We start from the raw sequence: 57,036 nt of genomic DNA, 5'->3' as shown, positions 1-57,036 counted from the left end.
GAGCGCGACAAGGCGTCCGAGCTGATGAACCGCGAAGCCTTCCCGGCGCTCGACATGCTGGAGGAACTGACCGGCGCCATGGTCAGGCAGCAGAAGGCCGACATCGAGGACGGCGGCAAGGTGGCCACCGGCCACATCGACTTCTCGCGCACCATGATGATCGTGCTGGGCGTGGTGGCGCTGATCGTCTCGGCCGCGCTGGCGGTGTGGATCACGGCCTCGATCACCGGCCCGCTGGAGGAGGCGGTGGCGATCGCCAAGTCGGTCGCGGCCGGCGACCTGAGCACGCACATCGCGGTGCGCGCCGGCGACGAGACCGGCCAGTTGCTCGACGCGCTGCAGCACATGAACACCAGCCTGGCGCGCACCGTGCACGAGGTGCGCAGCAGCACCGCCACCATCAACCGGGCCTCGGGCGAAATCGCCAGCGGCAATATGGACCTGTCGGGCCGCACCGAGTCGCAGGCCAGCTCGCTGGAGGAAACGGCCAGCACGATGGAGGAGCTGACCTCCACCGTCAAGCAGAACGCCGACAACGCGCGCCAGGCCAACCAGCTGGTGATCTCGGCGTCGTCGGTGGCCACCCGCGGCGGCGAGCTGGTGGCCCAGGTGGTCGACACCATGGGCTCGATCAAGGCTAGTTCCAGCAAGATCGTCGACATCATCGGCGTGATCGACGGCATCGCCTTCCAGACCAACATCCTGGCGCTCAATGCCGCCGTTGAGGCGGCGCGCGCCGGCGAACAGGGACGCGGCTTCGCGGTGGTGGCGTCGGAGGTGCGCAGCCTGGCGCAGCGCTCGGCCACGGCGGCCAAGGAAATCAAGGTGCTGATCGACGACTCGGTGGAGAAGGTGGACGGCGGCAGCGCCGTGGTCGACGAGGCCGGCCAGACCATGGGCCTGATCGTCACCTCGGTGCAGCAGGTGGCCGACATCATGGCGGAGATCACCTCGGCCAGCCAGGAACAGAGCATGGGCATCGAGCAGGTCAACGAGGCGATCTCGCAGATGGACGAGATGACGCAGCAGAACGCGGCGCTGGTCGAACAGGCCGCCGCCGCCGCGCAAAGCATGCAGGACGAGGCGGCCACGCTGTCGGCCTCGGTCAGCGTGTTCAAACTCGACGACAGCTATGCGGCGCCGGCGCCCGTTGCGGCGGCCCGTCCGGCGGTCGCCAGGGCGGCCGCGCCGGCGGCCAAGCCACAGCAGCTGGCGGCCAAGCCGGCCGCGAAACCTGCCGCAAGTTCGGCCGCGAAGCCGGCCGCCAAAGCCCCGGCCAAGCCCAAGGCCGACCTGAATTCGGAATGGGAAGAGTTCTAGGGTTTAGTTGTTGACCGGCGCCGGCGCCGCGCTGGCCGCCGCCGTGCGGCTGGCCGGCGCGCAGCCGCTCTGGTTGGCGCCCACGTCCAGGTTCTGGTAGCGGATTTCGTACTTGCCGTTGGCGAGCTTGTCGACCACCAGCTTGTCGTGCGCCTGCACGTAGGCGTAGCGCACATTGGAATGGCGCTCCGTGTCGTATATCTTGATGAACACCGCCGAGGCGTTGCCGGCATTGTCGAGCATCAGCTGCATGTCGTCGCCGCGGTTGCTGACCGGGAAGCCGGTCATGTAGCCGGACTGCGACGGCCACGGCTCGCCGTTGGGCGCGACCAGCGTCTGGGTCTCGCTTTCGCAATCGGCGGCCGCATTCGGCAGGATCACCTGCGACAGCGCCTGCACCTTGATCGGCGCCGGCCGGTTGCTGTTCGCTTCCGGATAGTAGGGCTGGGCGCCGGCCCAGGCTTCGCGCATTTCGGCCTTGGGATCGCGCGCCACCGCGCGCGGCTGCACGCCCCGGCCGCTATCGGCCTTGCCGCCCCAGGCCGAGGCCAACGCGGACGACAGCACCTGCGGCTCGGACACCATGGTCACGCCGGCCACCCAGCCCACCACCAAGCTGGCGGCCAGACCGCCCCACCACTTCCACGCGCCGGGACGGCGCGGACGCGGCACATCGTCGACCGCCTCCGGACTCCAGGCGCGCTCGGCGCCGTCGTGGCGGTGCTTGTCGCCACGGTGGCCGTCCTCGTGGTGGGTGCTCTCCAGCCACTCGATTTCCCACTCCTCGGCCGCGATCCATTCGTCGTGTTCCTTGCGGCGCTGGGCGTCGGACAAGGTGTCGTAGGCGCTGTTGAGGATGGCCATGATGCGCGCAGCCTTCTCATCACCCGGATTTTTGTCCGGGTGGTATTTTTGACTGAGCGCCTTGTAGGCGGCACGTATGACTTCCTGCGGCGCCATGCGCGACACCTTCAGGTTGTCATAGTGGGTGTGTATCTTTGCCATCGTTCCAATAATTGTCCGGCGAGCGTGCGTCATTCATCATAGCCGATCTGGCGCGCCGCAACTCAGCGATCAAACAAGGTTTAGCCTTGCTGTTTTGATCACTGTAACATTTAATCTACAGGCGGTGGGTGCGGTCATGGGCGGCGATGGCGTCCGGCAGGGCGACGTTCTTGCCGATCACCAGCACCTTGAACAACTCGCCCATCTCGGCCGGCGACAACAGCTTTTGCAGCGCCTTGGCCTGCGGCAGATAGCGCATCGCGTCGGACGGGTCGGTGCGCAACAGCAGCTCGCCGGCGCCGGCGCCGATCAGGAAGCCGGCCTGGTTCAGATAGGCCAGCACGTCGGCGCCCGCCTCCTGCGCGGCCAGCGCCATCGCCGTGAAGTCGACGTGGGCGGTGATGTCCTGCAGGCCCGGATAGTAGAACGGGTCCGGGTGCGAATGGTGGCGGTAGTGGCACATCAGGGTGCCGGTGGCGCGCTGTTCCAGGTAGTACTCGTGCGCCGGGAAGCCGTAGTCGAACAGGAAGGCGGCGTTGGCGCGGCCGTTGCGCAGCATGCGCGCCAGGGTCGCCATGAAGCCGCAGGCCACGCCGTGCACCTCGGTCACGTAGCCGACCGGCAGGCTGTCGTGGTCCTGGATCTGCAATGCGATCTGCGCCAGCAGCTCGGCGCCGGCCGGCACTTCGAGATAATCGAAGCGGCCGTCGCGCACCGTCACCTGCAGTTCCTGCCAGCCTTCCGGGTGCTTGGTGATCAGCTGGACCGGCATCGCGTCGAGCACCTCGTTGCCGACCACCACGCCGTCGAAGGCGTCGGGGAATTCGTCCAGCCACACCACCTGCGGGAAATCGCGCAGCTTGTCCTGCTGGCGCGCGCGCAGTTCGCCGGACAGCTCGACGATGAAATAGCGCTCGACCGCCACGCCGGCCAGCGCCATCTCGGTCAGGATGTCGAAGGCCAGCTTGCCGGTGCCGGCGCCGAATTCGAGGATCTGCGGCGCGCTTTGGGCGATAATAGCGGCTGCGGCCTGTGCCACGGCGGCGCCGAACAGCGGCGTGAGCTCGGGCGCGGTTGTAAAATCGCCATCTTTGCCGAGTTTGGCGGAGCCGCCGCTGTAGTAGCCCAGGTCGGGCGCGTACAAGGCCAGCTCCATGTAGCGGGCGAAGGAAATGGCACCGTCGTTGCGCGCGATTTCGGCGGCGATCAGGTGCTGCAGGGCGTGGGACGCGGCCAGCGCGTCACTGGTAGGGACAGGTAGAGACATAACCGGCATTGTAGCGAATCGGCGCGCCGGGCCGCCATTTTGACATTCAGACAGCACATGACGACAGCAGAACAAACACCATCCGGCACGCACGCGCCAGTGGCGCTTGGGTCACGAGCGCCAGTGGCGCTTGGGTCACGAGCGCCAGTGGCGCTCGTGACCGGCGCGGGCCGCCGCATCGGCCGCGCCATCGCGCTGGGCCTGGCGCGCGCCGGCTGGGACGTGGCGGTGCACTACCGCGCCTCGGCCAACGAGGCGCGCGCGGTGGTGGCCGAGATCGAGGCGCTGGGCCGGCGCGCCGCCACCCTGCACTGCGACCTGGCCGACGAGGCGGCAGTGCGCGCGCTGCTGCCGCAGGCGGAGGCCGCGCTGGGCGCGGTGCGCTGCGTGGTCAACAACGCCTCGCTGTTCGAGTACGACAGCGCCGCCGACTTCACCGCCGCCCGCCTCGACGCCCACATGCGCGCCAACGTGGCCGCGCCGGTGATCCTGGCGCAGGCGCTGCACGCGGCCCTGGCCGACGGCGAACAGGGCGTGGTGATCAACCTGCTCGACCAAAAACTGTACAATCTCAATCCTGATTTTTTGTCGTACACCCTGTCCAAGGCGGCGCTGCACACCGCCACCACGATGCTGGCGCAGCAGCTGGCGCCGGCGGTGCGGGTGGTCGGCATCGCGCCCGGCATCACGATGGTGTCCGGCGACCAGACCGAGGCCGGCTTCGCCAACGCGCACCGGCAAACCCCGCTGGGCCGCTCCAGCACCCCGGAAGATATCGCCGACAGCGTGGTCTACGCTGCCACGGCGCGCGCGCTGACCGGCACCACCCTGCTGGTCGACGGCGGCCAGCACCTGATGCCGCTGCCGCGCGACGTGATGTTCCTGGCCAAATGAATACCATCTCAAGAAAGTAAAACTATGCTGTCCGCCCTGATCCACCCGCAACTGAACGACTGCCGCCGCCTGTTCCTGCGCAATTACGAAGTGCTGATCAACATCGGCGTCTACGAGTTCGAGAAAAAGGGCGAGCAGCGTTTGCTCATCAACGTCGACCTGTACATCCCGCTGGCCGTCTCGACCCCGGTCAAGGACCAGCTGGAGGAAGTGGTGGACTACGACTTCATGCGCGACTCCATCGCCAAGCTGATGGCGCGCGGCCACGTGCACCTGCAGGAGAGCCTGTGCGACGACATCGTCAGCGCCATGCTGGAGCACCCGCGCGTGCGCGCGGCCCGCGTGTCGACCATGAAGCCGGACGTCTACCCGGACTGCGAAGGCGTCGGCGTGGAAGTCTTTAAAATCAAGGAAACCGTATGAACGCAGTACTCGACAACGCAACGGCCGCGACGACCGGCAAATCGGCCGAGAAGATCGCGCTGGAAAACAACAAGCTGCACAAGCGCCTGTGCCGCCTGGTCGGCCAGGCCATCGGCGATTTCAACATGATCGAGGACGGCGACAAGGTCATGGTCTGCCTGTCCGGCGGCAAGGACAGCTACGCGCTGCTCGACATCCTGATGACGCTGCGCGAACGCGCACCGATCGACTTCGAGATCGTCGCCGTCAACCTGGACCAGAAGCAGCCCAACTTCCCGGACCATATCCTGCCGGCCTACCTGAAGGAACTGGGCATCCCCTTCCACATCGAGAACCAGGACACCTACAGCATCGTCAAGCGCCTGATCCCGGAAGGCAAGACCACCTGCTCGCTGTGCTCGCGCCTGCGCCGCGGCATCCTCTACCGCGTGGCCGATGAACTGGGCTGCAACAAGATCGCGCTGGGCCACCACCGCGACGACATCCTGGAGACCTTCTTCCTGAATATGTTCTTCGGCGGGAAGCTCAAGGGCATGCCGGCCAAGCTGGTGTCCGACGACGGCAAGCACATGGTGATCCGCCCGATGGCCTACGTGAAGGAAGAGGACACCGAGCGCTACGCCGAGGTCAAAGGCTTCCCCATCATCCCGTGCGACCTGTGCGGCTCGCAGGAGAACCTGCAGCGCAAGCAGATCAAGGGCCTGATGCGCGACTGGGAAAAGAAATTCCCCGGCCGCGTGGAGAACATCTTCTCGTCGCTGTCGACGGTGGTGCCGTCGCACCTGATGGACCGCGACCTGTTCGGCTTCAAGGACATCAAGGCCGACGGCCAGGCCAATCCGCTGGGCGACATCGCCTTCGACGAGGAGCCTTGCTCCACGCCGGCGCCGTCCACCGTGCCCGGCATCATCCCGCTTCAGCGGACCTGATCGGGGGCAGGTCTTCCCCGTCCCCCTGCTAGTGCAAATTACGCTATATTGCGTAAATAACCACTATCAGGGGAAACCACGATGAAAATCGATACCAAGGCACTCGCCAGCGCCAGCGCGGCGGCCTTCGCCACGAACAGAAAATCCGGCGGGGCCGACTTCAAGGCAGTGCTCGAGACCAAACAGCAGCAGCCGCCGCAGCAGCCGACCGCCGCGCAGGAGCTGGATACCTACATGAAGAAATCGCCGGCCGAACGGATGGCGGAAATGATCCTGAAAAGCCTGGGCGAGACGCCAGAATCGCTGGCGGCCAAGTCGCCCGAGGAACAGGCGTCGATCATGGCCAAGGTGGCCGAGCTCATCAAGCAGAAGATGGAAGAGGCCACCGCCAAGGCAAATGGCGGCGGCGATGGCGGCGGCGTCAGCGGCGTCAACGTCTCCGTTTAATACTTCAGCGCCGTGCGCATCACCGGATAGAGGTTGTAGCGCTCATCCCACGACGCGTGGCGGCGCGCGAAGAACTCCAGCCGCTTGGCCTGGCTCTTGTTGAACTCCGCGTCGCTGTCGAGCTTTTTCTGGTACTCCTCGCGCAGCGCCGGATCGGCCTCCAGCTGCGCGCGGGCCACATCCTCCGCCACATACTCCTCCATGTATTCCTTGCGCTCGAAGGCGTTATTGAACTCGCCCCAGGCCAGCAGCGAATCGGCGCCGCGCGGCTCCAGCATCGTCATCACCAGGCGCGCCTTCGGCTGCGCGATCGGCACGAACAACGCGCCCTTCGCCAGACTGCGGCGCTCGCGGCCCCAGTCGCCCTCCACCGCCAGCGATTGATGGCCCTCGAACGACTGCGCGCCGAACTTGGTCTTGGTGGCGCGGAAGGTCTCCACCTCGGCCGCCATCTGGTCCGACGCCAGCACCCTGAAGGCGATGCCGTGCTGTTTCAGCTTGGCGCCGATGCGGGCGGCGTCGGCCAGCGGCACCAGGTAGCCGCCCTTGGGCGCGGCGATCTTCAGGTCCGGCACCACTTCGTCGCGCAGCGGCACGCTCCACATCTGCGGCTTGCTCTCGTCGTAGTGCGTCATCAGGCCGCCCGACACTTCCGAATAGCCGCGCGTGTATTCGTAGCCGGGGAACTCGATGGTCTTGGCGTTGAAGGTGGTACGGTAGCTGATCGGGAAATCGGCGCCGGCCATGGCGGCGGCGCGCGCGTCGGCGTCCTGCGTCATCTTCTGCCATTCCTTGCCGTGCGCGGCGACCTGCGACAGCAGCGAGACGATGGTGTTGCGGGTGATGCGCACGCGGGTCGGATAATCCTTCCACGAATGGGTTTCGACCAGCATGGCGAAGCGGTTACGCAGCGGGAAGTAGCCTGTCGAGAAGCGCGGCGTGGCCATGCTGTCGACGAAGCCGGAGGTCGGATCGTCGTCGGCCGCGAACGCAATGTAGTACGGCTTGGGATCGGAGCCCTGCGCCTTCAGGTCCGCCATCACGGCCGTCTGCAGCGCCGCGCCGGCGCGCTTGAGTTCCTCGTCGCCGCCGTGCACCGGCTCGACCTGGATCGAGACGTCCGGCTGGAACTTGGCGCCGTCGGTGACGTGCAGGTCGATGTAGGCCAGCGGGTCCCAGGCGTTCACCAGCGCCAGCATGGCCTGCATCTCGGGCGCGTCGGCCTTCACGTAGTCGCGGTTCAGGTTGTAGTTCTGCGCTGTGGTGCGCCAGCCCATCTCCACCGGGCCGCGCTGGTTCGGACGGTTCCATTTGCCGAAGCGCTCATGGCCGTCGACGTTGAACACCGGGACGAACAACAGCACCTGCTTGTCCAGCGCACCCGGCGCGGCCTTGTTCTCCAGCGCCTCGCGCAGCGCCAGGAAGCCGGCGTCCTTGCCGTCGATTTCGCCGGCGTGGATGCCGCCCTGCACCAGCATCACCGGCACGCCGCGCTTCTTCGCCTGCTCGGCGGTGAGCGCGCCGGTGCGCGAGACGGCCAGCGCCAGCATGGGCCGTCCTTCCGGCGTGCGGCCGAATTCGAAGCAGCGCACCTGCTTCGGATACGCCTTCTGGAAGCGCGCGCACAGCTCGACCACTTCGTCGTAGCGGCCGGTGTTCTGGAAGCCGGAACGTTCGGCGACGGTGCTCAGGGAGGTGGCGGCGGGTGCGGCGGCGGCCAGCGTGGAGGTGGCGGCAAAGGCAAGCAGAATGGCGGAACGTATCATGGACAGGCTTCCAGCAAGGGTTGAATGGCCGGTGCCCGGCGGGAGCGGCCCGCCGGCATCGGATGCGCGGGAAATTATAGTCCGCTTTGCGCGTCAGCGATCGCGGATCGAAATTTCCTTCACCTGCGGCCGCACCAGCTGCATGGCGCCGCGCTTGGCGCCGGCCTGCGTGCGGTTGCGCTGCGACGTCATCGGACAGACGCCGCCGGCGCGGTAGCTGAGCGCCGCGGCAAGCAGGCCCTCGGCCGGGTCGCCCAGCGCGCGCGTCAGGTCGTCGTCCACGCGGCAGGTCGGCGCGAAACCGTCGGCGTAGTCGCCGAAGCCCTTGTTGTTGGTGCCCTGGAACTGGATGCCGAAGTAGGTGGTGCCGCAATTGGAGGCAGGGATGAAGGCATACGGCTTGCCGCAGGTCTCGCCGCCGATCAGGTTGACCTCGACGTCGACGCCGCGCAGGCTGTTGATCACCGACTCGCTGGCCGAACAGGTGCCCGGCGTGGTCAGCACGGTGACGCGCTTGAGGCCCAGATACGGCAACGACGTGCCGAATTTGACCGGCGCCGGCGACTTGTAGCCGCTGGCGACGGTCTGGAACATCTGCGCCGGCTGCGGTACGGTCTTGTCGTTGTAGCGCGGACGCTCAAATACCTTGCCGGCGGTCGGCCCCGGCCCGGCGATCATGTAAGCGAGCTCGCTGGCGATGGACAGCAGGCCGCCGCCGTTGTAGCGCATGTCCAGCACCAGATCGGAGATGCCGGCGGTCTTGAGGCTGTTGAAAGACCTGACCAGCTGGCCCTCGGCCACCGCATTGTGCTCGTTGAACAGCAGGTAGCCCACCTTGCCGCTGCCGGTGTCCAGCACTTTGGTGATCGGCAGCGGCGCCGCAGTCACCTGCTGGGCCGTCAAGGCGACAGCGAGCGTGGCGCCGGCGCGGCTCAGCACCAGCTGGTGGGTTTCCCCGGCCTTGGCCGGGAACAGGCCGGCGTAGAGCGCGGTAATGCCGCTATCGCTGGCGTCGTCGACGGCCACACCGTCAACCGAGACCAGGCTGTCGCCGCGCCGCAGCCCGGCCAGATCGGCCGGCGAATCCGGCGTCACCATGGTCAGGGTCCAGACGCGCGGGGCGGCCGGATCGGCATTGCGCACCCATGTCAGGCCATAGCCCAATTCCACGCCGGCTTGAGACAACGCGTTCCAGTCGTCGGTCGGATAGGTGAAGTGGAAGCGGTCCTTGGGACGGCCGGAGGCGGTGATCGCGGGGGTCTTCAGGTCGGCGAACAGGTCCACCGGGCGCGAATAGTCCTGCAGCTTCAGGTTGGCCGGAATCTCCCGGTACCACAGGTAGGTCATGTCGTAGAAGGAGCGCAGCCAGCGCAGTTCATCCATCAGCGTGCCCTGCGTCTCCTCGCGGTCGGCGCGCGGCGTTGCGCAATGGCCGAGCAACGCGTACCAGTCAGGCGGATTGGCCGGATCGATCACCGGCGGCTGGATGGGCTGCTCCACGGGCGGATCGACGGGCACGGGGACCACGGGCGGCGCCGGCGCGTCGGCGGCAGGCTGCGAGCCGCCGCCGCAACCGCCCAACAAGGCCAGTCCGACCGCGGCAGCGATAACAAGAGGGGTGTTTTTCATCGCGAAATTATAATCCGCAAACCGCCCATCATAGCTTGTTGGCAATATTTCTTACAATTTAAGCCTGCAGGTCGGGATCGGCCCGGAACACGCCGGCGATCCAGTCCGCGAACACGCGCAGGCGCGGCGACGCCATGCGGCCCTGCGGGTACAGCAGCGAGATCGGCATCGGCGTCGGCGGCGTGGCGGCCAGCACCTCGACCAGCGCGCCGCTGGCCAGATGCTGGCGCACCTGGTGGCGCGCCGCCTGGATCACGCCCATGCCCTGCAAGGCGCAGATGACGTAGGCGTCGGGATCGTTGACCGCGATCGCGCCGGGCACCTCCACCGTCACCACGCCGCCGTCGACCACGTAGTCCCAGCTGAAGGCGCGGCCGGTGCGGCCGGAGAAGTGCGTCACGCCGCGATGCGCGGCCAGGTCGGCCGGCGTCTGCGGCACGCCGTGCGCGGCGAGGTAGGACGGCGCGGCGCAGGTCAGGAAGCCCATGGTGCCCAGGCGCCGCGCCACCATGGCCGAATCCTGCAGCTCGCCCACGCGCAGCGTGCAGTCCAGGCCCTCCTGCGTCAGGTCGGTCAGGCGCTCGTTCAGGCTGACGACCAGTTCGATGTCGGGATACTCGCGGCAAAAACCGGCGATGTGCGGCAGCACCGCGTGGCGGCCGACCGCGCCCGGCAGCTCCACCCGCAGCCGGCCGCGCGGCTTGCCGCGGCCATGACCGCGGAACGCGCCCTCGGCGTCCTCCACCGCCTGCAGGATCTCCAGACACTTCCTGAAGTAGTCGGCGCCGTCGGGCGTGAGCGAGAGGCGGCGCGTGGTCCGCTGCAGCAGCTGGGTGCCAAGGAAGGCTTCCAGTTTCTTGATGGTCGCCGTCAGCGCGGCGCGCGGCAGATCCAGCGTTTCGGCGGCCCGCGTGTAGCTGTTGGCCTCGACGATGCGCACAAAGGTCTGCATGGCCTTGAGTCTGTCCATGATTCCTCACCTTATTGTTCACATTAAGTGAAAAGTATAGGGGCATTATGCCCTAATTATCTTTGCTCCGGATTTGCCTAGAATCTGCCCATCCCCACTTACTTACGGAGTCATCATGAGCAATCCCGCACAAGACGACATCAGCCCCGGCATGGTGCTGCTGCTGGCCGCCGCGACCGGCCTGATCGTCGCCAACCTGTACTACGCGCAAACCCTGGTCGGCCCGATCAGCGCCGCCACCGGCCTGTCGCCGCAGGCGGCCGGCCTGATCGTCACGCTGACGCAGATCGGCTACACCCTCGGCCTGCTGTTCGTCGTCCCGCTGGGCGACCTGCTGGAAAACCGCCGCCTGATCGTCGGCGGCCTGCTGTTCACCTCCGCCATGCTGGTGCTGGCCGCGTTCAGCACCAGCGCATGGATGTTCCTGACGGCGGCGCTGGGCATCGGCCTGGGCTCGGTGGCGGCGCAGATCATCGTGCCGTTCGCCGCCCACCTGTCGAAGGAGGCCACGCGCGGCCACACGGTCGGCAAGGTGGTCAGCGGCCTGCTGCTGGGGATCATGCTGGCCCGCCCGGCCGCCAGCCTGATCGCCGATGCCAGCAACTGGCACGTGGTGTTCGGCGGCGCCGCCGTGGTGGTGCTGGCGGTGGCGCTGGTGCTGCGCGCCAAACTGCCGCTGCGCGCACCCACCGCGAAGATCGGCTACCCGGCGCTGATGGCGTCCCTGTGGCACCTGTTCCTGCGCACGCCGCTGCTGCGCCGGCGCGCCGCCTACCACGCCGGCCTGTTCGGCTCCTTCAGCCTGTTCTGGACCGTCACCCCGCTGATGCTGGCCGGCCCGCAGTTCCACCTGTCGCAGACCGGCATCGCGGTGTTCGCGCTGGTCGGCATGGCCGGCGCGGTGGCCTCGCCCATCGCCGGCCGGCTGGCCGACGCCGGCCACACGCTGATGGCCACCGCCGCCGCGCTGGCGCTGGGCGTGACCGGCTTCGCGCTGCCGATGGTGGCGCCGGACTCCCGCAACGTGGCGCTGGCGATGCTGGTGGTCGCGTCCATCGTGCTGGACATGGGCGTGGCGGCCAACCTGGTGCTGGGCCAGCGCGCCATCTTCACGCTGGGCGCAGAGGTGCGCAGCCGCTTGAACGGCGTGTACTTCGCGCTGTTCTTCGCCGGCGGCGCGCTCGGCTCGGCGCTGGGCGGCTGGATGTACGCCACCCACGGCTGGCACGCCGCGCTGTTGACCGGCATGGCCTTCCCCGCCCTGGCGCTGCTGTACTGGCTGACCGAGTACGCCGGCCACGAGGCGGCCGCCAAGGCCGCCGTGAAGGCTTAAGGAAGGGCCAACGCCGCCGCATGCGCGGCGGCGAATCCGCCGGGCGCCACGCCCATCTCGCGGCGGAACATGGCGATGAAGGCGCTCAGGCTGTCGTAGCCCAGCTCCAGCGCGACGGCGGTGACGGCGTGGCCGGCCGCCAGCAGCTCCACCGCCCGCATCAGGCGCGCGCGCTGGCGCCAATCGGTGAAGGACAGGCCGGTCTCGGCGACGAAGCGCCGCGTCAGCGTGCGCGGGGCAATGGCGGCCCACTCGGCCCACTCGTTCAGCGAGCGCGCATCGGCCGGATCGGCGGCCAGCGCCTGCGCGATCTTCAGCACGCGGCGGTCGGTGGGCATGGTCAGCACCAGCTGTTCGCGCGCGGCGGCCGCCAGTTCATCCAGGATCACCGCGACGATGCGCTCCCGCGCGGGAGCGGACTCGGATTCGGACGGCCACGCACTGGCGCGCAGCACCGCCTCCCTCAGCAGGCCGGAGACCTGGAACACCTGCGGCAGCGCGGGCAGCGCCGCGCAGGCGTGCGGCGCGACGTAGACGCTCCAGCCGCTGGTCGGCCCGTGCGCATCGAGGCCGTGCGGGTGATGCGGCGGCATCCAGATCGCATACCCCGGCGGCACCACCAGGCGCTCGCGCTCCGTGCCGATGGTCAACAGGCCGCTCAAGGCGCCGATGGCCTGGCCGCGCGCATGGCTGTGCGTGGGCGTGTGGCGCATGTCGCCGGAGGACAGCGCGGCGATCAGCAGCGGGCCGCCGCCGGCGTCGGCGCGCGCGGGGTCGATCAGGGGAAGAGTTTTGGCTTGCATGCGACACATTATGGCATCGCCGCGCAAGCCAGGCCACAGGGCCGATGCCAAGATGGAGTCCTCATCAACCACAGGAGGATCGCACCATGCGAGCACAAGACGTACTACCAGACCATATCAACAGCGGAGAATTCAACGGCGTCACCGTCAGGAAGGGCACCGTCGGCGCCTTCCTGGCCAACGCCCGCACCCTGCGCGCGGCCGACAGCCCGGAACAGGCCCGCGCCGAAGCGCGCGCCGACATCATCGACGCGGTGCCGGCGATGGCGGCGCTGGGGGTCTTCGATGTATTCGAGATCAGCGATCCGCAGCTGCGCGAGCTGGTCGCGCAGCACCGGCCAGCTTAAGTACCGAAGTGGTAATTCAGCTCGACCCAGCCCTGGCGGCCGGTCGGGCTGTAGTTGCCGACCGTGTAGTACGGCCAGCCGCCGCTGGTGTCGGGCTTGACCTTGTTGAAAAGGTTGTTGACCGCCACCGACACCGTGGTGCGCCGGTTCAGCCGATAGACGATGCTGGCGTTGGCCAGCGTGGTCGGCGACAGGAAGGCCGTGCCGGCCGCGTTGGGCACCTTGCCATAGCGCTGCAGGAACAGGGTGTTCGACCAGTCGCCCACGTTCCACGTCAGACTGGCGTTCAGCTTATCGCGCCAGTCGGCGTTGCTCAGGTCTTCCAGGTCGTCGATCAACTCGTCGCCGGCGAACTGGCGCGACTTCTTGTTCAGCGTCTTGGAGTAGGCGCCCTTGGCGATCCATACGCCGTAAGCCTGCGTGCGCAGCACGTATTTGCCGCTGATGTCGATGCCGCTCACGCTGGTCGACGCCGCGTTGATCGGGCTGACGCGAATCAGCCTGATTTCGCCCGGCTTGTTCAACGCCGTCAGCGGATTGCGGACCACGCGGGCGATGGTGTCGGCGCAGGTCGGGGAGGTCAGGTCGTTGGCCTTGCGGCAGTCCGCCTCGTCGCGCAGCAGCTTGTCGGCGCTCAGGTTGGTGACCAGGTCGTCGATCTTGATGTTCCAGTAGTCCAGCGTCAGGTCGAAGTTGGCGCTCGGCGACCACACCGCGCCCAGGCCCGACGAGCGGCCCTTCTCCGAACGCAGGTCCTTGCTGCCGGACTGCTCGTAGTCCGCGCCCGGCGAGACGTTGGCGAACTCGCATTTCTCGATCGGCTGGCCGGCCTTGGCGCAGCGGTAGTAGTCGGTGGTGGACGAGTAGTAGCCGGTGCCGCGCGCCTTGAAGATGTAGTTCATGTCCGGCGCGCGGAAGCTGGTCGAGTGGTTCCCGCGCAGCAGCAGCTGCGCGGCCGGGCGCCATTCCAGGCCGGCGTTGTAGGTCAGCTTGCCGTCGCTGCGGCCGGCGAAGCTGTAACGGTCGTAGCGGCCGGCCAGCGTGGCGTCCAGCTTTTGCAGCAGCGGCACGTTCGCCTCCACGCCCAGCGCATAACGCTTGCGGGTGCCGGCGGTAACGTCGGACGGCGTCACGGTGTTGAAGTAGCCCTGGTTGATGCGCGGGTCCGGCGTGTTCGAGAAACCCTGCTTGCCCAGCTCCGCCAACGCCGCCAGCTTGACCGGGCCCGCCGGCAGCTGGAACGCCTCGCCGTTGGCGCTGACGCTGGCGGAGTTGGTCCACGATTTGTCGTTGCTGACCGAGGTGCCGGTGATGCTGTCGAATTCCGACGGCGTCAGGCGCTGCGTCAGGCGCGCCGGATCGGGCGCGTAGATCGCCACGCCGTCCGCATCGACGCCCAGCTTGGGGCCGAGGAAGAAGCTGTCGATGTTCGAGCGCGCGCGCGGCGTGTGGCTCTCGCTTGTGTACTGCGAGGCGGTGTAGGCCGCCTCGTACAGCCAGCCGGTGCCGGGTATCCGGCCCTTGGCGCCGAAGGCGATCGAGCTGGCCTGGTCGTCCCAGCTGCGGTTGTAGCGCTGCACGCCGCCGATTTCCTCCGGCGCGATGTAGCGGTTCCAGGCTTCGTAGGTGCCGCTGTTGCGGTTCCAGAAATAGCTGTCGGCGGTCGACGCCGACGTCCACGACGGCCCGCGCGTGTTGTTGGCGCTGCGGTTCTGGCCCAGCAGCGCCTCCGCGAACAGCGTGGTGTCCGCCGACAGGTCATAGTTGGCGCTGCCGAACAGATTCTGGCTGCTGTTTTTGGTCTGCGTGGTCCAGTAGGTCGGACCCACCTTGCCGCTGCCGCAGTAGCTGCCCGCCTTGCCGGTGTACTTGACGGTGCTGCCTTCGAACAGGTCGCCCAGCCCGGCGCAGGCGTCGCCCGGATCGACGTACTTGCCGGTGTTGACGTTCTTGCGGCCCAACACGGGAGTGGGCGCCACGCCGGTTTTGGCGCTCATGAATGCGCGGTCGCGGCTCCACAGCGGATCGCGCTCCAGGAACTCGGCGCTGAACAGGGTATTGAGCTTGCCGAAGCTTTGGCCGCCGGTCAGCTGCAGGCGCTGGTCTCCGCCGCCGCCGCGCGAGGTGCCGCCGGCCTTGACGTTGACGTCCAGTCCCTCGGCCTGTTTTTTCAGGATGATGTTGACCACGCCCGCGATGGCGTCCGAGCCGTAGACGGCGGACGCGCCGCCGCTCAGGATCTCGATGCGCTCCACCACACTCGATGGAATGTTGGCCAGGTTGGTGAAGTTGACCGTGCCTTCATACGCGATCGGAAAGTCCGCCATGCGGCGGCCATTGAGCAGCACCAGCGTGTGGTTCGGGCCCAGGCCGCGCAGGCTGATGGTGTTGGCCGACGGCGTGAAGGTATTGCCGTAGTCGGCGCCCTGCGTGAAGCCGCTGTTCTGCGTCAGGTTGCTGAGGGCATCGAAGACGTTCTTGTAGCCTTGCTTGGTGATGTCCTCGCCGGTGACGATGGTGACGGGGGAAGGCCCTTCCAGGCTGGCGCGCGGTATGCGCGAACCGGTGACGACGACGGCGGGCGGTGCATCCTGCGCTTGTGCCAGCGCAGGACCGGCAGCCCCGCACAGCAGGGCGATAGCGCCTGCCGCCAGTGGCTTCAATTCAAATTTTGTCTTCATTGAGGTGATCCGGGGTGAGAAAGGGAGGCCACCTTACCAAGCCACGGATCAAACCTGAACGAATGATTTCTTCCTTGCTTATGCGGTTAATTACGCCTTGAAGTACGGCCGCTCCGACGCGAACAGCACGCCGCGCGCGAGCTCGCGCCACGACGCCGGCGCCTTCCGCCCGATCAGCACCATGCCCGCGCAATAGGCGTAGGCACGCGCCTCCACCGGCAGCGCGGACAGCCGCTGCTCCGCCTCGGCCGGACTGCGACCCTGCTGCAATTGCTGGAGGAAGGCCAGCACGGCGGGCTGGTAGCTTGAGAAGATCGCCGCGCTGGCATCGGCATAAGGCTTGACGTCGACGCCGGCCTTCATCGCCAGCGCGACGTTGAGCAGGGCGGTGCCCGCATCGTTGCCACGGTCGAGCGGCAGGCCCAGTGCCAGCTTGATGGATTCTGCGCCGGCGCCTTCGGACGCGGCGACCAGGCGCATGATGTGCGCCTCCAGCCATTCATTGCCCTTGGCGACAGTCAGGGCGTCATCCGGCATCCCCAGCTGCAGCTGGGTATAGGCCATCTGCGGGCCGCCCAGCGGGCCGCGTCCCCGGTCCAGATCCAGCAGATACCTCAGGCGCGGCGAGTCGTCTTCCAGAGAACGCAGGTCTTCGCCCTTGCCGCGCAGGCGCAGCAGGCGCGCCAGGTCCACGCTGATCTCCCCCGCCATCTGCGGCAGCTTGGCGCGCGCCAGCTCAAGCGCCGGGATCGCGGCCAGCGGATCGCCGCTGCGCGTCATGATCGTGGAGGAGGCATAGGCCAGCCATGGGTTGTCCGGCCAGCGCGCGTGGGCGGCCAGCATCTTCCGATCCGCTTCGGGGGTGTCCGGCACACAGCGCAGGGCGATGTACTGAAGGTTGGCATTGTCCGGGTGCTGCGCGGCGCGCGCGGCATACGGCGCGCAGAATTCGGCCGATCGCGCATCGCCCGCCAGCTCCTGCTGCGCGCGCAGCAGCGGTACGTCGTCCGGCGCCTGCTTCAGCCGCTCCGTCAGTATCTCCGGGCCGCCGCTCAGTTTCAGCCATTCGACCGCGTACGGCAGCGCCATGTCGTCCCAGCGCGCGCGCAGCAGCACCAGGCGCTTGCGTTCGCCCTCGTCGGCCAGCAGCGTCAGTTGCTGCACCGCCGGCAGCGCGCCGGCGCCGTCGAGCACACTGCGCGTGGTGGCGCCGCCCGAGGTCTTGACGCTGTCCGGGGCTTTGCTGAAGAAGAAATTCGCATGGCTTTGCTGCCAGCGCGGTGCGCCCAGCAGCTGGTCGGGCGACGACGACGCCGAACCGTAGCTGACCGTCTGGATCACCAGCGGCGCCGCGCCGGCGACGTTGTAGACGCCGTCCGAACCGATGTCGAGCTGCGTGCCGGTGAAGCTTTCGATCAGCTCTCCCTCGGCGGTGCGCGCCTCCACCTGCAAGGGCTTGCGCGGCGGGACGCTGCCCGTCGCCGACGCGAATGGCGCCAGGGTGTAGGCGTGGCCGTCGACCTTGACCACGACCGTCCGGCCAAGGCCGTTGTACACATGGAGCGTCGCCTCGTCGTTGACCAGCGCACCCACGCCCAGCACGGTGGCGATGATGCCGCCGGCCACCGCCAGCCGCGCCGTGCCGGGCAGGATGCCGTCGGCACGCTGGAAGCGCGCCCACCAACCCAGGCGGGTCCGGCGTGGCCGCGTGTCGTCGTGCAGATGGCGGTCATACTTCTCGGGCGCTTGCGACGGCGCGGGCGCGGCCTGCGGCACCGATCCCGCGCGCGCATGCTTGGCCACCAGCGATTCCGCCACCAGCAGCTGCTCCAGCGCCGCGGCGCGCAGCGCGCCCAGGGGGCCCGCGAACTGCTGCAGCCAACCGTCGATCACGCCCATCCAGTCGTTGATGTTTTCGCGCGAGGCTTGCGGCAGCTTGAAGTCGCCGAGCAGCGCGCCCCACCCCGCCGCCGCGCCCAGCCGCCTGGCCAGCTTGGGGTCCAGCACCACGTTGACCCGGCTGTGATGGATGCGCGCCAGCAGCGCGTACAGATGGTTCGCCTCATTGACGACCTGCGCCACGTCTTCCGATTTGGTGTTGCCGGTGGCCGTGACCACGGTGATGGTGTTGCGCAGCCGTCCCAGCGCGTCGCGCAGATCGGCTTCGCTATGTTCGGCGTAATGGATCAGCGACAGCAGGCCGTCCAGGTATTCGCGCCAGCCGCCGCCCAGCTGCGCGGCGGCGCCCTGGTGCCAGCTGCGGCATTGCAGATCGTGCGCGCGCAGCTGGCCGTGCACCGTCTCCAGTTCGGCCTCCACCCGCTGCAAGGCGGCGGGCAATTGCGACCGTTTGAATTCTTCGCCGCGCAGGCGCACGACGCCGCCGGTGGCGCTCATCACGCCCGCGATCAGCGCGCGCAGCTGCCCTGCCTCGCCTTCGAGCATGCGCTGGCGCTGAACCAGCTCCCGCAGCATGTCCGGGTAGAGCTGCGCCAGTTCGTCCAGCGGCGCGGGGTGCGACGGGTCGCGCAGCTGGGCGGCATTGCCCACGTGGCGCGTCAGCGCGCGGCCGAAGTAGATGCCGCAATAGCGCTGCTTGAAATGCTCGCGCCGATACAGCTTGCCCAGCTTGCGCAGCGATTCCTCCAGCGCCGGCGGCGCATCGTCCGGATTGCCGAGCAGCCTGGCGCTCATCGTCTCGCGCAGCTGCTGCGGTGCTTCGAACAGCGACCAGGCGCTGGTCTCGTCGATCTGCGCCGAAACGTAGATGCGCTTGGCGTTCTCCTCGCGTTCGTGGTTCTGCGGGTGCGTCTGCCACATGCGCGGCGGCTGCGCCAGCTCCGCCTTGAACACGCGGTGCCGCGCCGGATCGTCCTGCGGCAGCGGCGGCGCCGCGCCGTAGCTGTCGTCGTTGAGGATGTCGGCCATGCGCTGCAAAACGTGAGACTGCACCGCGAACACGTCCAGCACCGGCTTGCCGTCGGCCTTCTCGCTGAAGGAGAACTGCACCGCGCGGTCCCACGCATCGTCGGCCGCCTGCAGGCGGTGCAGCGCGTGCACCAGCGCGTCGCTGCCGGTCAGCGACACCGCCACCAGGTCGGCCTGCATTTCCATCTCGCGCGACAGCGCGCGCTGCATCGCAACCACCGCGCGGAAGGCCGTCTCCACCAGCGAACGGATGGACCAGATGATCAGCTGGAGCACCGCGACCCCGGCGCGCACGCGGATGTCGACGTTGGCCAGGCCGGCCAGGAAGTCGTCGATCTTGTCGCGCCGCGAGACCAGGTGGCCGGTGATCTGCTGCGCCACGTAGACCCAGCGGCCGACCGCCATCGAGCGCTGCGCGAAATGGCCGAATTCGTGCGCCAGCACGGCGCGCAGCTCGCCCAGGTTCAGCACATTCACCAGCCCCAGGCCGATCTCCAGGTTTTTCTTCGACGGGAAGATCAGGTTGAACAGGGACAGGTCGTAGAACACGGCGGCGTTCACGCGCTCCGACAGGAACACCCTGTGCGGACGCGGCGCGCCGGCGGCATCGGCCAGCTCGTTCAGGAAGGAGAAGAGGCGCGGCTGCTGCTCGGGCGTCAGTTCCAGCAGGTCGTCGACCTTGGCGTTGCGCACCGAGAAGATCGCCTTCAGCATGAAGAAGGCCAGGAACAGCGCGCACGCCGCCGTCAAGTAGCCGAGGAAGGCCTCCTTGCCGGCGATATCGGCCAGGAAGATCAAACGGTAGCCGGTGTAGACGAACCAGCCGGCCAGCGCGAAATACAGCAGTACGAACACCAGCAGGCCGGCCACCGCGATGCGCGCGCTGTTCTTGTAGGACGATGAGGGCTGCGCCAGCTTGGCAATCAGCTCGGCGGATTGGCTGGAATGAGTGGCGTCCATGATGCGGCTCCCGCAAATTAGAAGAAAGTAAATATTATATCCGTATGGAAATGTTTTCGTTTGATTTTTGGCAAATAAATACGGGGCGCTGGCCAGTGCCAGCGACGCTGGAACGATCGCTTATGCATTATTTTGTGCTCTAATCGCCCCACACGCCGGGCACCCCGCCCTATTCCCTTATCTGGAACAGTCACATGACCACACCCGCCGCCGCCGGCCCCAAATGGGGCATGGCCATCGACCTGGAACGCTGCATCGGCTGCCACGCCTGTTCAGTCGCCTGCAAGGTCGAGAACTCCGTCTCGCTCGGCCACTTCCGCACCAAGGTGTACTACTACGATTTCGCCGCGGTCAATCCGTTCAATCACCAGCCGACCACCAAGCGCGCCTTCCTGCCGACGCTGTGCATGCAGTGCGAGGACGCCCCTTGCCTGGACGCCTGCCCGAACGACGCCATCGCGCGCGGCAGCGATGGCATCATCCACATCGACGATACCGCCTGCGACCGCAGCCGCGACTGCATCAAAGCCTGTCCCTACGGCGCCATCCACATCGATCCGGTGGCCCAGGTGGCCGACAAATGCGACTTCTGCTCCCATCGCCTGGCGGCCGACATGGCGCCGGCCTGCGTGGAGGTGTGCCCGGCCGACGTGTTCGCGTTCGGTGACCTGAACGATCCGGCCAGCCCGGTCAGCCGCTTCCACGCCAAGCACCGCCAGCAGGTGGCGCCGCTCAAGCCGGAGGAAAAAACCAAACCGCTGGTGCAGTACCGGGGCCTGGGCGGCGTGGTGCCGCGCGCGATGGCGCACAAGGTGCCCAAGGGCCGCAGCCATGATCCGTTCTCCTACGAGATCGACACCTGGGACCAACTGAAGTCGCAATTCCCGCGGCCGAAGGGAGCATGAACATGGACCGTCGGGGATTCATCAAAAGCGGCATCGGCTCGATGGCCGGACTGGGACTGGGAGAGACCATCCTGCTGACGCCCAACGCCGCGCAGGCGCTGAACTACCGGCCGCTGGCCGACGGCGGGCAGCGCAAGGTCAAGAACGATTACCGCAACGCCAAGCGCGTCACCAGCGTATGCCTGAACTGCTCGACCGTGTGCGGCATCGAGGCCTTCGTCCAGGACGGCAAGGTGATCAAGATACGCGGCAATCCGCTCGATCCCAACATGGGCAGCTACATGACCTGCGCCAAGGGGCAGTCCGGGCCGACCATCAACGACTACCCGGAGCGCTTGCTGTATCCGCTCAAACGCGTGGGCGCGCGCGGCGCCGGACTGTGGAAGCGCATCAGCTGGGACGAGGCCTATGCCGAAGTGGCGGAACGCATCAAGGCCAGCATCGCCAGCGGCCACCCGGAACGGGTCGCGCTGCACCAGGGCCGCTCCCGCATCGACGCCGAGATCAACCGCTTCCTGAGCGCGATCGGCACGCCGGTGCAGTTGAACCACCGCGCGCTGTGCTCCTCCAACAAGCGCGCCGCCAACTACGTTTCGCTCGGCGAGACCGACTGGGAATCGATCGACGCGGAGCGCTGCAAATACTTCCTCAATTTCGGCGCCAATTTCTACGAGGCGCACCAGGGCGGCCTGCATCTGGTAAGCCGCATAGTCAAGGCGCGCTTCGACCATGGCGCCAAGCTGGTGACGTTCGATGTGCGCCTGTCCAACACGGCCGGCCGCAGCGACGAATGGCACCAGCCCTTCCCCGGCACCGATGGCGCGGTCGCGCTGGCGATGGCGCACGTGATCGTGCGCGAGAACGAGATCGACCACGACTTCATCGACAAGTTCGTGCAGCCCGGCCTTGAGACCATCCGCAGCTGGCTGGCCCCGTGCACGCCGGCGTGGGCGGCCAAATTGTCCGGCATCGCCGCGCAGGATATAGAACGGCTGGCGCTGGAGTTTGCGCGCAAGCGTCCCGCCGTCGCGGCCTTCACCAACCGCGGCACCGGCGCCCACTACAACGGCTTCAACTCCGAACGCGCCGTCGTCATGCTCAATGCCTTGGTCGGCTCGGTCGCGCGGCCCGGCGGCTACTGCTACGGCCTGGAGGAGAAGCTGTCGGTCAGCCGCTATCCGCAACCGCAGCCCGTGCCGCCCGCCCCCAAGATCCGCACCGACCTGGAAGACCCGCAGGAATGGCCACTGGCCAACCGCTGGCAGAAGATGAAGGTCGGCCAGATCGTCTACGATTATCTGCGCCAGGGCCGGGCCAAGCTCGATGTCTACCTGAGCTACACCATCGCCTCGCCGATGACGTGGCCGGAGGGCCGCAGCACGACGGTCGAGGTGCTGCGCGACGAGAAGCTGATCCCCTTCCACGCCTGCTCGGACGTGGTGTATTCCGAGATGGCCCATTACGCGGACCTGATCCTACCCGACGCGACCTACCTCGAACGCTGGGGCATGGACATCCGCAACAACCTGGAGCTGACGCACTTCGTCACGCTGCGCCAGCCGCTGGTGCCGCCGCCGGGCGAGGCGCGCAGCTTCGCCGATGTGCTGTTCGATATCGGCCGCCTGCTCGAGCCCGAGCAGGCGAAGTATTTCCAGTTCGGCAGCCACGAGGACTTCGTGCGCATCCAGTGCTCGAAGCTACCTGCCACGGGCCCGGACGGCAAGCAGTTCAAGGATGGCTTTGAATACATGAAGCACTACGGCGTGTATGTCGACACCTCGCAGCCGAAACCGTATGAGGTGTTCCAGAAGCCGCTGAGCGGCAAGCAGCTTGACGGCAGCCGGGTGGACGCCGCCAGCGGCGTGATCTACCGGCCCAACGACAAGGGCAAGGACGGTGCGATCGGCCTGATGGCCGGCGGCGTGGCGGTACGCGGCTTCGCCACGCCGTCGCGCAAGTTCGAGATCCATGCGCCGGAGGTGACGACGGTGGCCAGGACACGCGGCTTTGACGACGACGGCATGCCGACCTTCGTGCAGATTCCGTCGCACCGCAACCTGCCGGCGGATCGCTTCATCCTGAGCACCTTCAAGTGGAACGTCCACACGCAGGGCCGCACCGCGTCGCAAAAATACCTGACCGAGATCGTGCACGACAATCCGATGTGGATCAACGTTGCGACCGCAAAAAAACTCGGACTGAAAAGCGGCGACATGGTGGAACTGACCACTTACCGTCCGCAATCCGGGCCCGCCGACCAACCGGGCCTGCAGGCCTATCGTGGCAACGGCGAGAAGTTAGGCTCGGCGCGGATGCGCGTGTTCGTCACGCGCGGCATCCATCCGCGCGTGGTGGCGGTGTCGAATTCGCTGGGATGGATCAGCGGCGGGCGGGCCGCCGAGGGCCGTAGCGGGCGGCGCGTCGAGGTGGCGGCGCAAGGGATAAGCCCCGACGCGGCCAAGGCCTTCGGGCCGGCGCCGGCGCTGGACGATCTGAACGCCGGGGTATGGTGGGACAAGAAGAACGGTGGGCGGGGCAATGGCGTCAACATCAACGCGCTGCTGCCGATCAACCCGCAACCGCTGGTCGGCATGCAGTCCTGGTTCGACACCGTCTGCTCGCTGCGCAAGGTGTGATCCGGGAGGAAGGGCAAAAAAAACGGCCCCGCGAGGGGCCGTCTTGCCAGGCCGCGTGCTTCAGGCGGCGTTGGTGTGGCTGTCGGCCGGCTTGCCGAAGGCCGCCAGCAACGCAGCCTCCTTCTGCTTGGCCGCCTTGAAGTGACGCTCCTTCACGTGGCCGTAGCCGCGGATGTCTTCAGGGATGCTGGCGATGGCCACGGCCTGCGGCAGGTTCTCCGCCGTCAGCTTCGGCAGCAGCGAGGCCACGGTGGCGCGGTACTCGCCGATCAGCCCCCGTTCCATCCTGCGCTCCGCCGTGTAGCCGAAGATGTCCAGCTTGGAGCCGCGCAAGCCTTTGAACTTGGCCAGCACGCCGAACGCCTTCATCATCCACGGGCCGAATTCCTGCTTGACCAGGTGGCCTTCGGCATCGTGCTTGGCAAACAACGGCGGCGCCAGGTGGAATTTCAGCGTGATGTCGCCCTCGAACATGCCGGCGATCTTCTGCTGGAACGCGCCGTCGGTGTACAGGCGCGCGACTTCATACTCGTCCTTGTACGCCATCAGCTTGTAGTAGTAGCGCGCCACGGCTTCGCTCAGGCGGGTGGTCTTGCCCAGCTTGGCCTCTTCCGCGCGCACCTGGTCGATAAACGATTTATACTGTTTAGCATAATTCGCGTCCTGGTAGGCGGTCAGCAGCTCCATGCGGCGGGCGACGATGTCGTCCAGCGTCTGGATGCGTTTGAACTCGATCACCTTGGCCGGCGTGGTCAGCTTGGTCACGGACGCCAGGTCGTGCGCGGCGGTGCGGCCCCAGTTGAAGGCCGACTTGTTGAAGCCCACCGACACGCCATTGAGCTCGATCGCCTTGATCAGCGACGCTTCGCTCAGCGGCACATGGCCCTTCTGGAACGCATACCCCAGCATGAACATATTGGTGGCGATGGAGTCGCCCATCAGCGCCGTGGCGATCTGGCCGGCGTCGACGAAGTCCACCAGCTCGTTGCCGCAGGCCTTGACGATTTCGCCGCGCGAGGAAGCGTCCGGGAACTGCCAGTTCGGATTCTTCACAAACGCCGCCGTCGACGAGCCGGTCGAGTTGATCATCGCGTGCGTGCGGCCTTCGCCCATGCGCGACAAGGCGTCGCGCGAGGCGGTGACGATCAGATCGCAGCCCACCACCAGGTCGGCGCTGCCGGTGCCGACGCGGGTCGAGTGCAGGTCGGACTGCTGGTCCGCCAGGCGCACGTGCGACATCACCGGGCCGCCCTTCTGGGCCAGGCCGCTCATGTCCAGCACGATGGCGCCCTTGCCTTCGACGTGCGCGGCCACCGCCAGGATCTGGCCGACCGTCACCACGCCGGTGCCGCCGATGCCGGTGATCAGGATGCCGTACGGCGTGGCCGTCGACGGCAGCACCGGCGTAGGCAGCACGGCCTGCGGGCCTTCACCCACGGCGGCCTTCTTCGGCTTCTTCAGCGCGCCGCCTTCCACCGTCACAAAGCTCGGGCAGAAACCGGTGGTGCAGGAGAAGTCCTTGTTGCAGGACGACTGGTTGATCTGGCGCTTGCGGCCCAGTTCCGTCTCCAGCGGCTCCACCGACAGGCAGTTGGACTGCACGGAGCAGTCGCCGCAGCCTTCGCAGACGGCTTCGTTGATGACGGCGCGCTTGGCCGGATCGGGGTATTCGTTGCGCTTCCGGCGGCGGCGCTTCTCGGAGGCGCAGGTCTGGTCGTAGATCATGGCCGACACGCCCGGCTTGTCGCGCAGCTCGCGCTGCACGTCCATCAACTCGCTGCGGTGACGCACGGTGACGCCTGGCGCCCAGTTGTAATCGGACGGGTATTTTTCCGGCTCGTCGGTGACGACGATGATTGGCGTGACGCCTTCGGCGGCGATCTGGCGCGAGATCATGCCGGGGTCCAGCGGGCCGTCGAAGGCCTGGCCGCCGGTCATGGCGACGGCGTCGTTGAACAGTATCTTGTAGGTGATGTTGACCTTGGCCGCCACCGCCGCGCGGATCGCCAGGATCCCGGAGTGGAAGTAGGTGCCGTCGCCAAGGTTGGTGAAGACGTGCTTCTCGTTGGTGAACGGCGCCTGGCCCACCCAGGTCACGCCCTCCGCGCCCATGTGGGTGAAGGTGGAGGTCTCGCGGTCCATCCACAGCACCATGTAGTGGCAGCCGATGCCGGCCAGCGCGCGCGAGCCTTCCGGCACCTTGGTCGAAGTGTTGTGCGGGCAGCCGGAGCAGAAGAACGGCGTGCGGTCGGTTTCCGGATTCGGCTTGGACGGCAGCGTTTTCAGCGCCAGCTCCTTCGCCTCCAGGAAGGCCACGCGCTCCTGCACGCGCTGCGCCACCGGATGGCCGGCGCAGTAGTGGGCGATGCGCGAAGCGATGGCGCGCGCGATCTGCGCAGGGTTCAGCTCATAGGTGGCCGGCAGCAGCCAGTCGCCGTGGCCGGTCTTGCCCTTGTTGCTCCATTCACCGGTGTCGTCGAACTTGCCGACCACGCGCGGACGCTGGCCGTCCGGCAGGTTGTACAGCTCTTCCTTCAGCGCGTATTCGAGGATCTGGCGCTTCTCTTCCACCACCAGGATCTCGTCCAGGCCCTTGGCGAATTCGTGCACGCCGTCCGCCTCCAGCGGCCAGGTCATGCCGATCTTGTACAGGCGGATGCCGATGTCGGCGGCGGCCTGCTCGTCGATGCCCAGGTCGGACAGCGCCTGGCGCGTGTCCAGGTAGGATTTGCCGGCGGTGATGATGCCGATCTTCGGCTTGGGCGAATCCCAGATAATTTTATTGAGTTTATTCGCGCGGCAGTAGGCCAGCGCGGCGTACCACTTGTAGCTGTTCATCCGCACTTCCATATCGAGCACGGTGTCCGGCCAGCGGATATTCAGGCCGCCGGCCGGCAGCTCGAAGTCGGTGGGCAGGTTGATCTGCACGCGGTCGGGATCGAAGTCCACCACGGCGCCGGATTCGATGATGTCGGTGACGCACTTCATCGACACCCACAGGCCGGTGTAGCGGCTCATGGCCCAGGCATGCAGGCCGTAGTCGATGTACTCCTGCACCGACGACGGATACAGCACAGGGATGCCGCAGGCGTTGAGGATGTGGTCCGACTGGTGCGCGGTGGACGAGGACTTGGCCGCGTGGTCATCGCCGGCCAGCACCAGCACGCCGCCGTGCTTGGCGGAGCCGGCGTTGTTGGCGTGCTTGAAGACGTCGCCGCAGCGGTCCACGCCGGGGCCTTTGCCGTACCACATGGAGAAGACGCCGTCGTATTTGGCGTCCTGGAAAAGATTGGTTTGCTGCGTGCCCCAGACTGCGGTCGCGGCCAGGTCTTCGTTCATCCCGGGATGGAACTTGACGTGGTGGGCGTCCAGGTACTTCTTGGCTTTCATCGCCGTCATGTCGACGCTGGTGACGGGAGATCCGCGATAGCCGGTGATGTAGCCGGCGGTGTTCAGGCCTGCCTTCAGGTCCCGTTCGCGCTGCATCATCGGTAGCCGGATCAGGGCCTGGGTGCCGGTCATGAAGGCCCGGCCGCGTTCCAGCGTCCACTTGTCGTCTAGCGAGATTTCGTTGTCCGAGTGCGTGCCCGGCTCCAGTTGCGAGCCCTTGTGAGGTGCGTTCATTGTGTCTCCATTATTCTTTAAGCCATGCGCTACAGGGCCGGATTGGCCCAGTAGCGCGCGATCCGCCGGCCCTTGTGGAGACGGCGGAACGGAAAAATGCGGTTTTTTTTATAGGGTACCACAGGCCTGCGCCCCGTTCTGTGCGGAGCTGCCGGCTTTACACCCTTGATTTCTTACGCCGCGCTGGGGTCTTTCAAGACGCCGCGTTTGATCTGATCGAGCTCGATCGATTCGAACAGCGCGCGGAAGTTGCCTTCGCCGAAACCTTGATCGCCCTTGCGCTGGATGATCTCGAAGAAGATCGGGCCGATGACGTTCTGGCTGAAGATCTGCAGCAGCAGTTCGCGCTCGTTCTCGTTGCTGTGGCCATCGATCAGGATGCGCAGGCGGCGCAGGTCTTCCAGGCGCTCGCCGTGGTTCGGCAGGCGGCGGTTGACCAGTTCATAGTAGGTCTCGATCGTGTCCTGGAAGACGATGCCGGCCTTCTTCATCGTCTCGACGGACGAGTAGATGTCGTCGGTGCCCAGCGCGATGTGCTGGATGCCTTCGCCGTGGTACTCGTCCAGGTATTCGGCGATCTGCGATTTGTCGTCCGACGATTCGTTGATCGGGATGCGCACCTTGCCGCACGGCGAAGTCATGGCCTTCGACTTCAGGCCGGTCAGCTTGCCCTCGATGTCGAAGTAGCGCACTTCGCGGAAGTTGAACATCTTCTCGTAGAAGTCCGCCCATTCCTTCATGCGGCCGCGGTGGACGTTGTTGGTCAGGTGGTCGATATAGGTCAGGCCATGGCCGACCGGGTTGGCGACCGCGCCCGGGATGGCGACGAAGTCGACGTCGTAGATGCTGATGTCGCCGATGGCGCCTTGCTCGCCGCCGTTCTTGCCGCGCCAGCGGTCGACCAGATAGATCAGCGAATCACCCACGCCCTTGATGGCGGGGATGTTCAGTTCCATCGGGCCGTTCTTGTTGTCGAAGCCCCAGGCGCCCTGCTCCAGCGCGCGCTTGTAGGCGAAGGCGGCGTCCTGCACGCGGATCGCGATGGCGCACACGGACGGGCCGTGGTGGCGGGCGAAGCGCTGGGCGAAGGAGTCCTGCTCGGCGTTGATGAGGAAGTTGATATCGCCCTGGCGGTACAGGGTCACATCCTTATGGCGGTGACGGGCAATCGCGGTAAAACCCATGCTCTCGAACAGCGCGCCCAGTGCTTTGGGATCGGGTGCGGCGTATTCGACAAACTCAAAACCATCGGTACCCATCGGGTTGTCCCAAGGCGTAAATTTCATGCGAGTCTCCTTCTTTGAATAGCGCACAGTATAGTCTCGGTTCGCCAGCATTAAATTGCAAACAATTCCCACGGATCGCTATTCTGCGCAATAATATTGCCTGAACCATCAATTTTTGAGGTATTTATGACCAAGATCGCGCTGGACAAAACCGACCGTAAAATTCTGTCCATCTTGCAGGCTGACGGGCGGCTGTCCAACCAGGATGTAGCCGAATTGGTGGCCTTGTCGCCGTCGCCGTGCCTGCGCCGCATCAAGCGGCTGGAGGAGGCGGGCGTGATCCGCCAGTACGTGGCGCTGCTGGACCCGGACAAGATCGGCCTGGGCCTGCTGGCCTACGTCAACGTGCGGCTGGAGAAGCACAGCGAGGCGGCCGCGCACAGCAACGCCCGCGCGCTGGGCGCGCCGAACGCGCCGGTGTCGCCGCGCGCCGATTTCGCGGTGTCGGTGGAGCAGTGGCCGGAAGTGGTGGCCTGCTACGCGATGACGGGCGAGATGGATTACCTGCTGCGGGTCCACGTGGAAGACATGGACCACTTCTCGCGCTTCATGATGGCGACGCTGCTGCGCCACCCGGCGGTGCTGGACGTGAAATCCTCGTTCGCCCTGCAGCGCATCAAGGACACCACCGCGCTGCCGCTGGTATAAGGCCGCGCCGCTCAGGAGGTGAGGTGGCGGCTCAGGTGCTGGACGAAGGGTTCCGGCGCCAGGAAGCCGATCACGCGGCTGTTCGGGATCTCCTTGCCGCCGTTGAAGAGGATGATGCCCGGTGGGCCGAACAGGCCGAAGCGCTTCATCAGGGCCTTGTCGTCGGCGCTGTTGGCGGTGACGTCCACCTGGATCAAACGCACCTGCTTCAACTTGCCGCTGACGGCAGGCTTGGAGAAGGTGAAGCGCTCCATCTCCTTGCAGGACACGCACCAGTCGGCGTAAAAGTCCAGCATCACCGGCGTGCTGCTGGAGGCCAGCACCTGATCCAGTTCGGCCACGGTCTTGATGCGGCTGAAGCGGATCTCGTCGCCGGCCGGCGCGGTGCCTTCCGCGCGGGCGAGGCTCAGGTGGCCCAGCGGTTGCAGCACGTCGCGGCCGGCGCTGGCGGCGCCCGCCAGCTCAAACAATCCGGCCACCAGGAACGCCAGCCCCAAAGTCTTGCCGACGTAGGCGCCCAGGCCCGCGCCGCGCGCCGCAGGCAGCGGCTCGAACACATGCAGGAACACGGCGCACAGCAGCGCGAAGATGCCCCACAGCGCCATCATCACCGGCACCGGGAACACCGGCGTCACCATCCAGATCGCGACCGCGATCAGCAGCAGGCCGAATATCTTCTTCACGCCGTTCATCCACGCGCCGGCACGCGGCAGCAGACTGCCGGCCGAGATCCCCGTCAGCAGCAGCGGCACGCTCATGCCGACCGCCATCGAGAACAGCGCCCAGCCGCCGGCCCAGACGTTGCGCGTCTGGCTGATGTAGAGCAGCGCGCCGGCCAGCGGGCCAGCCACGCACGGGCCGACGATCAGGGCCGACAAGGCGCCCATCACGAACACGCCGGCGAACCGGCCGCCGCCCATGTTGCCGCTGGTCGCGCTCAAGCGGCTTTGCAGGGCGCTGGGCAGCTGCAATTGATAGACGTCGAACATCGACAGGGCCAGGCCGACCAGCAAGGCGCCGAAGGTCAGCAGCACCCAGGGCTTCTGCAGCGCGCCCGCAAGTCCTTCGCCGGCCAGGCCTGCGGCCACGCCGAGCGACGTGTAGACCAGCGCCATGCCCAGGCAATAGGCCAGCGCCAGCGAGAAGCCACGTCCGCGCGACACCGCGCCCTCGCCCACGATGATCGAGGACAGGATGGGCACCATCGGCAGCACGCACGGCGTGAACGACAGCAGCAGGCCGAAGGCCAGGAAGGCCAGCCCGATGCGCCACGCGCTGCCGCTTTGCAGCGTGCGCTGCGCGAGGGAGCTGTCGTCTTCATGCACTGGTGCGGCCACCTCCGCGGTCGGCGCGGCGGCAGGAGCGGTTGCGGCGGCGGTGGTGGTATTGCCTGCCTCACCGGCCGGCGGTGCATCCACCGTCACCAGTTTGCCCGGCGCCGATGGATCGACGCGATAGTTCTGCATGGCCGGCGAATAGCACAGGCCAGCATCCGCACAACCCTGATAGCCCACCTGCAGCGTGAACGCCGCAGCCGCCGTCACTGGCAGGTTGACCACCAGCTTGTCCTGGTAAGTCTCCATCTCCTTGTTGAAGTTGGAGTCGAACTTACGCAGCCCCGCCGGCAACGACGGTGCGGCGAGCTGCGCGCCGTCGGATTTAAAACTCAAACGGTCCCGGTACAAGTGATAGCCCGGCGCGATCGCCCACGACAGGCGCACCGTATGTGCATCGACCAGCTCCCCCTTCAGCTGGAATGCCTGGTCAGGCTCCAGAAAATCATCCGCCCGTGCGCCGGCGGCCAGCGCCAGCACCGCCACCAATAACGCCATCAGGCGCATCATCCAATTGTTCATCATTTCAATCCTATTCAAACATCCCTGAACAGCATCTGCCCCTGATCGTTCACGGCCAGATACCCCATATCGGACGCATTCAAAAAATTCAGACCATCCTGCTGCTTCAGCATCGCAATGGTGGAACAGCTGCCGGCGGCGGTCGCCATCGGCGCCAGCACGCTCACCGAGCGCCAGTACCGCACCGGCATGCCGTCGCGCGGATCGAGGATGTGGCAGTAGCGCTGCCCATCCAGCTCGAAGTAGCGCTCATAATCGCCGCTGGTGGCCAAGGCGCCCTGGCTGACCGGGATGCTCGCCACCACGCTGTCCGGATCGCGCGGGTCCTGGATGCCGATGCTCCACGGCCGCCCGTTCAGGCGCGGGCCAATGAAGCGCATGTCGCCGCCCAGGTTCACATAGCCATGCCGCACGCCCGCATCGGCCAGCAGCGCCGCCGCGCGGTCGGCCGCGTACTCCTTGCCGAAGCCACCGAAGTCGATCTCCATGCCGGCCTGCCGCAGATAGACATCCTCCGCGCCGCAGTCCACCTTGTCCCACCCGACCAGAACCAGCAAGGGCTCCAGCACTTCCTTGCCCGGCACCTTGGGCTGGCGAAAATCCCAGGCCCGACGCAGCACGCCGGAGGTGATGTCGAACAGCCCCTCGCTGGCGCCGTGCAGCGCCGCCGCGTAGCCCAGCAGCGACATGGTCTCGGCGTCGCAATGCACCGCCTCCCTGCCCGCCGCCGCGTTGATGCGCGAGACGATACTGTCCGGCCGGTAGCGCGAATACTTGGTTTCGATACGCAGCACCTCGTCCATGGCGCGCTGCGCCAGCAGCGCCGCCGTATGCGCGTCCGGTGCGGCGAACCGCAACTCGCAGCGGCTGGCCATCGCCTGGAACGTGGTGCGGTGTATCGCGTCTACCATTTCGCTTCTACCCTTTTGTTCCTACCACTGCCGGTTGATCGCTATCTGTATCGTCTGCGCCCGCAACGCATCCAGGCCTGGACTGCCTTCATGGAACAGGCGCCAGCTGCCGCGCTGCTGGTACACCGACGCCTTCACGTCGACGGACCACAGCTTGTCGAGCTGCTTGCTGACCTTCAGGCCCAGAGTCACCGCGCCGAAGCCGGACAGGCGCTGGTCGGCCGTCATGTAGCCGCTGCCGTTGTAGCCCGGCGGGAACGGCGCACCCAGTTTCGCATCGTAGAGCGGATCGTAGTAAAAGCTGGCCGCGCTCTGCGAATACAGGCGCGCTTCCGGCGTCACGGTCCAGCCCTGCGACAGCGGCTGCACATACTCGGCGCCCAGCGTGTGCCCGCGCACGCCGAAGCTGTCGCGGTAGTAGCGGTAGGACAGCCGGCTGGTGCCGCCGGTCGAGGCCAGATGATGGTTCCAGCGCGCCAGCAGGGTCGTCTCGTCGCGGCTGCGTGGACGGTTGTCCAGCGCCTTGTACGGATCGGAGAAATAGCCCTCGCCCTGGCTGTGCGTGAGCGTCAGCTGGGCGATGTCGCTGGCCGTCAGCACCTGCGTCACGCCCAGCAGCAGATTGGTGCTGCGCTTCTTCTCGTTGCTGACGATCTTGTTGACTGGATTGATATGGTCATCCGCATGGCCGATGCCGACGGTCCACGTGGTGTTCTTGCTCTCGCTCTCCAGGCTCCCCTGCAGCGACAAGGCGCGCGACAGGTAATCGTGCTCGTTCGAATACGCCACGCCGGCCGTCACCGTGCCGCGTTCGAAATAGCGCGTGGCCGAAACATCGCCCGCCGTGCGGTGGTCCTGCATGCGCGAGGCGCCCGAGATGGCCGTGTGGTAGCGCGGCGAAGCGCCCGACACATCGTCCGACACCACCGAGGCGCCGATGTTCCACACGCCAGCCACCGGCGCCGTGATCGACAGCGACGGCGAATGCACGGTGATGCGGTCCAGGCCCGACTGGCTGTCTTTGTAGTTCAAATAGCCCAGCGTGATGGTGCCGTTGGCCGGCGGCGTTTCGGCGTGCGCCTGCACGCCCGGCAGCATCAACGCCGCCGTCATGATGGAGGCGGCCAGACCGCGCCCGGATGCCTTGTCTTCGTTACTTGTCATGGTGATCCTCAATTGCAGCCGCAGCCGCCGCCGCCCACACCGGCGCCGCCGGACGAGGCCTCGCGGCTGGTGTAGATATGGTCGTCGAAGCGCGTGAACATATGGCCGTCGCCGAAGGTCATCTCGGAACGCGCCAGCGTGCCCTTTTCCCACGGCTGCACATTGCCCAGCGAGGCGCAGCCGGACAGCCCGGCCGCCAGTGCGATCAACAATAGTGCTTTCATTTGACGGCTCCCAATGCGTTCTGGATCTTGCTTTCCAATTCGGCGCGGTCGGCTTCGCGGAAGCCGGAATGCTCCAGCAGCACCTTGCCGTCCGGGCCGATCAACACGCTGCTCGGCATGCCCTTGATGCCGTAGCTGCGCGGCGTGGCGCCTTGCGGGTCGAAGCCGATGGCGAAGCGCGCCGGCGTCGTCGTCAGGAACTGGCGCGCATCAGCGCTGTTGGCGTCGACATTGACGCCGACGATCTGCAGGCCCTTCGCGCCATACTTGGCCTGCATCTCGTTCATCCACGGGAAGGACTGGCGGCACGGGCCGCACCACGAGGCCCAGAAGTCCACGTACACCACCTTGCCCTGCAGCTTGGCCAGCTTCACCGCGCCGTCCAGGCCTTGCAGGTCGAACTGCGGCGCGGCGGCGCCCTTCTCCAGCGCCCATGCGGAGCTCGCGCCCAGCGCGGCCGCCAACAGTATTGCGATCGATATCGGTTTCATCTCAGCCTCCAATGCGTTTGGATTGGCGACGGCGCCAGCCGATGGCAATCGCCGCCGCGATAATCAGGAACACCATCATCGGATCGTTGACATCGTCCGAGGCCGAGCAACCGCCGCCGCCCTTATTTGCCGGCGCGGCGTTGCTGGCCGCAGCCGTCCCCTGGCCGCTCAGCGCGATGGTCCAGCTGCTGCCGGCCACGGTGGACTGCAAGGCCACGCTGCCGTTGCTGGCGCCGTTGGCCGGCGTGTAGCTCACCACCAGGTCGCACGAGGCGCCAGGCGCCAGCGTGACCGGGAAGGCCGCGCAGCCGGTGCTGTCCGCAACGGCGGCGAATGGGCCGGTGAAGGTGGCGCCGGACAGCGTGACGGCGGCGGCGCCGCTGTTGGTCAGCGTGAAGCGGCGGGTCGGCGCCGCGCTGCCGATGACGACCGAGCCATAGTCAAAACTCTGCGGCGCTATCGTCAGCGACGGCGTGGTGATGACGACCGCCACGCCATTGCCGTTCAGCGCCAGATGGAACTGCGCGCCACCGTCGGTCACCAGCAGCAGGTCGGCGCTGCGGGCGCCGGCGGCGACAGGCTTGAACGCGGTGGTCAGCGTGCAGCTGGAACCCGGAGCGACCGCCGCGCCGGCAACGCAGGTGCCGCCGAGGACAAAGTCGCCTGGCTGATTACCGCCCAGCGTCAGCGTGGCGATGGTCAGCGACGCGTTGCCGCTGTTGGACAGCGTGGTCGTGTGAGCCGTGGCGCTGCTGCCGACTTGCGTGTCGGCGAAGGTGATCGGGCCGGCTTCGGACAGCACCGGTGTCGCCGTGGCTTGCTTGGTGCCGGTGCCGGTGATGCCGACTTGCAGCGCAGCCGCGTTCGAGCTCACCGCCAGCGTCGCCGAAACCGCGCTTTCCGCCGCCGGTGCGAAGCGAACCGGCACAGAGCAGCTGGCGCCCACCGCCAGGCTGGCGGCGCAATCGCTGGCGCCCAGGCTGAAGCTGGCCGCGCTGCCGGCGCTCAAGCCGATCTTGCTGAAGCTGATGACCACATTGCCGGTATTGGCCAGCGTGACCGTCTGCGCCACCGCTGCGGCGCCAATGGTCTGCGTACCGAAGGCGATGGCCGACGGCGTGGCCGTCAATGCCGGCGCAGGCGTCGCGGCGCTGCCGGACAGGCCCACCGTGGCGTTGCCGTTGGAGGCGTTGGAAGCCAGCGCCAGGCTGGCGGAGAACGCGCCCGCAGTCACCGGCGAGGCTTGCAGCGTGACCGTGCAGCTGCCGCCTGCCGGCACCGGCGTGGCGACCGCGCAGCTGCCGCCCAGCGTGAAGATGCCGGCATTGGCGCCGCCCAGCGCGATGGAGCTGAAGGTCAGCGCGGCCTGCCCGCTGTTACTGACGGTGATGGTCGACACGGCGGACGGAGACCCCGTCAACAGCGTGCCGAAATTGACGCTGGCCGCGGACAAGGCGATGGTGGCCTGCGGCGTGGCGTTGCCGGTGCCGCTGAGCGCGACGCTGCTGCTGCCGCCGGTGGCGTTGTGGGTGATGGTCAGCGAAGCCGCGCGCGCGCCCGCCACCGTCGGCTTGAAGCTGGCCTGCACGGTGCAGCTGGCGCCCGCAGCGACCGCGCCGCCGTTGGCGCAGCTGCCGCCGGCGACGCTGAAATCGCCCGCCGCCGCGCCACCGATGGAGATGGTGCCGATATTGAGCGCGGCATTGCCGGTATTGCTCAAGGTGGCGGACAGCGGGCCGGCCGTCTGGCCGATACTGGTGCCGCTGAAGGTCAGGCTGGCCGGCGCCAGCGAGGCTGCCGGCGCGGCCACCACGTTCGGATTGCCGATGAAGGCCGCCAGGTCGGCCAGCTCCGTCGCGCTGAATTTGCCATTGAACAGGCTACCCATGCCGCCCTTGTTGGTGGCGATGGCGTTCTGGATCACGGACGGCTGATTGGCCGCCGCCAGGATATTGCTGACGTTATTTGCCGGCGACGCGCTGTGGCATGAGGCGCAGGTGGCGCCGCCGGACACCGGCCCGTTCAAATACAGGCTCTTGCCGTTCAGGGCATCCGCCGCGCTGGCGCCCTGCCCCATCACACCGACCAGCAGGACCGCAGTCCACCGCAATCGGAACACCTTTGCTAACAAGCCTGTCATGACACTCTCCTGAAGTTTGATCTATAAGCTTTGATCTATAAGCTGCAGACAGAGATCGCAAAGGCATTCATGGCGCTGTGCGCCAGGGCGCACCAGGTCCAACTGCGGGTGCGCTGGTAGAGCAGCGCCAGCGCCAGTCCCGGCGCCAGCACCGCCAGCGCGTGCTGCCAGCCGGAGCCCAGGTGCAGCAATCCGAAGACCGCCGTCGACACCAGCACAGGTCCGCCCCGCGTCAAAGGCAGGCCGCCGTTGCCGGCCGCCAGCTGGCGCGTCATCCACTCCTGCAGCCCGGCCCTGACCACGCATTCCTCCAGCGCAGGCGAGAGCACGAGCAGGCGAAGGCAGACGGCGAGGTCCGGCGCCAGCAACTGCGCGCTGCAAAAATGGGTAATCGACGACACGGGATATATTGGTTTTGCTGCCGGTTGCGTATCTTGTCCGACCGTTCATACCCGGCCGCGCAGCAAAGGTTCTAACGAGGAGAGATTTATTTTCGGCCGCGCAGGCGGTCGAGCCATTTCGCGGCGATGCGCTTGTTGGCTTTAAGGGTGTAGTCCAGCGTGGCGAATTGCTCGTCCAGCGCTTCCTGCAGCACGCTGGCCGGGTTGGCCGGCGGCAGTTTCAGATAGGCGTCCGCCTCGCCGTAGTCGCGATGGATCTCCATGCCGGCCTTTTTCGCGATGTGCATCATCGTCTTGTTGGACGACAGGCAGTGCATGTACAGCGTATCGACGTCGTCGTTGCGGCAGTGGATGGCGGCGCGTTCGAACAGCTTGGAACCAATCCCCAGGCCACGCGCCGAGCGGCTGACCGACACCCCGAATTCCGCCACCCGCTCCTTCTCGGTGACGGCGCCCTTCGATTCGTCGCGCGGCGCGAACGCCAGGTGGCCGACCGCCACCAGCTTGAACACGCGGTTGTACACGCCGAACACCATGTCGCGCGAGAAGTCGATGCGGTTGACGTAGTTGGCCACCTGCTCGTCCGGCAGCACGGTGCCGAAGCGCAGCAGGCGGTCGCTGTCTTCCAGGCCGAGGAAGTGCTTGACCATGCGCCGACGGTCACGCTCACGCAGCTCCTTCACCAGAACCGTCGGACGGCGCTTGCCGTCTTTGTGCTTGCCCCAGCGGCGCAGCGGATTCTGGAAAAGGTCGATCGAGCTCATATTTCCGCCGCGGCCTCGTCGTCGTCGCCGGCGTGGAGCGCCACCTTCACCGCCGTCACCCGCGCGCGGTGCACCAGCTCCGGTATGCGTTGCGGGTTGGCGGTGCTGGCCAACGCTATCTCGCCGGCGTTGACGCCGCGCGCGGCCGCCAGCGCCGCCTCCAGATGCGCCAGTTGCGGGAAAGGCGTGTCGCGGAAGCTGGCGTTCGGGCCGATGCGGCCGCGCGAATCGCATTCGGTCGCCAGCAGCATCTGCGAGAAGCGTGCCGGCTTGCGGAAGGCGTCGCAGCGCTCCAGCAGGGTGACGATGGTGGCAGGCCGCAGCTGCAGGGCGCGGCCCACGTTGCCGTGTTCGCGCGCGGTCATCACGGCCAGGTCGCGGCATTCGGTCGGCACCCTGAGGCGCTTGCAGACCTGCTCCACCAGCTTGACGCCCAGACCTTCATGGCCGTGGTGCGCGGGCCAGTTCTCCGGCGGCGTGGCGCCCTTGCCCAGGTCGTGCATCAGGCAGGCGAAGCGCGTGGCCAGTTCATGGCCCGCTTCCGCCGCGCAATCGATCACCTGCAGCATGTGCGTGCCGGTGTCGATTTCGGGATGCCACTTCTCCGGCTGCGGCACGCCCCACAGCACGTCCAGCTCTGGCAGGATGCGCGCCAGCGCGCCGCAGTCGCGCAGCACCTCCAGCATGCGCGAGGGCTTGTGTTCCATCAGGCCGCGCGACAGCTCCTGCCACACGCGTTCCGGCACCAGCGCGTCGACCTCGCCCTGCTCCACCATCTGACGCATCAGCGCATTGGTTTCGGGCGCCACGCGGAAGTTGCTGAAGCGGGCGGCGAAGCGGGCTACGCGCAGGATGCGCACCGGGTCTTCGGCGAACGCTTCAGAGACGTGGCGGAAGATGCGCTGCTCCAGATCGCGCCTGCCGCCATAAGGGTCGGTGAGCGTGCCGTCGTCGGCGCGGGCGATGGCGTTGATGGTCAGGTCGCGGCGTACCAGGTCGTCTTCCAGCGTGACGTCGGGCGAAGTGTGGAACACGAAGCCCTTGTAGCCGGGCGCGGTCTTGCGCTCGGTGCGGGCCAGCGCGTATTCCTCCTGCGTCTTCGGATGCAGGAACACGGGGAAGTCCTTGCCGACCGGGCGGAAGCCCTTGGCCAGCATGTCATCCGGCGTGGCGCCGACGACGACGTGGTCGTGGTCCTTGACCGGCAGGCCAAGCAGTTCATCGCGCACGGCGCCGCCGACTACATAAATCCGCATGTTCGTCAGTCCGGCATCTCGGCGTCGTGCTTGGGCGCCATTTCGGTTTCGGCCATCGCCTCCTCGACCCAGCGGGCCACGGCGGGATGGGCCAGCACGCGCTGGCAGTAGGCGTCCAGCGCCGGCGCCAGCGACACGCCGTAGGTGCGGAAGCGCATCACCACCGGCGCGTAGTAGGCGTCGGCGATGGAGAAGTCGCCGAACAGGAACTGGTGGTGGCCGAAGCGCGACAGGCATTCCTCCCATATCTCGCTGATGCGGCCGATGTCGGCCTGGGTGCCGTTGGTGCGGCCCTTGCCCGGATAGCTGCCGCGGATGTTCATCGACATCGAGGTGCGCAGGTCGCTGAAGCCGGCGTGCATCTCGGCGCAGACCGAGCGCGCCATCGCGCGCGCGGCCACGTCCTGCGGCCACAGATGCAGCTCCTGGAACTGCTCGGCGAGGTATTCGCAGATCGCCAGGCTGTCCCAGATCGTCATCTCGCCGGCCAGCAGCACCGGCACGCGGCCGCTGGCCGAGTAGCCGCAGATGCGGTTGGCGGTGTCGTCCTGGTCGAGCAGCACGCGCACTTCCTGGAACGGGATGCCGAAGGCGGTCATCGCCACCCACGGGCGCATCGACCACGAGGAATAGTTCTTGTTGCCGATGACGAGCGTCAGGCCCGGCTCGCGCGCGGCGGCCAGGGTTTGCGACAGGCTGGGATCTAGTTGTGTGGTCTGCATGATGCGTCCAAGGTGGTTGTATTGGTCAACGTGTGTGGGTCAACGCGAGCCGAAGCTCGACTCCTGCTGTTCCTGTTCGGTGTAGCCTCGCGGCGCGACGGTGCCCAGACGCGCCTTCAACGATTGCGGCCGGCCTTCGAACAGCGCCGCGTAGTAGGTGGTGTTCGACATCACGTTCTTGACATAGGTGCGGGTTTCGACGAACGGGATCGACTCGATGAAGACCGCGCTGTCCATCGGCTTGGTGAGCGTGGAGCGCCACGAGCGCAGGCGCCCCGGCCCGGCGTTATAGGCGGCGGTGGCCAGCACCTGCGAGCCGTCCATGTTCCCGAGCACCATGTTCAGGTAGTTCGCGCCCAGCAGAATGTTGGTGCGCACGTCGCTCAGCATCTCCTGCGCGAAGTCGGCCAGGCCGATCTTCTTGGCCACCCAGCGGCCGGTGGACGGCATCACCTGCATCAGGCCCGAGGCGCCGACGTGCGATTGCGCGTCCATGATGAAGCGCGATTCCTGCCGTATCAGGCCGTACACCCAGGCTTTATCGAGCCCCAGCGTCTGGGTGGTCGGGTGCATGATGTCGATGTGCGGCGACGGGTAGCGCTGCGTGTAGTCGACCTGGATGCGAGTGCGATCCGAGGTATTGACCATGCGGTCGAGGATATTGTTCTGGCGCGCGAATTCGGCGGCGGCCAGGTGTTCTCGTTCGCTCAGGCCGCGCAGGCCCCAGTTCCACTCGCGCGTGCCTTCGAAGCGCAGGCGCATGCCGAAGAACTTCAAGGCGCGCTGGAAGTTGGGATTGGCGGCGATGGGCGCGATCTCCGCCGGCGTGATGGGCAGGCCTGGCAGCGGGATCGTAATCAGCTTGCCGGTTTCCTCCAGCGCCAGCAGGCCGTAGAAGTTGGACTGGTCCGAAATGCTCCGGAACAGCTGCATCGCTTCGCCGGTGGCCTGGATAGAACCTGCTTGCACCATCAGCGCGCGGCCCAGCCAATACACCCAGGCCGGATCGGCGCGCAGCGAGGACGGCATGGCGCGGATGTTCTTTTCCACCTGCTTCCAGTCGCCATTGCGCAGCGCGATGCGGGTCTTCCATTGAATCTGGTCGATCGACAGCGCGGCGCCGTTCGACTTCTGCCAGTACTCGGTGGTCTCCGGCGCCAGCGAGTACGACGATTGCAGCGCCACCGCGGCCCATGCCTCCTGCTGCTCCTGCGGGCTCAGTTTGGACGCGGCCTTGTTCAGCGCCAGCACCGCCAGCTTGGTGCTGGTCTTGGCCATGCGGCCGATGGCGACGATGTAGATTTCGTGTTCGACGCGGCCGCTGCCCATGCCCTTGGCCAGCGCGATGGCCGGCAGGTCCACCGCCTGCACGGCCTTCTTCTCGTTCCCGCCCAACAGCGCGACGATGCGGCGCGCCTGGCCGGTGGCGTTGAATTCGCCGGAAAGGCGCAGCTGCGCGTACAAGTCGTCGAGGTTGAACTGGCCGGCCTGGTATAGCGTGGCGATCAGGCCCGCGCACGGTTCGCCGTAGCCGTTCGGCGCGGTGAGCAGCTCGCGCGCCTCGCCGGCCACCTTCTGGCCCTTGAGCGCGCGCGATTGCAGCGCGTAGCATTTGACCTGGGTGTCGTCGTTCAGCACGAACAGCGGCAGCTGCTCGTCGAAGGTGGCCCAGTCGCGCTTGCGGCCCAGGTCCAGCAGCCAGTCGTTGCGCAGGCGGTCGACGATGGCCTGGCCTTCGTAGCGCTTCATGAAATCGCGGATTTCCGCGTACGAGGCATCCTTCAGGCGCGGTTTCAGCCGATAATAATCGACGTAGGACGGAATGGAATAATCGCCCAGGCGGGCGGCGTAGAAATCGGCCTTGGATGCGTCGTCCTGGCGCACGGCGTCGCGCAGCAGCAGGAAGGAATCGTCTGCCCGGCGGCCGTCATCGCCAAGGTCGTCGGCGTGGGCCAGGGTGCTGATGGCCACAAGAGCGGCGCCGGCAATCCATTTTAAAGCGGAAATCAATGTGCAACTCTCTAAAGTCTTGAAAATCTGAACCTATGACCAGCGACCCTAGAATACCACGCGCCACGACTGAACCACCAGCCCCGCCAGCCCCGCAAAAGGCCGATTTACGCAAGCAATTGCTGACCGCGCGGCGCGCATTGGACGCGGCCACGCGGGCAGCGTGGGACCATGCGATCGGCGCGCAGGTGGTCGAGTGGTGGAAGGCCGCGCAACCGGCGGCGCTGGGCGTGTACTGGCCGCTGCGCGACGAGCCGGATCTGCACGCGGCCTACGCGGAATTGGCGCGGCTTGGCGCGCGGCTGCTGCTGCCGGTGGTGGTGGAAAAGCACGCGGCGCTGGAGTTCGCCGAGTGGCGCATCGGCGAGGCGATGGTCAAGGATGCGATGGGGGTGGCGGTGCCGGCCGACCTGCGTTTGCAGCAGGCGTATCCGCCGGCGCTGCTGGTGCCGTGCCTGGGATTCAATCCGCAGGGCTACCGGCTGGGTTACGGCGGCGGTTTCTACGACCGCACGCTGGCGCGGTCGCCGCGGCCGCAGACACTGGGGATAGCCTACCAGTGCCTGCGGATACAGTTCGACAGCGATGGTCACGATGTGGCGCTGGACCGCATCGTCACCGAGTAGTTACACCAGGCGTTGCCACAGCGCCGTGGTGGCCGCGGCCTGGTTCATGCTGTAGAAGTGCAGGCCGGGCGCGCCGCCCGCCAGCAGGCGTTCGCACAATGCCGTCACCACGTCCAGGCCGAAGGCCTTGATCGAGGCGCTGTCGTCGCCGAAGCTGGCCAGCTTCAAACGCACCCAGCGCGGGATCTCGGCGCCGCACATGTCCGAGAAGCGCATCAGCTGCGTGTAGTTCGTGATCGGCATGATGCCGGCCACGATGGGCACGTCGATGCCGATCTTGCGGGTCTGCTCGACGAACTGGAAGTAGGCGTCGGCGTTGTAGAAGTACTGGGTGATGGCGGCGTTGGCGCCGGCCTTCACCTTGCGTTCGAACGCCAGCAAATCGTCCTGCGGCGACTTGGCCTGCGGGTGCACCTCCGGATAAGCCGCCACTTCGATGTGGAACCACTCGCCGGTCTCCTGGCGGATGAACTCCACCAGCTCGTTCGCGTAACGGAACTCGCCGGCCGCGCCGTAGCCGCTCGGCAGGTCGCCGCGCAGCGCCACGATGCGCTTGATGTTGTGCGCCTTGAATTCCGTGAGGATCTCGCGGATCGATTCGCGCGTGCCGCCCACGCAGGACAGGTGCGGCGCGGCGTCCTCGCCGGCGGCGAGGATTTCCACCACGGTGTCGAGCGTGCCGCGCTGCGTGCTGCCGCCGGCGCCGAAGGTCACGGAAAAATACTTGGGCTTGAGCTCGGACAGCTTGGCGCGCGTGGCGCGCAGCTTTTCCGCGCCTTCCGCCGTCTTGGGCGGAAAGAACTCGATACTGAAATTATGATTAGCCATCTGACGTCTTCAAAAGTAAGGTAGACAGGGCCCAGGAAATCACGCTGTACAACAATGCACCACCGATCGCCGACGCGAAGCTGTCGACGTGGAAGCCGTCCACCCATTGGGCGACCAGCCAGAACATGAAGCCGTTGATGATGAAGATGAACAGGCCCAGCGACACCACGGTCACGGGCAGCGTCAGCAACAACAGCACGGGGCGTATCAGCGTGTTGACCAGGCCCAGTACAAGGGCCGCGACGAGGGCTGCGCCTATGCTTGTGACATCGACGGAATGCATCAGGTAGGGAACTGCCAGCAAGGCAATTGCATTGATTAACCAGGTAAGGACCAAACGCATAAGATGAGCTCGCTGCAAAAAAAGGGCGGGATAAAAACGGGGCCGGCGAGTTGCCGGCCCCGCTTCATACCGGCAGATTAATAACGGTAGTGGTCTGGCTTGTACGGGCCCGCTTGCGTCACGCCGATGTAGGCCGCTTGCTCTTCGGTCAGCACGGTCAGCTGCGCGTTCAGTTTCTTCAACTGCAGACGCGCCACTTTTTCGTCCAGATGCTTGGGCAGCACGTACACGCCGACCGGATACTTGGCGGTGTTGGCGTACAGCTCGATCTGGGCGATGGTCTGGTTGGCGAACGAGGACGACATCACGTACGATGGATGGCCGGTGCCGCAACCCAGGTTGACCAGGCGGCCTTCGGCCAGCAGGATGATGCGCTTACCCGACGGGAAGATCACGTGGTCGACCTGTGGCTTGATGTTCTCCCAGGTGTATTTCTTCAGCGCGGCGACGTCGATCTCGTTGTCGAAGTGGCCGATGTTGCAGACGATGGCCTGGTCCTTCATGGCCAGCATGTGCTTCTCGGTCAGGATGTGGTAGTTGCCGGTGCAGGTGACGAAGATGTCGCCGTGTTCGGCGGCGTAGTCCATGGTGACGACGCGGTAGCCTTCCATCGCGGCCTGCAGCGCGCAGATCGGATCGATTTCGGTGACCCACACCTGCGCCGACAGCGCGCGCATGGCCTGGGCCGAGCCCTTGCCGACGTCGCCGTAGCCGGCGATCACGGCGACCTTACCGGCGATCATCACGTCGGTGGCGCGCTTGATGCCGTCGACCAGCGATTCGCGGCAGCCGTACAGGTTGTCGAACTTGGACTTGGTGACGGAGTCGTTGACGTTGATCGCAGGGAAGGCCAGCTTGCCTTCCTTGTGCATCTGGTACAGGCGGTGCACGCCGGTGGTGGTTTCCTCGGTCACGCCCAGGATGTGCGGCAGGCGCTTGGAGTACCAGGCCGGGTCGATCGCCAGGTGGGCCTTGATGGCGTTGAACAGGCAGATTTCTTCTTCCGAACCTGGCGCGGCCAGCACGGAGATGTCTTTTTCGGCGCGCGCGCCCAGGTGCAGCAGCAGCGTGGCGTCGCCGCCGTCGTCGAGGATCATGTTCGAGTAGACCGCGTTGCCGGCGGCGTCCGCAGGCCATTCGAAGATGCGGTGGGTGTAGTCCCAGTATTCGTCCAGGGTTTCGCCCTTGATGGCGAACACCGGGGTGCCGGCGGCGGCGATGGCGGCGGCGGCGTGGTCCTGGGTCGAGTAGATGTTGCACGAGGCCCAGCGGACCTTGGCGCCCAGCGCTTCCAGCGTCTGGATCAGCACGGCGGTCTGGATGGTCATGTGCAGCGAACCGGTGATGCGCGCGCCCTTGAGCGGCTGCGACGCGGCGAATTCCTCACGGATGGCCATCAGGCCAGGCATTTCGGTTTCGGCAATCTTGATTTCTTTGTCGCCCCAGGCGGCCAGGGAGATGTCGGCGACCAGGTAGTCTTGTGCGGATTTGAGTACGGCGTTCATCACGCCCTCCTTTCATGTTGAAAAAAGTAACGTGAGCGCGGTTTGGGACTCCGAGCCTGGCGAATTCATGATTCGTCGCAACGCTCCTCGGAAGGCGCATTTTAGCACCGTTGGGCGCGACTGGCGCAAGAAATTCCGCTTTGAGGCGGCGCAAACGAAGCGGACACCGGCGGCCTATAGTGGTCTTTTTACCCGGAGTCCGCCATGGCGATCGACCCGCGCGATGCAATCTGGAACGAAGCCCACCAGCTGCTGTACAACACCAGCTACACCGAAGAACTCGAGGCGGCGCTGCTGGCGCGCTGGACCTGGCTGGACAGCGTGACCAAGATCGCCGTGGCGATTTCGTCGGGCGGCGCGGCACTCACCGGCCTCGTATTCTGGAAAAACGCGGACTATACTTTCCTATGGCCGCTGTTCACGTCCGGCAGCGCCCTGCTTGCCATCCTGTCCAAGGAGCTGTCGGTGGCAAAGCGGCTTAAAATCCATGCGACGGCGGTGACCGAACTGACCGCCTTGACCAACGACATCGGGTCGCTGATTATCCGGATGAAAATCAATACCGAATTTCCCATCGCGGAATATGAAAAAAAATTACTCGCACTGCACGGCCGATACCGGGTCGAACTGGGCGATTTTCCCTACGATTTGCTGCTGACGGAGCGCTTGCGGGCCAAGACCCAGCGGAAATTGAACACCATGTTGCGCGCCGAATAGCATATCTGTCTGGAGAACCGCATGAGCACCGAAAACCAACGCGAAAAATACTTGCCCCCGAATCCGCCGCCGCCGCCGCCGCAGCGGCCCAAATAGCACAACGCCCCGGCATGCGGGGCGTTGTCGTTCAGCGCGAGGCGATTACTTCAGGCCGGCCGCGGCGCGCAGGATGGCGGCCTTGTCGGTGCGCTCCCACGTGAATTCCGGCTCTTCGCGGCCGAAGTGGCCGTAGGCGGCGGTCTTGCCGTAGATCGGACGCAGCAGGTCCAGCATCTGCACGATGCCTTTTGGACGCAGGTCGAAATGCTCCATCACCAGCGCGGCGATCTTCTCGTCCGGGATCACGCCCGTGCCTTCGGTGTAGACCGTGATGTTGATCGGACGCGCCACGCCGATCGCGTAGCTGACCTGCACCTGGCACTGGCGCGCCAGGCCGGCGGCCACCACGTTCTTGGCCACGTAGCGGGCGGCGTAGGCGGCCGAACGGTCCACTTTCGTGGGGTCCTTGCCGGAGAACGCGCCGCCGCCGTGCGGGCTGGCGCCGCCGTAGGTGTCGACGATGATCTTGCGGCCGGTCAGGCCGCAGTCGCCCTGAGGACCGCCGATGACGAAGCGGCCGGTCGGGTTGACCAGGTACTTGGTGTCCACCAGCCATTCGCGCGGCAGCACCTGCTTGATGATCTCCTCGATCACCGCTTCCTCGATCTGCTTGTGCTGCATTTCCGGCGCGTGCTGGGTCGACAGCACGACGGTGTCCACCGCGACCGGACGGCCGTTGACGTAGCGCAGCGTGACTTGCGATTTGGCATCCGGGCGCAGCCACGGCAGGCGGCCGTCCTTGCGCAGCTGCGACTGGCGCTCGACCAGGCGGTGCGCGTAGTGGATGGCGGCCGGCATCAGTTCCGCGGTTTCGTCGCAGGCGTAGCCGAACATCAGGCCCTGGTCGCCGGCGCCTTGATCGAGATCAATCCCCGCGCCCTCGTCCACGCCCTGGGCGATGTCCGGCGACTGCTTGTCGTAGGCCACCAGCACGGCGCAACCCTTGTAGTCGATGCCGTAGTCGGTGTTGTCGTAGCCGATGCGCTTGATGGTCTCGCGCGCGACTTGAATATAATCAACGTTGGCGAACGTGGTAATCTCGCCGGCCAGCACCACCAGGCCGGTATTGCACAGGGTTTCGGCGGCAACGCGGGCTTTCGGGTCCTGGGTCAGGATGGCGTCCAGAATCGCGTCGGAAATCTGGTCGGCGACCTTGTCCGGGTGGCCTTCCGAGACGGATTCGGAAGTAAAAAGATAGTCATTTGACATCGCAAGCTCCTGATACTGGTTAAGAATGTTTTGTCGCCAACCAATACGGCTTGCGACGCTTTAGCGATATTTATATTCCGCTTCGCAAGTTGTCTGTTAACTCAGCGGTTACTGCATACGTGGTATTTTACGCTTCTTAAAAAATTTTGGCATGGCAACAGAAGCCAAAAGCACCTTCTATTAGACGAATTACACATGCTTGTTCCAATTTTCCGATTTCTTTCCATCTTCCCCTTGCCGTTTTTGCATGCGCTGGGCGCCGCGCTGGGCTGGCTGGTCTACCTGAGCTCGCCATCGTACCGCCGCCGCATGCGCGACAACATGGCGCAGGCCGGCTATGCGCAGCACCTGTCGGCGGCCATCGCCGAAGCCGGCAAGAGCATCGTCGAGCTGCCCTTCATCTGGTGCGCCGATCCGGCGCGGGTGTCGCGCCACGCCACGGACGAGAACTGGGCCATCGTCCAGGCCGAGCTGGACGCCGGCCGCGGCATCGTGTTCCTCACGCCCCACCTGGGCTGCTTTGAAATCGTCGCGCAGGAAATCGCGCTGCGCACCGAGCTGATGGTGATGTACCGGCCGCCGAAAAAAGCCGCGTTGAAGCCGCTGATCGAGGGCGCCCGCGCGCGCGACAACCTGCTGCTGGCGCCGGCCAATATGTCCGGCGTGCGCATGCTGGCCAAGTGCCTGAAAAAAGGCAAGCCGATCGGCCTGCTGCCGGACCAGGTGCCGCAGGAAGGCGAAGGCGTGTGGGCCACCTTCTTCGGCCGCGCCGCCTACACCATGACGCTGCCCGCCAAGCTGGCGCAGCTGGGCGACGCCACCGTCATCGTCACCTACGCAGAGCGGCTGGCCGGCGGCAAGGGCTATGTGATCCGCTTCGTGCCCTTCGACGGCACGCTGGAGGGCAGCGCCGCCGAGCAGGCGCAGGCCATCAACCATGCGATGGAGCGCCTGATCGCGCGCAGCCCGAGCCAGTATTTCTGGAGCTACAACCGCTACAAGGTGCCGGCCGGCATAGCCGCGCCCAGCCCGGCGCCGCACGCGGGAGAACAGGCATGAAGCTGCTGTTGGGGTTCATGTGGCTGCTGCACTGGCTGCCGCTGCCGGTGCTGGGCCGCTTCGGCAAGGCCGTCGGCAGCCTGCTGTTCCTGGTGATGCGCTCGCGCCGCCACATCACGCTGACCAATCTGCGCCTGTGCATGCCGGAGTTGAGCGAGGCCGAGCGCATCGACATCGCCCGCAGCCACTTCCAGGCGTATTCGCGCAGCGTGTGGGAGCGCGGCATCCTGTGGTGGGCGTCGGAGGAACGGCTCAAGCGCCTGATCAGGGTCGAGCCGGGCCCGGTGCCGGTGGAGCAGATGACGTCCCAGCCGACCATCCTGCTGTGCCCGCATTTCGTGTGCCTGGACGTGGCCGGCGCCTCGATCGCCATGGTGGCCAGCGCCTCGTCGATGTATGTGCAGCAAAAGAACGCCGCCTTCGACCGGGTGCTGCGCGCCGGCCGCGCCCGCTTCAAGCCGGTCAAGCTGTTCACCCGCCAGGACGGCATCAAGCCCATCCTGCGGGCGCTGCGCGACAAGCTGCCCTACTTCATGCTGCCGGACATGGACTTCGGCGAGAAGGACGCCGAGTTCGTGCCCTTCTTCGGCATCGAGGCCGCCACCTTGACCGCCACCGCCCGCATCGCCGCCACCACCGGCGCCCAGGTGATGCCGGTGATCGCCACCTTCCTGCCAAATTACCAGGGCTGGCGTGTGAAATTCTATCCAGTGTGGGACAATTACCCTGGTCCCGACATGGTTGCCGCCACCCGCCGCATGAACGAGTTCATCGAGGAACGCGTGCGCGAAGCCCCGGCCGAATATTTCTGGACGCACAAACGGTTCAAGACGCGCCCGAACGGCGAAGCTTCGCTGTACCAGCGTTCCAAGTAAACACAGGCAGCAGATGAAACTCAAATTCACCAAAATGCACGGCGCCGGCAATGACTTCGTGGTCATCGACGGCATCAACCAGCACATCGACTTCTCGCCCGCGCAATGGCAGCTGCTGGGCGACCGCCGCTTCGGCGTGGGCGCCGACCAGATCCTGCTGGTGGAAAAACCCACCGAGCCGGGCTGCGATTTCCGCTACCGCATCTTCAACGCCGACGGCGGCGAGGTCGAGCAGTGCGGCAACGGCTCGCGCGCCTTCGTCAAGTTCGTGGCGGAAAAAGGCCTGACCGCGCAACGCAGCATCACGGTGCAGACCAAGGCCGGCGTGATCGCGCCGCGCCTGGAGCTGGACGGCAGCATCACGGTCGACATGGGCGCGCCGGTGCTGGAACCGCAGCGCGTGCCGTTCGACGCCGACGGCCTGCACGGCGAGCGCCAGGGCGACGACACGCTGTGGCCGCTGGTGCTGGAGCTGGGCGGCGCGCGAGAGAGCGTGCTGATCTCGGTGGTATCGATGGGCAATCCGCACGCGGTGCAGATCGTCGACGACGTCGACGCCGCGCCGGTCGAGCTGACCGGCCCGCTGATCGAGCACCATGCGCGCTTCCCGAACCGGGTCAACGCCGGCTTCATGCAGATTGTCGGGCGCCACCACATCAAGCTGCGCGTGTTCGAGCGCGGCGTGGGCGAGACGCTGGCCTGCGGCACCGGCTCGTGCGCGGCCGTGGTGGCCGGCATCCGCCGCGGCCTGCTCGACAGCCCGGTGCGCGTCGACGCGCGCGGCGGCCAGTTGTCGATCAGCTGGGCGGGCGTGGGCCAGCCGGTGTGGTTGACCGGCCCGGCGGTGACGGTGTTCGAGGGCGAGATCGAGATTTAAGGCGCGACATTTAACGCGGCTCAGGCCGCCAGCCGCTCGTCGGCGCCCGGCAGCCAGGTCTTGAGCCGGTACAGGCGCTGGCGGTAGTTGCCTTCCAGCCCGTCCGGGCCGTTGTCGAGATGCTCGAACAGGCGGCCGATGCGGTCCAGCGCCTGCCGCTCGCGCGCGGTGCGCAGCAACACCAGACGCCGCTTGCTGCGGCCGTAACTGGCGCGGATATCCACCACCAGGCAATGGCCCTGGTCGGCCGCTTTCACATCCAACAACAACGCTTCCGCCCGGCTCAGCCCAAACAGCTGGGCCAGGGTCAGGCGCGCCGCCAGCAGCGGCTGGCTTTCCAGCGCGTCACGCGACATCTGGCGCAGGATGGCCTCGGCCCAGGCCGACTCCTTGGGCGCCGCGCCGATGCGCGCCAGCGCCGCCTCGGCCTCGTCGCAGCCCTGGGCCGCCGCCTTCTGCAGCCAGTAGGCCGCGCGTACGTCGCTGTGCTCGTCTGCGCGGCGGTTGCGCCACGCGTACATGCCGCATTCCAGCTGCGCGGCGCAATGGCCCATGTCGGCCGCCCGCTCCAGATAGCCCTGGGCTTCGGCCACGCTGCGCTGGGAAAATTCCGGTTTCAAATAGATGCGCGACAAGCCATACCAGGCTTCGGCCAGGCCTTGCTCGCCCGCCAGCGTCAGCCAGCGGATGGCGCGCTTGAAGTTGACCGCGGCGATGCCGTCGGCCTGCCGCCGGCCGTCGCCGTCCATGCGGGCGAACCACAAGCCCAGCGCCAGCTGCGCCTGGCGGTCGCCGCCATGGGCGGCCAGTTCGCGGCAGTGCTGCAGTTCGGCCCGGGACTCGGGCTGGCGGCCGGCCTCCTCGTCGAGCAGCGCGGCGCAGCGCGCCAGCAGCGTGAGCTGGGCCGGCTCCAGCGGCCAGTCGACCGCGCGGGCCGCCTCGGCGTCGGCCGGGGCGCCGGCAAGCAGCTTGCGCGCCAGCGGCAGGGCCCGTTGCAGAAATGCCGCGCGGTCGCCGTGCCAGGCTTGCTCCAGCACCGCGTACTGGGCCGCGGCCAGGCCGCCGTCGGCCGCCCGCGCCAGCCACTGCTGGCGGGCGCTGGTGCGATGCGAAGGCGGACTGCCGCGCCGGGACGGCTGCGGCGGCGCCAGCGCCGGCGACGGCGGTTGCACGCCGGCCTGGTGCGCCAGCAGCCATTGCGCCTCGGCCGAGCCGCCGCGCGCGGCGGCCTCCAGCGCCTGCAGCGCCTTGTCGCGCAAATGCAACGCCGCCGGCTGCGGCGCGGCCTGGTTCAGCACCAGTTGCGCCAGCACCAGGCCGGCCTGTTCGACGCCGGCGTCGTAGGCGCGGTCGTACCAGGACAGCACCGACGGCAGGCAATGTTGCGCATGTTCGAAAGGAACGTAGCTGCCGATCAACATCCAGGCTTCGTCCTGCTCCTGCAGGGCAGCGCGGTTCAGCCAGTGCAGCGCCGTTGGCAGGCTGAGCGGCAAACCCGCGCCGCCGAACAAGTAGAGCTTGCCCAGCGCCAGTTGGCAGACCGCGTCTCCCGCGCGCGCCCCCCGGATGATCCCTAACTCTTCTCGATTTGCCATCGTCTCACTATTAGTCCGATTCATCGAAACGGCGGTGCATCCAGGCTGTCTGCGCAGCTTCGGCTGACCGTTGCTACTTATGAGTGTAGCGTGCGATCGGCACCACACCCTAAAGAATATGCGGTTCGCTTTGATTTCGCACAAGCGGCCGACCCCGTTTTGCCCTGTACGCTAAGAGCTGTTTTGGTGCCTGAATGAAAGGAAATAATGCGTTAAACAGGCCCTGGTGGCCTGCGTATCAAGCGTTTCAAAAATACAACAAGAAGCCCGATTTCTTTGGCTTTCGACCAAAACTAGCCGTCATAATCAACCATTCCAGCGCTTTTGACCTGATGAGATATTAAGGTTCTCTCATCGAGGGTTGACTCTGCGACCCGCTAGCTTTGGCAGTATGCATGTTCACTCATAAAGGAATAACTCAAATGAAAAAATCTTTAGTGGCTCTGGCTCTCATGGGCGCATTTGCTGGCGCATACGCGCAATCGTCCGTGACCATCTATGGCACTGTGGATGCAGGGATCTCCAAGCGCACCGGCACCACCACCCAGGTGGGCAAGCGCGACAACAACAAACTCGGTTTCAAGGGCATCGAAGACCTGGGCAGCGGCCTGAAGGCCATCTTCCAGCTGGAGATCCGCTACGAGCCGGACACCGGCGCCGTTGAAAACACCACCGCCACCACCAGCCGTCCGCTGTTCCAGGGCCAGAGCCGCGTCGGCCTGCAGGGCGACTTCGGTACCGTGCGCCTGGGCCGTGGCCTGACCGCCTTCCAGGAAACCAGCACCGCCTTCGAACCATGGAGCGGCATGCCCGGCGTGGCCGGCTACCAGACCGACCTGCAGGTGGCCGGCTACACCAGCGATCCGATGAGCCCGGTCGGCAATTCGAACAACCGCTTCTCGAACGCCGTGTTCTATAACACCCCGATGATCGCCGACATGTTCCAGCTGAACGTCACGGTCGCCGCCAAGGAAGCCAACGGCAATCCAGCGATCCAGGGCAAGAGCACCAACCCTGCCGCGCCGCAATTCCCGGCCAACAGCGCGCCAACGGCCACGCCTTACTCGCTGAGCGCCACCGCCGCCAACGGCCCGTTCGCCGCCTATGCCGCGTACGAGCGGAACGCCATCGAAACCAAACTGTGGTCGGTGGGCGCGTCGTTCAAGCCAATCAACGACCTGAAACTGATGGGTTCCTACCAGAAGCAGGACCAGGGCAACAGCACGCTGATCAATCCGAACACCAAGGCTTGGTTGCTGGGCGCTAACTACACCGTCGGCGCCGGCCTGATCCGCGTGGGCTATGGCCAGAAGACCCCGGACAACGCGCTCAACAGCCCAGCTCTGGTCAAGACCAAGCAAGCGTCGATCGGCTACGACTACAACCTGTCGGCCCGCACCTATCTGTATGTCGATGCCTCGAACAAGAAGGCAGCTACCACGCTGAATTTCTACAGCCTCGGTATCCACCACAACTTCTAAGCCGCGCAGTCGGCAAGAACTGCCGGCGCTTGGGTTGGGGAATGACGGGCATGGGCAACCATGTCCGTTTTTTTTCGTTTAGAATGACTCTTTCACCCTCGTAAATAAAGTACCTCCATGACTGTCCCACTGGATCACACCCTCGTCGCGCAATACCTGACCGAACACCCGAATTTCTTCGAAGAGCATGCTGAACTGCTGGGGGAAATCAAACTGGCCAGCCCGCTGACGGGACGCGCCGTGTCGCTGCAGGAGCGCCAGATGGAAGTGATGCGCGACAAGTACAAGGCGCTGGAATTGCGCATGAGCAATCTGATGCGCCTGGCGTCGGAAAACGAAGCGATCGCCAACAAGTTCCACCGCTGGACCAAGGTGTTGCTGGAGGCCGAAGATGTGGGTTCCATGCCACACGCCGTGGTCAGCGGCCTGAAGTCCAGTTTTGATGTACCGCAGGTCACGCTGCGCATCTGGGACACCGCGCCGGACTACCTGGGCGAATGGTTCGTCAACGGCGTGTCGGAAGACGCGCGCATCTTCGCCAACAGCCTGATGGCGCCCTACTGCGGCACCAACAAGGATTTCGAGGCGGTGCGCTGGCTGCAGGACGCCACCGGCATCACCTCGACCGTGATCATTCCGCTGCGCAAACCGGGCAACAAGAACGCCTTCGGCCTGCTGATCATGGGCTCGGCCGACCCGGCGCGCTTCACCTCGCTGATGGCCACCGACTTCCTGGTCCACATCGGCGAGACCACCAGCACCGCGCTGGCCTGGCTGCTGGCCTGAGCGCCGCCATGAGCGCCGGCCCGGACAGCAAGCTGGCCTGGATCGACGCTTACCTGGCCCAGCTGCGCGACCAGCGCCGGCTGTCGCCCCACACCGTCAGCGCCTACGCGCGCGACCTGCAGGAATTGGCCGGCCTGACCGCCGGCCAGGACTGGCCCCAGATCGACCATTTCGCCATCCGCCGCCTGACCGCCAGGCTGCACGCGCGCGCGCTCGATCCGCGCTCGATCGCCCGCAAGCTGTCGAGCTGGCGCGGCTTCTTCGACTGGCTGGGCGGCCAGACCGTTCTGGCGGCCAACCCGGTGCAGGGCGTGCGCGCGCCCAAGCGCGCCAGGACGCTGCCGCGCGCGCTGTCGGTGGACGACGCCGTGCAACTAGTGGCGCCGTCCCGCCCCGGCGCCGGCGCCGCCCCGGTGGCGGCCGAGCTGTGCAACCGCGCCATGTTCGAACTGTTGTATTCCAGCGGCCTGCGGGTGTCCGAGCTGGCCGGGCTGGACCTGACGGCCGGCAAGGACGCGCTGGGCTGGGTGGCGCTGGACAACCGCGAAGTCATCGTCACCGGCAAGGGCAACAAGCAGCGCGTCGTACCGGTGGGCAAGGCGGCATTGGAGGCGCTGGCGGCCTGGATCGCCGTGCGCCCGGCGCCCGCCGACGGCGGCAACGCCCTGTTCCTGAGCACGCGCGGTACGCGGGTGTCGCCGCGGGTGATCCAGCAGCGCCTGCAGGCCCATGGCCTGGCCCACGGCGCGCCGGTGCACGTGCACCCGCACATGCTGCGCCACTCGTTCGCCTCGCACCTGCTGCAATCGTCGGGCGACCTGCGGGCGGTGCAGGAAATGCTGGGCCACTCCAGCATCAGCTCGACCCAGGTCTATACCGCGCTGGACTTCCAGCACCTGGCCGAGGTGTACGACAAGGCCCACCCGCGCGCCAAAGTAAAATAGCATAGCCCGTACTGATGTTGCTCAATCCGACGAATTGCTAGGCCCGGCCAAATTCCGGCATAATCGGCCGGTTGCATTTCTGCATTTGATCCCCATCTAGGGTTTCCTCCTAGACCAGACTGGTAAGCACCATGGCACTGATACCGACCACCATCCTCACCGGCTTCCTTGGCGCCGGCAAGACCACCCTGCTGAACCGCATCCTGCAGGAACAGCACGGCATGCGCATCGCCGTCATCGAAAACGAGTTTGGCCAGGAGAACATCGACAACGAAATCCTGGTGCAGGACAGCGGCGAACAGATCGTGGAAATGAACAACGGCTGCATCTGCTGCACCGTGCGCGGCGACCTGATCGTCGCCCTCGGCGGCCTGGCGCAGAAGCGCGCAGCCGGCGAGCTGCAGTTCGACCGCGTGGTCATCGAGACCACCGGCCTGGCCAATCCCGGCCCGGTGGCGCAGACCTTCTTCGTGGACGAGGAAGTGGGCACTCACTATATGCTGGACGCCGTGGTCACCGTGGTGGACGCCCGCCACGCCATGGACCAGCTGGACCAGCACGAGGAAGCCCAGCGCCAGGTCGGCTTCGCCGACAAGCTGCTGCTGTCCAAGACCGACCTGGTCAGCGCCGACGACGTGGCCGCGCTGACCGCCCGCCTCAAGCGCATCAACCCGCGCGCGACTATCAGCACGGCGGACTTCGGCCGCGCCCCGCTGTCCGAGGTGCTGGACCTGAAGGGCTTCAACCTGAACGACAAGCTGGAGCTGGACCCGGACTTCCTGGAAACCGACCAGGCCCACGACGACGACCACGTGCATGACGAGCACTGCGGCCACAACCACGAGCACGGCCACCACCACGGGGACCACGGCCACGACCACCACCACGCCCACCACAGCGACGACATCGCCGCGTTTGTGTTCAAAAGCACACGCCCGTTCGACACCGCCAAGCTCGACGAGTTCCTCGGCGGCCTGGTAAATGTCTACGGTCCTCGCATGCTGCGCTACAAAGGCGTATTGTTCATGAAAGACGCTGATCGCAAGGTTGTGTTCCAGGGCGTGCACCAGATCATGGGCAGCGACCTGGGCGCCAAATGGGGAGAAAACGACGTTCGAGGCAGCAAAATGGTATTTATCGGTAAAAATCTGCCGAAAGATATCTTTATTAGCGGTTTAGAACAATGTCTGGTATAAACTATCCGGGTTTTGTGGGGATGGCTAAATAGCCACAAACTCCGGGCTGATTAATTGAAAACTCTGTCGTATCGAAGGTAAGCGAAGTTATGACCACCAAAACTAATAAATCGACCCCCGCCGCCGCCGACCGCATCCTGACCGAAGAAGAAATTCTGAAGATGGATGAAAAGGATTATATGAATCCGGCGCAAATGGCCTTCTTCAAAGCCAAGCTGCAAGCGCTTGAAAAGGAACTGCTGAAGAACGCCGGCGAAACCACCGAACACCTGCGCGAAACCGTGCTGGTGCCGGACCCGGCCGACCGCGCCACCATCGAAGAAGAACACGCGCTGGAACTGCGCACCCGCGACCGCGAGCGCAAGCTGCTGAAAAAAGTCCAGCAATCGATCGTCGCCATCGACGGCGGCGACTACGGCTGGTGCGAGGAAACCGGCGAACCGATCGGCATTCCCCGCCTGATCGCCCGCCCGACCGCGACGCTGTCGCTGGAAGCCCAGCAGCGCCGCGAACTGAAGCAGAAACTGTACGGCGATTAATTCGCCCGGACTTTAAAAAAAGCACGCAACCGCGTGCTTTTTTTACGGCAAGCACCGAGGTTCAGACGAGGATCGCGTGGGACTGTTCTCCATCTTCAAGAAGACCGACGCAACGCCCGCCCCCGCCCCCAACGATGACGACGAGGCGGCGCGGCTGGCCGCCAACAGCGAAACCGAACGCCAGCAACAGCAGGCGCGCCAGCGCGAGATCGCCCGCGCCACCGCGATGAAGATCGACGCCATCGAATCGGCGATGACCTTCGACATCTTCAACGAGCCGGAACCGGCCTGGGGCAGCCAGCGCGCCGCCCGTCCGGCCAAGGCCAAAGCCGCCGCCCACGCCGGCCCCGACACCCAAGCCCTGGACGAGCTCCCCACCACCGTGCTGCTGCGCGACGACGACCTGCCGCAACAGGCCGTCGCGGCCGAGACCGCGCCGGTGGTGGAGGAAATCGCCATCCTGTACGCCAACGGCCAGGGCGGCGTGGCCGAACAGCTGCTGACCGCCAGCGTCGCCGAGGCCGGCGGCGACCGCACCGTCTGGTGGATGTTGTTCGACCTGTACCAGGTCAGCGGCCAGCGCGAGCGCTTCGACAACCTGTCGATCGACTACGCCAGCACCTTTGAAACCTCGCCGCCGCCGTGGAACGCGCCGGCCGCGCTGGCCGCGTCCTCGCCCGGCTGGGCCGGCCTGACGCCGACCGAAGCCTTCGCCGGCGTGCTCGATGCGCACATCGACGCCCAGCTCGAACGGCTGCACCAGGCGGCCGCGGCCAGCCCGGTGCTGCGGCTGGAGTTCCCCCGCGTGACGGCGGTCGAGCCGGGCGGCTGCGCGCTGCTGCTGGACACGCTGCGCAAGCTGCAAGCCCAACAGCGCGAGCTGATCCTGGTGGGCGCCGACGCCCTGGCCGCGCTGATCCGCGACGGCATCGCGGTCGGCCGCCGCGACGACACCGAGGCGCCGTGGCTGTTGCTGCTGGAGCTGCTGCAACTGCTGAACCGCGAAAAGGAATTCGAGGAAACCGGCATGGACTATTGCGTCACCTTCGAAGTGTCGCCGCCGTCGTTCAGGGCGCCGCACAAGGTGGCCACCGCCGCGGCCCAGAAGGTGTCGGCCTCGCCGGACCGCTTCATGCTGCCGCCGCTGCTCGAAGGCCAGCTCGGCCCTTTACTCGCCCAGATCCAGCACTATGCTGATCAGTACCAGACCCTGGTGTTCGACTGCTCGCGCCTGACGCGCATCGACTACGCCTGCGCCAACCAGCTGCACGCCAGCCTGGCCCAGCTGGGCAAGAAGATCGAATTCCGCGACGTCAACCACCTGGTCACGGCGCTGCTGCGCCTGCTGGGCTACGCCGACATCGCCAGGATCTACCCGCACAAATACTGAAACTTGCAATTTCCGCGAGCAGCCCCATTTTTCAGTCTTGTAGCAGTCCGCGTCTTTACTTAGAGGTAACTATGGAACAATTTCACGGCACCACCATCCTGTGCGTGCGCCGCGGCAAGCAGGTCGCGCTGGGCGGCGACGGCCAGGTCACGCTGGGCAACATCGTCATGAAGGGCACGGCCCGCAAGGTGCGCAAGACCTACCAGGGCAAGGTGCTGGTCGGCTTC

Annotated in this window: 48 protein-coding genes and 1 riboswitch (2 of these 49 cut by a window edge); of the genes, 22 read left to right on the top strand and 26 right to left on the bottom strand. The window is 66.2% G+C overall.

Going from position 1 to position 57,036, the window contains the following annotated elements; translation table 11 throughout:
* Window positions 1-1,320: the 3' portion of a methyl-accepting chemotaxis protein gene (locus tag AC07WS_RS03390; protein WP_494727714.1), read on the top strand. 417 nt of this gene lie to the left of the window's left edge; only the last 1,320 of its 1,737 coding nucleotides appear in the window; its start codon lies off the left edge, out of view; it ends in the stop codon at window positions 1,318-1,320.
* 3 nt (window positions 1,321-1,323) lie between these two features.
* On the opposite strand, the gene AC07WS_RS03385 is transcribed toward AC07WS_RS03390, so the two are convergent.
* Both AC07WS_RS03385 and AC07WS_RS03380 read right to left on the bottom strand, forming a co-directional pair.
* Window positions 1,324-2,325, bottom strand: a complete 1,002-nt coding sequence (locus AC07WS_RS03385) for a J domain-containing protein (protein WP_494727713.1) — start codon at window positions 2,323-2,325, stop codon at window positions 1,324-1,326.
* A gap of 115 nt (window positions 2,326-2,440) precedes the next feature.
* Window positions 2,441-3,592 (bottom strand): class I SAM-dependent methyltransferase, encoded by a 1,152-nt coding sequence (locus tag AC07WS_RS03380; RefSeq protein ID WP_494727712.1) that lies wholly within the window; start codon window positions 3,590-3,592, stop codon window positions 2,441-2,443.
* Between the two features lie 156 nt (window positions 3,593-3,748).
* Here AC07WS_RS03380 and AC07WS_RS03375 point away from each other — a divergent pair, with 156 nt between their 5' ends.
* From AC07WS_RS03375 to AC07WS_RS03360, 4 genes are all read left to right on the top strand, one after another.
* Entirely contained in the window at window positions 3,749-4,486 is a 738-nt protein-coding gene (locus AC07WS_RS03375) for an SDR family oxidoreductase (RefSeq protein WP_494728044.1), read from the top strand.
* Between the two features lie 24 nt (window positions 4,487-4,510).
* Complete coding sequence (locus AC07WS_RS03370) at window positions 4,511-4,909, top strand: dihydroneopterin aldolase (RefSeq protein WP_494727711.1); 399 nt, start codon at window positions 4,511-4,513, stop codon at window positions 4,907-4,909.
* Complete coding sequence (ttcA, locus tag AC07WS_RS03365; RefSeq protein ID WP_494727710.1) at window positions 4,906-5,838, top strand: tRNA 2-thiocytidine(32) synthetase TtcA; 933 nt, start codon at window positions 4,906-4,908, stop codon at window positions 5,836-5,838. Before AC07WS_RS03370 ends, ttcA begins: the two co-directional genes overlap by 4 nt.
* A gap of 81 nt (window positions 5,839-5,919) precedes the next feature.
* Window positions 5,920-6,285, top strand: a complete 366-nt coding sequence (locus AC07WS_RS03360; protein ID WP_494727709.1) for a hypothetical protein — start codon at window positions 5,920-5,922, stop codon at window positions 6,283-6,285.
* Here the strand turns inward: AC07WS_RS03360 and AC07WS_RS03355 are convergent.
* The 3 genes from AC07WS_RS03355 to AC07WS_RS03345 all read right to left on the bottom strand — a co-directional run bounded on the left by AC07WS_RS03355 (window position 6,282) and on the right by AC07WS_RS03345 (window position 10,650).
* Complete coding sequence (locus AC07WS_RS03355) at window positions 6,282-8,051, bottom strand: M14 family metallopeptidase (RefSeq protein ID WP_494727708.1); 1,770 nt, start codon at window positions 8,049-8,051, stop codon at window positions 6,282-6,284. The genes AC07WS_RS03360 and AC07WS_RS03355 overlap by 4 nt on opposite strands.
* Before the next feature lie 93 nt (window positions 8,052-8,144).
* Window positions 8,145-9,680 (bottom strand): S41 family peptidase, encoded by a 1,536-nt coding sequence (locus AC07WS_RS03350; RefSeq protein ID WP_494727707.1) that lies wholly within the window; start codon window positions 9,678-9,680, stop codon window positions 8,145-8,147.
* A 58-nt stretch (window positions 9,681-9,738) separates the two neighbouring features.
* Window positions 9,739-10,650: a LysR family transcriptional regulator gene (locus AC07WS_RS03345; RefSeq protein WP_494727706.1), complete on the bottom strand. Its 912-nt coding sequence runs from the start codon at window positions 10,648-10,650 to the stop codon at window positions 9,739-9,741.
* A 115-nt stretch (window positions 10,651-10,765) separates the two neighbouring features.
* On the opposite strand from AC07WS_RS03345, the gene AC07WS_RS03340 reads away from it, so the two are divergent.
* Window positions 10,766-11,983: an MFS transporter gene (locus AC07WS_RS03340; protein ID WP_494727705.1), complete on the top strand. Its 1,218-nt coding sequence runs from the start codon at window positions 10,766-10,768 to the stop codon at window positions 11,981-11,983.
* Here AC07WS_RS03340 and AC07WS_RS03335 read toward each other — a convergent pair.
* Entirely contained in the window at window positions 11,980-12,795 is an 816-nt protein-coding gene (locus AC07WS_RS03335; RefSeq protein WP_494727704.1) for an AraC family transcriptional regulator, read from the bottom strand. The two genes, AC07WS_RS03340 and AC07WS_RS03335, sit on opposite strands and share 4 nt — an antisense overlap.
* Window positions 12,796-12,872: 77 nt before the next feature.
* On the opposite strand from AC07WS_RS03335, the gene AC07WS_RS03330 reads away from it, so the two are divergent.
* Window positions 12,873-13,133: a hypothetical protein gene (locus AC07WS_RS03330; RefSeq protein WP_494727703.1), complete on the top strand. Its 261-nt coding sequence runs from the start codon at window positions 12,873-12,875 to the stop codon at window positions 13,131-13,133.
* Here the strand turns inward: AC07WS_RS03330 and AC07WS_RS03325 are convergent.
* Together AC07WS_RS03325 and AC07WS_RS03320 are read right to left on the bottom strand one after the other, a co-directional pair.
* On the bottom strand, window positions 13,130-15,814 hold the full coding sequence (locus AC07WS_RS03325) for a TonB-dependent receptor plug domain-containing protein (protein WP_494727702.1): 2,685 nt from the start codon (window positions 15,812-15,814) through the stop codon (window positions 13,130-13,132). The two genes, AC07WS_RS03330 and AC07WS_RS03325, sit on opposite strands and share 4 nt — an antisense overlap.
* Before the next feature lie 90 nt (window positions 15,815-15,904).
* Window positions 15,905-19,702 carry a M48 family metallopeptidase gene (locus tag AC07WS_RS03320; protein ID WP_494727701.1) on the bottom strand — a complete coding sequence of 1,266 codons (3,798 nt, stop codon included), beginning with the start codon at window positions 19,700-19,702 and terminating at the stop codon, window positions 15,905-15,907.
* A 194-nt stretch (window positions 19,703-19,896) separates the two neighbouring features.
* On the opposite strand from AC07WS_RS03320, the gene AC07WS_RS03315 reads away from it, so the two are divergent.
* Window positions 19,897-20,607 carry a 4Fe-4S dicluster domain-containing protein gene (locus AC07WS_RS03315; protein ID WP_494727700.1) on the top strand — a complete coding sequence of 237 codons (711 nt, stop codon included), beginning with the start codon at window positions 19,897-19,899 and terminating at the stop codon, window positions 20,605-20,607.
* A 2-nt stretch (window positions 20,608-20,609) separates the two neighbouring features.
* The gene (locus tag AC07WS_RS03310) at window positions 20,610-23,243 is read left to right on the top strand and encodes a molybdopterin-containing oxidoreductase family protein (RefSeq protein WP_494727699.1); all 2,634 of its coding nucleotides are present in this window, start codon (window positions 20,610-20,612) and stop codon (window positions 23,241-23,243) included.
* 60 nt (window positions 23,244-23,303) lie between these two features.
* Here the strand turns inward: AC07WS_RS03310 and AC07WS_RS03305 are convergent, their stop codons facing one another.
* A complete protein-coding gene (locus tag AC07WS_RS03305) occupies window positions 23,304-26,867 on the bottom strand; it encodes an indolepyruvate ferredoxin oxidoreductase family protein (RefSeq protein WP_494727698.1) in 3,564 nt (1,187 codons plus the stop codon).
* Between the two features lie 173 nt (window positions 26,868-27,040).
* Complete coding sequence (hppD, locus tag AC07WS_RS03300; RefSeq protein ID WP_494727697.1) at window positions 27,041-28,153, bottom strand: 4-hydroxyphenylpyruvate dioxygenase; 1,113 nt, start codon at window positions 28,151-28,153, stop codon at window positions 27,041-27,043.
* A 126-nt stretch (window positions 28,154-28,279) separates the two neighbouring features.
* On the opposite strand from hppD, the gene AC07WS_RS03295 reads away from it, so the two are divergent.
* Entirely contained in the window at window positions 28,280-28,801 is a 522-nt protein-coding gene (locus tag AC07WS_RS03295) for an Lrp/AsnC family transcriptional regulator (RefSeq protein ID WP_008444048.1), read from the top strand.
* An 11-nt stretch (window positions 28,802-28,812) separates the two neighbouring features.
* Here the strand turns inward: AC07WS_RS03295 and dsbD are convergent, their stop codons facing one another.
* From dsbD to AC07WS_RS03240, 11 genes are all read right to left on the bottom strand, one after another.
* On the bottom strand, window positions 28,813-30,660 hold the full coding sequence (gene dsbD, locus AC07WS_RS03290) for a protein-disulfide reductase DsbD (protein ID WP_494727696.1): 1,848 nt from the start codon (window positions 30,658-30,660) through the stop codon (window positions 28,813-28,815).
* 11 nt (window positions 30,661-30,671) lie between these two features.
* Complete coding sequence (locus tag AC07WS_RS03285) at window positions 30,672-31,568, bottom strand: FAD:protein FMN transferase (RefSeq protein WP_494727695.1); 897 nt, start codon at window positions 31,566-31,568, stop codon at window positions 30,672-30,674.
* A gap of 21 nt (window positions 31,569-31,589) precedes the next feature.
* Window positions 31,590-32,732 carry a DUF3570 domain-containing protein gene (locus AC07WS_RS03280; RefSeq protein WP_494727694.1) on the bottom strand — a complete coding sequence of 381 codons (1,143 nt, stop codon included), beginning with the start codon at window positions 32,730-32,732 and terminating at the stop codon, window positions 31,590-31,592.
* A gap of 8 nt (window positions 32,733-32,740) precedes the next feature.
* Complete coding sequence (locus tag AC07WS_RS03275; RefSeq protein WP_161086617.1) at window positions 32,741-32,956, bottom strand: DUF4266 domain-containing protein; 216 nt, start codon at window positions 32,954-32,956, stop codon at window positions 32,741-32,743.
* Entirely contained in the window at window positions 32,953-33,447 is a 495-nt protein-coding gene (locus AC07WS_RS03270; RefSeq protein WP_494727693.1) for a TlpA family protein disulfide reductase, read from the bottom strand. Before AC07WS_RS03270 ends, AC07WS_RS03275 begins: the two co-directional genes overlap by 4 nt.
* 1 nt (window position 33,448) lies before the next feature.
* Window positions 33,449-35,587, bottom strand: a complete 2,139-nt coding sequence (locus AC07WS_RS03265; RefSeq protein ID WP_494727692.1) for a choice-of-anchor D domain-containing protein — start codon at window positions 35,585-35,587, stop codon at window positions 33,449-33,451.
* A 35-nt stretch (window positions 35,588-35,622) separates the two neighbouring features.
* Complete coding sequence (gene mrtJ / locus AC07WS_RS03260) at window positions 35,623-35,988, bottom strand: JDVT-CTERM system glutamic-type intramembrane protease MrtJ (RefSeq protein WP_494727691.1); 366 nt, start codon at window positions 35,986-35,988, stop codon at window positions 35,623-35,625.
* 86 nt (window positions 35,989-36,074) lie between these two features.
* Window positions 36,075-36,752: a GNAT family N-acetyltransferase gene (locus AC07WS_RS03255; RefSeq protein WP_494727690.1), complete on the bottom strand. Its 678-nt coding sequence runs from the start codon at window positions 36,750-36,752 to the stop codon at window positions 36,075-36,077.
* Complete coding sequence (locus AC07WS_RS03250; protein ID WP_494727689.1) at window positions 36,749-38,008, bottom strand: multifunctional CCA addition/repair protein; 1,260 nt, start codon at window positions 38,006-38,008, stop codon at window positions 36,749-36,751. The genes AC07WS_RS03255 and AC07WS_RS03250 overlap by 4 nt, the downstream gene beginning before the upstream one ends.
* Window positions 38,009-38,013: 5 nt before the next feature.
* Entirely contained in the window at window positions 38,014-38,730 is a 717-nt protein-coding gene (locus tag AC07WS_RS03245) for a glutathione S-transferase family protein (RefSeq protein ID WP_494727688.1), read from the bottom strand.
* Between the two features lie 39 nt (window positions 38,731-38,769).
* The gene (locus AC07WS_RS03240; protein WP_494727687.1) at window positions 38,770-40,740 is read right to left on the bottom strand and encodes a lytic transglycosylase domain-containing protein; all 1,971 of its coding nucleotides are present in this window, start codon (window positions 40,738-40,740) and stop codon (window positions 38,770-38,772) included.
* A gap of 35 nt (window positions 40,741-40,775) precedes the next feature.
* On the opposite strand from AC07WS_RS03240, the gene AC07WS_RS03235 reads away from it, so the two are divergent.
* A complete protein-coding gene (locus AC07WS_RS03235; protein WP_494727686.1) occupies window positions 40,776-41,366 on the top strand; it encodes a 5-formyltetrahydrofolate cyclo-ligase in 591 nt (196 codons plus the stop codon).
* Here the strand turns inward: AC07WS_RS03235 and metF are convergent, their stop codons facing one another.
* The 3 genes from metF to ahcY all read right to left on the bottom strand — a co-directional run bounded on the left by metF (window position 41,367) and on the right by ahcY (window position 44,042).
* Window positions 41,367-42,194, bottom strand: a complete 828-nt coding sequence (metF, locus tag AC07WS_RS03230; protein ID WP_494727685.1) for a methylenetetrahydrofolate reductase [NAD(P)H] — start codon at window positions 42,192-42,194, stop codon at window positions 41,367-41,369.
* Window positions 42,187-42,537 carry a phage holin family protein gene (locus AC07WS_RS03225; protein WP_117012654.1) on the bottom strand — a complete coding sequence of 117 codons (351 nt, stop codon included), beginning with the start codon at window positions 42,535-42,537 and terminating at the stop codon, window positions 42,187-42,189. The genes metF and AC07WS_RS03225 overlap by 8 nt, the downstream gene beginning before the upstream one ends.
* Window positions 42,538-42,614: 77 nt before the next feature.
* Window positions 42,615-44,042 carry an adenosylhomocysteinase gene (gene ahcY / locus AC07WS_RS03220; protein ID WP_494727684.1) on the bottom strand — a complete coding sequence of 476 codons (1,428 nt, stop codon included), beginning with the start codon at window positions 44,040-44,042 and terminating at the stop codon, window positions 42,615-42,617.
* Window positions 44,043-44,068: 26 nt separating this feature from the next.
* Window positions 44,069-44,137, bottom strand: a riboswitch (S-adenosyl-L-homocysteine riboswitch).
* Between the two features lie 109 nt (window positions 44,138-44,246).
* On the opposite strand from ahcY, the gene AC07WS_RS03215 reads away from it, so the two are divergent.
* Entirely contained in the window at window positions 44,247-44,759 is a 513-nt protein-coding gene (locus AC07WS_RS03215; RefSeq protein WP_494727683.1) for a hypothetical protein, read from the top strand.
* 141 nt (window positions 44,760-44,900) lie between these two features.
* Here AC07WS_RS03215 and metK read toward each other — a convergent pair whose 3' ends face one another.
* On the bottom strand, window positions 44,901-46,067 hold the full coding sequence (gene metK, locus AC07WS_RS03210) for a methionine adenosyltransferase (protein ID WP_494727682.1): 1,167 nt from the start codon (window positions 46,065-46,067) through the stop codon (window positions 44,901-44,903).
* A 195-nt stretch (window positions 46,068-46,262) separates the two neighbouring features.
* Between metK and AC07WS_RS03205 the strand changes: the two genes are divergently transcribed.
* The 3 genes from AC07WS_RS03205 to dapF are packed head-to-tail and all read left to right on the top strand — an operon-like array spanning window position 46,263 to window position 48,878.
* Window positions 46,263-47,126, top strand: coding sequence for a lysophospholipid acyltransferase family protein (locus AC07WS_RS03205; protein ID WP_494727681.1), 864 nt, complete (start codon window positions 46,263-46,265; stop codon window positions 47,124-47,126).
* Entirely contained in the window at window positions 47,123-48,001 is an 879-nt protein-coding gene (locus tag AC07WS_RS03200; protein ID WP_494727680.1) for an LpxL/LpxP family acyltransferase, read from the top strand. The genes AC07WS_RS03205 and AC07WS_RS03200 overlap by 4 nt, the downstream gene beginning before the upstream one ends.
* A gap of 13 nt (window positions 48,002-48,014) precedes the next feature.
* Window positions 48,015-48,878 (top strand): diaminopimelate epimerase, encoded by an 864-nt coding sequence (dapF, locus tag AC07WS_RS03195; RefSeq protein WP_494727679.1) that lies wholly within the window; start codon window positions 48,015-48,017, stop codon window positions 48,876-48,878.
* Between the two features lie 20 nt (window positions 48,879-48,898).
* On the opposite strand, the gene AC07WS_RS03190 is transcribed toward dapF, so the two are convergent.
* On the bottom strand, window positions 48,899-50,473 hold the full coding sequence (locus AC07WS_RS03190) for a tetratricopeptide repeat protein (protein WP_494727678.1): 1,575 nt from the start codon (window positions 50,471-50,473) through the stop codon (window positions 48,899-48,901).
* 422 nt (window positions 50,474-50,895) lie between these two features.
* Here AC07WS_RS03190 and AC07WS_RS03185 point away from each other — a divergent pair, with 422 nt between their 5' ends.
* The 7 genes from AC07WS_RS03185 to hslV form a co-directional block, all read left to right on the top strand.
* Window positions 50,896-51,954: a porin gene (locus AC07WS_RS03185; protein WP_494727677.1), complete on the top strand. Its 1,059-nt coding sequence runs from the start codon at window positions 50,896-50,898 to the stop codon at window positions 51,952-51,954.
* A gap of 117 nt (window positions 51,955-52,071) precedes the next feature.
* Entirely contained in the window at window positions 52,072-52,740 is a 669-nt protein-coding gene (locus tag AC07WS_RS03180; RefSeq protein WP_116993733.1) for a DUF484 family protein, read from the top strand.
* 8 nt (window positions 52,741-52,748) lie between these two features.
* Window positions 52,749-53,684, top strand: coding sequence for a tyrosine recombinase XerC (locus AC07WS_RS03175; protein ID WP_494727676.1), 936 nt, complete (start codon window positions 52,749-52,751; stop codon window positions 53,682-53,684).
* 131 nt (window positions 53,685-53,815) lie between these two features.
* Complete coding sequence (locus tag AC07WS_RS03170) at window positions 53,816-54,880, top strand: CobW family GTP-binding protein (protein WP_494727675.1); 1,065 nt, start codon at window positions 53,816-53,818, stop codon at window positions 54,878-54,880.
* An 89-nt stretch (window positions 54,881-54,969) separates the two neighbouring features.
* Window positions 54,970-55,419, top strand: a complete 450-nt coding sequence (gene dksA, locus AC07WS_RS03165) for an RNA polymerase-binding protein DksA (RefSeq protein WP_070271465.1) — start codon at window positions 54,970-54,972, stop codon at window positions 55,417-55,419.
* Window positions 55,420-55,495: 76 nt separating this feature from the next.
* On the top strand, window positions 55,496-56,809 hold the full coding sequence (locus tag AC07WS_RS03160; protein ID WP_494727674.1) for an STAS domain-containing protein: 1,314 nt from the start codon (window positions 55,496-55,498) through the stop codon (window positions 56,807-56,809).
* Window positions 56,810-56,880: 71 nt separating this feature from the next.
* Window positions 56,881-57,036 carry the 5' end (the start) of an ATP-dependent protease subunit HslV gene (gene hslV, locus AC07WS_RS03155; protein WP_161091709.1) on the top strand. Its footprint extends 387 nt past the window's final position, so 156 of the gene's 543 nt are visible here — the first part of the coding sequence; its start codon is at window positions 56,881-56,883; its stop codon lies beyond the right edge, outside the window.

The organism is Duganella sp. GW821-FHT01E12 (assembly GCF_059422325.1).
This window is presented reverse-complemented; position numbering and strand designations above follow the sequence as displayed.

What these genes read in the sequence shown, in the direction of transcription:
- AC07WS_RS03385 (WP_494727713.1), bottom strand. Translation starts at nt 2,325, where the DNA reads ATGGCAAAGATACACACCCACTATGACAACCTGAAGGTGTCGCGCATG.
- AC07WS_RS03380 (WP_494727712.1), bottom strand. Translation starts at nt 3,592, where the DNA reads ATGTCTCTACCTGTCCCTACCAGTGACGCGCTGGCCGCGTCCCACGCC.
- AC07WS_RS03370 (WP_494727711.1), top strand. Translation starts at nt 4,511, where the DNA reads ATGCTGTCCGCCCTGATCCACCCGCAACTGAACGACTGCCGCCGCCTG.
- ttcA (WP_494727710.1), top strand. Translation starts at nt 4,906, where the DNA reads ATGAACGCAGTACTCGACAACGCAACGGCCGCGACGACCGGCAAATCG.
- AC07WS_RS03360 (WP_494727709.1), top strand. Translation starts at nt 5,920, where the DNA reads ATGAAAATCGATACCAAGGCACTCGCCAGCGCCAGCGCGGCGGCCTTC.
- AC07WS_RS03355 (WP_494727708.1), bottom strand. Translation starts at nt 8,051, where the DNA reads ATGATACGTTCCGCCATTCTGCTTGCCTTTGCCGCCACCTCCACGCTG.
- AC07WS_RS03350 (WP_494727707.1), bottom strand. Translation starts at nt 9,680, where the DNA reads ATGAAAAACACCCCTCTTGTTATCGCTGCCGCGGTCGGACTGGCCTTG.
- AC07WS_RS03345 (WP_494727706.1), bottom strand. Translation starts at nt 10,650, where the DNA reads ATGGACAGACTCAAGGCCATGCAGACCTTTGTGCGCATCGTCGAGGCC.
- AC07WS_RS03340 (WP_494727705.1), top strand. Translation starts at nt 10,766, where the DNA reads ATGAGCAATCCCGCACAAGACGACATCAGCCCCGGCATGGTGCTGCTG.
- AC07WS_RS03335 (WP_494727704.1), bottom strand. Translation starts at nt 12,795, where the DNA reads ATGTGTCGCATGCAAGCCAAAACTCTTCCCCTGATCGACCCCGCGCGC.
- AC07WS_RS03330 (WP_494727703.1), top strand. Translation starts at nt 12,873, where the DNA reads ATGCGAGCACAAGACGTACTACCAGACCATATCAACAGCGGAGAATTC.
- AC07WS_RS03325 (WP_494727702.1), bottom strand. Translation starts at nt 15,814, where the DNA reads ATGAAGACAAAATTTGAATTGAAGCCACTGGCGGCAGGCGCTATCGCC.
- AC07WS_RS03320 (WP_494727701.1), bottom strand. Translation starts at nt 19,702, where the DNA reads ATGGACGCCACTCATTCCAGCCAATCCGCCGAGCTGATTGCCAAGCTG.
- AC07WS_RS03315 (WP_494727700.1), top strand. Translation starts at nt 19,897, where the DNA reads ATGACCACACCCGCCGCCGCCGGCCCCAAATGGGGCATGGCCATCGAC.
- AC07WS_RS03310 (WP_494727699.1), top strand. Translation starts at nt 20,610, where the DNA reads ATGGACCGTCGGGGATTCATCAAAAGCGGCATCGGCTCGATGGCCGGA.
- AC07WS_RS03305 (WP_494727698.1), bottom strand. Translation starts at nt 26,867, where the DNA reads ATGAACGCACCTCACAAGGGCTCGCAACTGGAGCCGGGCACGCACTCG.
- hppD (WP_494727697.1), bottom strand. Translation starts at nt 28,153, where the DNA reads ATGAAATTTACGCCTTGGGACAACCCGATGGGTACCGATGGTTTTGAG.
- AC07WS_RS03295 (WP_008444048.1), top strand. Translation starts at nt 28,280, where the DNA reads ATGACCAAGATCGCGCTGGACAAAACCGACCGTAAAATTCTGTCCATC.
- dsbD (WP_494727696.1), bottom strand. Translation starts at nt 30,660, where the DNA reads ATGATGAACAATTGGATGATGCGCCTGATGGCGTTATTGGTGGCGGTG.
- AC07WS_RS03285 (WP_494727695.1), bottom strand. Translation starts at nt 31,568, where the DNA reads ATGGTAGACGCGATACACCGCACCACGTTCCAGGCGATGGCCAGCCGC.
- AC07WS_RS03280 (WP_494727694.1), bottom strand. Translation starts at nt 32,732, where the DNA reads ATGACAAGTAACGAAGACAAGGCATCCGGGCGCGGTCTGGCCGCCTCC.
- AC07WS_RS03275 (WP_161086617.1), bottom strand. Translation starts at nt 32,956, where the DNA reads ATGAAAGCACTATTGTTGATCGCACTGGCGGCCGGGCTGTCCGGCTGC.
- AC07WS_RS03270 (WP_494727693.1), bottom strand. Translation starts at nt 33,447, where the DNA reads ATGAAACCGATATCGATCGCAATACTGTTGGCGGCCGCGCTGGGCGCG.
- AC07WS_RS03265 (WP_494727692.1), bottom strand. Translation starts at nt 35,587, where the DNA reads ATGACAGGCTTGTTAGCAAAGGTGTTCCGATTGCGGTGGACTGCGGTC.
- AC07WS_RS03255 (WP_494727690.1), bottom strand. Translation starts at nt 36,752, where the DNA reads ATGAGCTCGATCGACCTTTTCCAGAATCCGCTGCGCCGCTGGGGCAAG.
- AC07WS_RS03250 (WP_494727689.1), bottom strand. Translation starts at nt 38,008, where the DNA reads ATGCGGATTTATGTAGTCGGCGGCGCCGTGCGCGATGAACTGCTTGGC.
- AC07WS_RS03245 (WP_494727688.1), bottom strand. Translation starts at nt 38,730, where the DNA reads ATGCAGACCACACAACTAGATCCCAGCCTGTCGCAAACCCTGGCCGCC.
- AC07WS_RS03235 (WP_494727686.1), top strand. Translation starts at nt 40,776, where the DNA reads ATGACCAGCGACCCTAGAATACCACGCGCCACGACTGAACCACCAGCC.
- metF (WP_494727685.1), bottom strand. Translation starts at nt 42,194, where the DNA reads ATGGCTAATCATAATTTCAGTATCGAGTTCTTTCCGCCCAAGACGGCG.
- AC07WS_RS03225 (WP_117012654.1), bottom strand. Translation starts at nt 42,537, where the DNA reads ATGCGTTTGGTCCTTACCTGGTTAATCAATGCAATTGCCTTGCTGGCA.
- ahcY (WP_494727684.1), bottom strand. Translation starts at nt 44,042, where the DNA reads ATGAACGCCGTACTCAAATCCGCACAAGACTACCTGGTCGCCGACATC.
- AC07WS_RS03215 (WP_494727683.1), top strand. Translation starts at nt 44,247, where the DNA reads ATGGCGATCGACCCGCGCGATGCAATCTGGAACGAAGCCCACCAGCTG.
- metK (WP_494727682.1), bottom strand. Translation starts at nt 46,067, where the DNA reads ATGTCAAATGACTATCTTTTTACTTCCGAATCCGTCTCGGAAGGCCAC.
- AC07WS_RS03205 (WP_494727681.1), top strand. Translation starts at nt 46,263, where the DNA reads ATGCTTGTTCCAATTTTCCGATTTCTTTCCATCTTCCCCTTGCCGTTT.
- AC07WS_RS03200 (WP_494727680.1), top strand. Translation starts at nt 47,123, where the DNA reads ATGAAGCTGCTGTTGGGGTTCATGTGGCTGCTGCACTGGCTGCCGCTG.
- dapF (WP_494727679.1), top strand. Translation starts at nt 48,015, where the DNA reads ATGAAACTCAAATTCACCAAAATGCACGGCGCCGGCAATGACTTCGTG.
- AC07WS_RS03190 (WP_494727678.1), bottom strand. Translation starts at nt 50,473, where the DNA reads ATGGCAAATCGAGAAGAGTTAGGGATCATCCGGGGGGCGCGCGCGGGA.
- AC07WS_RS03185 (WP_494727677.1), top strand. Translation starts at nt 50,896, where the DNA reads ATGAAAAAATCTTTAGTGGCTCTGGCTCTCATGGGCGCATTTGCTGGC.
- AC07WS_RS03180 (WP_116993733.1), top strand. Translation starts at nt 52,072, where the DNA reads ATGACTGTCCCACTGGATCACACCCTCGTCGCGCAATACCTGACCGAA.
- AC07WS_RS03175 (WP_494727676.1), top strand. Translation starts at nt 52,749, where the DNA reads ATGAGCGCCGGCCCGGACAGCAAGCTGGCCTGGATCGACGCTTACCTG.
- AC07WS_RS03170 (WP_494727675.1), top strand. Translation starts at nt 53,816, where the DNA reads ATGGCACTGATACCGACCACCATCCTCACCGGCTTCCTTGGCGCCGGC.
- dksA (WP_070271465.1), top strand. Translation starts at nt 54,970, where the DNA reads ATGACCACCAAAACTAATAAATCGACCCCCGCCGCCGCCGACCGCATC.